We start from the raw sequence: 57,671 nt of genomic DNA on the forward strand, positions 1-57,671 counted from the left end.
GACCGTTTACGCGCCGAATTTACTGAAGCGGCAATTTAACCCACCGACGTATAATACTCATTGGGTAGGTGACATTACCTATATAAAATCACATCAAGGGTGGAGCTATTTAGCGTGTGTACTTGATTTAGGGACTAAAGAAATTGTTGGATATGCATTATCAAGCCAACCAAATTCAGAATTAGCGATTGCAGCCTTAAATAACGCAATACAACGTCAAAGACCGAATACAGGGGAGCTCATGTTTCATTCTGATCAAGGGTGCCAGTATTCAGCCAACTTATTCAGAGAAAAGCTAAAGAGTTTAGGCATTAAACAAAGTATGAGTCGCAGAGGAAATTGCTGGGATAATGCGGTGATGGAACGATTTTTTAGAAGTTTAAAAACTGAAAAATTAAACCCGTTAACCTTTACTGATCACAACTCGGTTGTTAATGTGGTTGAACAATATATCCGGTTCTACAATTACAAACGAAGGCATTCGGCATTAGATTATCAGACGCCTCATCAAAAATATAATGAGTTAAAAAAAGCGGCTTAAAATCTCTCCAGAAATACTTGACCACTACAATCACGATGGTTATACATGGTCTGGTATTGGGGCTTTTATTCTCATTGTTCCTGTACCTCTAGCATTACCCAGCGGAAATGATGAAACTAAAATTTACTTTAAAAAAAACCAAAGTATAAAGTTAACTTCAGAGTATGGTGAAATGACAGGAATGTTCGGCTATATGTGCGGTAGTAATGAGTGTGGCTTTACGGCAGGTGCTGTAAATACAGACAAAAAAAGAACTATTCCCATTACTTGGTGTAAGTAATTGAAATATCAAAAGCAATTTAAGCGGGCGTTTTATAACTACTCGCAAGTTTGCCAGTGTTATCGATCTCATGGAGAGATGAAATTAGTAAATTAATCACAAAAGAGCACAAGCTATTATTGGTTCTAGCTGTATCCATGCTTATTGCAATTTTTATTGTTAAATGGGCAAATGAAGATAGCCCTATTTATAGACCACTAATTCAAGACATGCGTTTGGTTGACTCAGTTACAATCGCGGACGTATTAGACCAAGAAAGTATTCATTACTACGCCGATGTTAAAAACCATATGCTTTACGTCAACCAAGAACAATCAGAGCTAGCTCGTGTTTCACTGGCTAAAATTGGTATTGTCATTGAATACCCTGAAATTACTAAGCACACAGATCTGAATAAAGCTTACGATGAATTCATTAAACAAAAAAAGATGGATGCGGAAACTGGAAAAATATGGCAAAGACCTTGGTTCTTTAAATTAGTTAAGTTGGTTATGGGCGCATTAGTTATTATTATTTTAATTCTTGCAGTAGTTCGTCCGGCACTAGCATCAATAATTTATGAAGAAGACGAAAAGTAGTTATCACTCATGCAGGACAGGCACTCATAAATCTATGATTTTATTTTAAGTCATCACATAGAGTGCACACAGGAAATTCGAGTGACAACCCCCGATAAAAATAGTATTTATCTACAACTCCCGTTCTTTACTCCCCCTATTCAAGAAAATGTGCAAGTTGTGCATTTTTACCTTTGATAAATTTTTCACCTGCAAATAAACAATATAAATAGCAATGTGTTAGCTTATTTGCTAAAAATACAGCAAGTATAAAAAATGCGCGCAGATTTAACAGGAAAATGCGTAAATCGCGCACTATTAAGCGTTATGTTTTAAGAAAATCTATATGACTAATTTGAAAAAAATTTATGTAATGACGTTCAATCTTTTTATTATATTTTCAGCTTATGGTTCATCTCAAATAACTCTCCAACCAAGTGAAGCTAAAAATATCAATGATTATTTAAAGCAGCCGGAACCTCTATTACTGTTCAAACAACTTTCCAAATCCGGCGAGCTAAAAGATTTCAAAAGTAAAATGTTGGAGACATGTAGCGACGAAAAAAAACGTATTAATGGCTTTTGCGAATGCTTTAAACAAGACTTTACCAAACTAACAGAAAAAGAGATATTTTTTAGCCAAATGTACCTAACTGAAATACAGGAAAACCTTACTAAAGCTATGGGAGCTGGCGACAATAAAGCTTTAGGTGAAGCTATGAAAAAAATGAATCAAACACCGATAGGGGTTATCGAACAAAAATGCAAAATAGCTCTGAGTAAAATTAAAACATAACAATCGTATTAACGCTCGGACTAATAAAGCTTGGCTTGGTTCGTGCATCACCAATTATAGCCAAGCTCTATTAGCCTGTTATGCGGGCGTTGAGGCTGTAGAATTACTCAAAATGATAATTTTTATGGCTTTTTGTATGCGCAGAGAGTCGCTTTAAATGTGTTTTTAGCTCAATATTGCCCTAGATTTCACATAGAAGCGCAATTTAGAGCTTAATTTTAATGATTTTTATGAGCTGTTTTTTCTAAAAGAGAAATTCTACAGGCTCGTTGAGGCTGTAGAATTACTCAATATAATAATTTTTAGGCTTTTTGTATGCGCAGAGGGTCGCTGTAAATGTGTTTTTCGCTCAATATCGCCCTAGATTACACATAGAAGCGCAATTTAGAGCTTAATTTTAATGATTTTTATGAGCTGTTTTTTCTAAAATAGAAATTCTACAGGCTCGTTAGTTTTTCACAAAGGATTGGTGTAAATGTTCAAGAAAATAATTATTCTCATATCTACAGCGTTATTTCTTTTAGGTTGTAATGCAACAGGACCCAAATTCACAGAACTAGAAAGTTTAGACACGAACCAAGCTAAGGTTTATGTTTATCGACCTTGGGCTATGTTAGATGGTGCTGCCGCACCAACAGTCCAAGTAGATGGGTCAGATCGTTTTGATCTAAGTAATGGTGGATATGAAATTATTACTTTAACTCCAGGTATTCATAAACTCACTGTTAAAAAAGGCGCGTTTATGTCTAACTGGCGTGCTGATGAAATGAATATCGAATACAAATTTGAAGCAAATAAAAACTACTTTGTTCGTTTATCTGCGGAATTACAAGATGTAGGTGTGTATGGCAGTGTAATATCTATCTCTGGTAGTTACGGCTTTGCGTTAATCAAAGAATCGTTTGCTATTAATGAACTGAAAGAAGTTAAGAAAAACTAACAACTATAAGCTGTTCAAGCGGGACTGCTAAAGTTTGGCTCGGTTTCGCTTCGCTACACATTTTAGCCAAACATTAACCAGCCCCTTAATATGGCGTTAAGACTTTAGAATTACTCAAAATGATAACGTTTATGGCTTTTTGTATGCGCAGAGAGTCGCTTTAAATGTATTTTTCGCTCAATATCGCCCTAGATTACACATTGGACACTCATGCAGGACAGGCACTAATAAACCTATGATTTTATTTAATTTTAAGTGTCAATCAAGCCTGTCTTAGTCGATTTTACAGTCTTTTAAAGGGCATTTATAACCGCTAAAGCCGTGATTAAAAAATTAATTAAAAGCGGTTTGCTTACTGAGGTTTAGTGCTAATAAATCAATAAAACTTCTTACTTTTGCAGAGGACAGCCTATCTTCTCGGTGAATAATATTAATAGGGAAAGCTGGTTGCTCAAAGGATTCAAGGACAAATTTAAGCTTATTATTTTGTAGTTCACTTGCCACTTGATATGAAATTACACGCGTAATACCAAAGCCTGCCAATGCTGCGTTAACTGCGGCTTGGTTGGTGCTTACTTTGAGTCTTGAGTTAATGTGGTAATTAATCAGCTTCCCATTGTCAGTAAATTTCCAATCCTGATTAAGGCTTCCAACTTGCGTTTCAATTAGTGAGTGGGAGTCTAGTTCTGAGAAGTGCTGAGGTATGCCGTTTTTTTCTAGGTACTCAGGTGATGCAACAAGTGCTAGTCGAGCAGAACCAACCTTTTTTGCTCGCATTGACGAATCAGGTAACTCACCAATTCGAACTCCTACATCATAGCCTTCTTCCAGCATATTGACGATGCGATCCAAAAAGACGGCATTTACGTTCGTTTTTGGGTGCGTATTTAAATATTCTAATACCGAAGGTAAAACATATTGTTGACCAAATAATACGGGTGCCGTAACGCTGATGCTGCCTTGAGGTGAAGCATTTATGCCTTGGACGGCTTCATTGGCCAGTGAGATGTCATCTAAAATACGTTTTACGTCATCCAAATAACGCAACCCTGCCTCGGTAGCTCTTACATACCTAGTGGTACGGTTAAATAATTTAACCGACAAACGCTCTTCTAGTGTTGCAATCGCGCGCGTTACCGTTGGTGGTGACATGTTTAAACGGCGGCTAGCAGCAGCAAACCCTTGTTCTTCTGCAACGGCAACAAATACAGACATTAATTGTATTTGATCTAACATTGATTATTCCAATTATTGAAATAATTAATTGTATATCGTGGATATTCTTAATGAAAGTGATTTGTAGCAAACTAGCTCTACTCCTGAATGAGGAGAATAAGGCAACTTAATATTTTAATAGAGGATTTAATCATGAGCAGAATTAACTTAGTAACAACAGAGCAGGCAAACGAACAGCAACAAGCATTATTTAGCGCAATTGAGCAGCAGCTCGGTGTAGTGCCAAACTTTTTAAAGGTATTTGCAAATTCACCCGCAGCTTTAACAGCGTTCTTAGGGTTACATAGCATTGCTAATGAAGGTGAGTTAGAAGGCAAAACAAAAGAGCGTATCGCTTTGGGCTTAGCTGAGCAAAATGCTTGTCAGTATTGTGTATCCGCACACACTGCTATTGGCAAAAGTGCAGGGTTATCAGGTGACGAAATGTTAGCTAACCGCGCAGGCGGGAGCCAAGATGCTAAAGCAGCAGTTGCGGTGAAATTTGCTCGTTCATTGGCAGAACATAACGGTGATGTAACAACGGCTGAATTATTAGAGATTCGAAATGCTGGTTATTCAGATGCTGAAATTGTAGAAATCATTACTCATGTTGGGATGAATGTTTTAACCAACATCTTAGGAAAGGCGAGCCGTGTAGCAATCGATTTTCCTACAATTGAATTACAAAAAGCGTCTTAAGCAACGTAATCGACACAATATAAAGAAATGCCATTAAAGAGGGGCAATCTCCTCTTTACTCATACTTCTAAATTTGGAGGATATTTTTATGGCCCATCAATATGCACAAATTGCGTTTACTCAATCAGTAAGACAAGTTCAAGAAGAGCAAAATAGCCGCTCAGGCTATGCAAGTATGGACACGGGAGAAGATTATAATTACTTGATCTCACAAGAAGAAAGTAACTTTATTCAAGCGCGTGACAGTTTCTATATGGCAAGTGTTAGCGAAACTGACTGGCCTTATGTACAACATCGGGGTGGACCAAAAGGGTTTCTCAAAGTTATTGATGAGCGAACGATAGGTTTCGCAGATTATAAAGGTAATCGTCAGTACGTTAGCACTGGAAATTTTAGAACAAATGACAAAGTGTCACTTATTTTAATGGATTATCCCAACCGACGGCGTTTAAAAATTGTTGGGCATATTACGTTAGTTGATGAAGCCGATTGGGAGACGTTAGCATCACTAGAAGATGATCACTATCGGGCAAGGGTTGAGAGAGGTTTTATTATTAAGATCGCTGCTTTTGATTGGAACTGCCCGCAGCATATTACTCCGAGATACAATGAATTAGAAGTATCAGCATTGATTGAACCACTCGAAAATCAAATAAAACAACTCAAAAATAATGCGTTAAAACATCTACAGCCAGTACAAACTGCATTAGGTAATGGCGAGCTCCCCCTCGTTATATCTGGCGTTAGACAATTAACACCAGATATTCGTGCTTATGAGTTACGAGGAGTAGAAGGTCAAGCATTGCCCAAAATTTCTGCTGGCTCACATATTCAAGTACCAGTTGAACTCAGTGATGGTGAACTTGCTTGGCGAAATTATTCAATTAGCAGCAATCCAAATAGAACAGACTGCTATGAAATAGCGGTAAAACGCGAAGATAATGGTCGTGGCGGCTCTGTTGCTCTTCATCAACAGTATTACTTAGGTTTAACATTGCATTGTAAAAGCCCACAGAACATGTTTTCTTTAGAGGATAATAACCAACATAGTGTATTGATTGCCGGAGGCATTGGCATAACGCCAATAAAGTCGATGGCACTCGCATTACTTGAAAAACATAAATCGTTTGAAGTGCATTATGCTGGCCGCTCAAAAAAAGACATGGCATACACCGATAGATTAGTAAAGCAGTTAGAAGATAAACTCCATTTATACCCATCTCAAGAGGGGATGAAACTCTCAATAAAAGCACTTATTGAAAATTTTTCTGAGCAAAAAAAGCAATCAACCCATTTTTATTTTTGCGGGCCAGAATCAATGTTGACTGACTTAGTAAAAGTAACACAGGAACTTGGTATTGAAAAAGAAAGCGTTCATTACGAACAATTTTCAATAAATGTAGAACAATCAGCTGAAAAATGTGAATTAACGTTGACTCAATCTGGGGTGAACATTGAAGTTGAAAGCAATCAAACACTTTTAGAGGCTGTTTTAGCGGCAGGTGTACAAGTGCCATTTAGCTGTAAAACAGGCCAATGTAAAAGTTGTGTTGTACAAGCTACACCATCTGAAAATATACAACATAGAGACAATTGTCTTACTAGCCAAGAAAGAGCCTCGGGCAAAATGTGTTTGTGTGTTTCTAGGCCCAATGCCGACAAATTAACCATTGACTTATAAACGGGCATCGAAGATGGACAGGCACTAATAAAGCGTTGCCATTTGCTAATCGTTAGCGTTTGATAACAATCAATTAAAAAAAGGGTGACATTCCTAAAAAGGGGTTTTCACCTTATTAGTTTATGCCCATACTGGGTGTATAAAAAAGTAGCCAGTCGACCTACATAATCTGATTTATTTTGTAAAAAGACGTAAAAACACAAGCGACCATACTCCGGCAATTACGACTGGTGTTGCAAGTACAAAAGGACATTGTGAATAAATGAAAGTTGTGTATTCGAATAAGTGTATGGCAGGTTTAGGTACTTTACCGCTGATGCTTTTTAGTATTTTGTTTCTTTCATTTTTGCCCTTAGTTTTAGGTTTTATTGTTGTTTTGGCAACGTTAATTTTCGGAACACTAGCTTATAATTATTTAGTGGCTAGAGAAGGCCTAGCGAATCAAGGTTATAGATTTGTCTTGTTTTTTACGTTTCCAATATTGTTGTGCTTTGCAGTCATGTACATATAATCGAGTAACTAAGTGGATCTAGCCCCTACCCCCGAATACCTCGCGATTTTGCAGTTGCCATTTGCTAGTCGTTAGCGTTTAATAACAATCAGTTAAATAAACGGTGACCTTCTTACAAAGACTTCACCTCATTAGTTTATGCCATGCTGGGCGCACACAAACGTATCAACATATCAACTAAAAACTTGGCTTGGTTCGAGCTTCGCTAATGATGGCCAGTTATGCGGGCGGTTACCTTTCAAGGGGATCTATGAGTACATTTGACATTTATTTTTGCATAATCTTATTCTTTGTACTCATAATCTCAGGCTATTATGCTTCAAAACGAGAGAAAAAATTTAATGTAACAAGGCTCGATTTTATTTCAAAGTTTAGTTTCAAAGAAGAAGGTGATATTTATAGAGAGCTTCATAAGCATGGATTTAGGTTACTTAATTTTACTGATGAAGATTACGAAGTATGTAACATCATAAGAAAAGAATGCGAAAAAGAAGATGTTTATATTTTCGATTTTGTTTATACCTCTAAGTATGCCGATCGAAGCAATTCTTCTAAACCGTCTACTCTCCGAGCAGTATTTTTTAAGTTTAAAAGTAAAAAGCTATATAGCTTTGAATTATTTCCAGAAAATGTTTTTGAAAAAATAAAACAGCTATTTGGCTTTGCTGACATTGATTTTAGCGATCACCCAAATTTTTCAAAACGCTACGTCCTGAAAGGAGAGGATGAATCCGAAGTTAGAGCTAGGTTTCCCAAGCAACTGATTACTAACGTCGAAAACTTAAAAGGTGTATGCATTGAAGCGCGTGAGTCTTGTTTATTAACCTATAATTTGCACGAAGGCGAGTTTGCAGATTACGAAAAACTTTACAAAAATGCAGTTTCTTTTGCTGACAGTCTCAAGTGATAATTGAGCCCCCTCATTCGGGATTGGTACTAATAAACCATATCCAACTTATCAACTAAGAGTGTATTTTTGTTATTGCAGACTCATGCGGCACAGTCATCGATAAACCTATCATTTTATTTAATTTTAAGAGTAATTAAGCCTATCTCACTCGATTATCTTCACTCTCAAGCTTACGGCTTTTTTTTTATCTCTACATTGAGCTGTATTTTTTATTTATGCTAGCAGGCAACTTAGTGTTCTTACCCCCTCCAGTTTTAAACGCAATAAAAGCAACGAAGAAAATAAAATTTAGTCGAACTTAAGTTTAAATGCAAACTAGAAAAATCATATAAGTAAAGATATGAATATAAAACCCATTATTGCGTGTTTGAAAATACAAAAAACAACACTTATTGGGCTTTTATTGCATTTTATTAAAAAACCAAACGACTCCAACCCGAAATAAAATAACTCAAATATAAAACCCAAAAGCATATATGAAAATATTTACATGATAGAACTGTACCTTTTGTGAAAAAAACAATAATATAATGTTAACAATTAAATGTGCTACAAATGAAATATTCTATTTATGTTGTAGCCAAAATAATAAAAAACGCATTCAAGAATGCGCACGATTCATAAGGCGATCAAATATGAAGTTAATTTTTTCCTCTAAAGTACTGCCCTCTAAAATATCAAAGCTAAGTATAATTACCTTAGCTATTTTTTCGTTAACAGCATGTGGTGGCGGCGGCGACACGACAGCATCAACGCCGACAAATAATCCCGCACCAGACCCCGATCAGTCTACACCAGATAACACAACGCCAGATGAAACAACCACACCAACACCAGATGAACCACCAGCGACCTCCCCAGATACCACACCCTCTATACCAACAGCCGGCTACGTTATTGATGTCAATTTAAATGTAAATCACATAAAAGGCGAAGTAGATAGTTTTGATCGAAGTCGATATATAACCATGCATATTGGGGCAACTGATAATGAATGGCCAGACAACGCAACAGCAAAAAAATTTATGGAAGATTATGATGTCTATTACGGTCGCGATAACGGCTCTACCCCTTGGCAAATGGGACGCCTTGAAGGCGGCTCTGTTGATGGCATATTTAACGATGATGAAATGACGAAAAATGCTGAGCAAAGTAAAACTTGGTATAAAAACAATACCACCGCTCATGCTTTAGAAGATCGAATGGGCAATATGATGTATGGCGGGCAAGAGTTTATGTATCCACACAAAGAATACAATACTTGTAGTGCTAATTGTGAAGGTAATGCTTGGATCGCCGGTTACGATGAATACGCTCGCTTTTTTAGTGAATATCTCACTAAATTTTTTGGCACAGGCGGCACAACAGGCCAGAAAAAACCCAAAATTATAGAAGTCATGAATGAACCGTTTGTTAAATCAGGCAAGTTACACACGACCAATGCTAACATCACTGAACTTCATAAAGTGGTCGCCGATAAACTACATGCTGATCATCCTGATGTTAAAGTGGGTGGGTTTACCGCGGCCTTCCCTGCACTCGAAAATAATAATAATAACTTTGCGCTGTTCGACAACACTTGGAAAACGTTTATTGATGGCGCCGGTCAAGAAATGGATTTTTATTCTATTCATTTATACGACAATCACGATGAAACAAACCACATGTATCGTTCAGGTTCTAATATTGAAGCAATATTAGATATGATTGAGCACTATAGTGTTATTACCATTGGCGAAGCAAAACCTTGGGTTATATCTGAGCATGGTTTTTTTGCACCCGGTGAAAAAGGCAAAGGGCCTTATTCGCGTGAGCGTGACTGGTGGAACATCCGTTCTTTTTCTTCAATTATGATGCAACTTATGGACAAGCCAGATCAAATTCTTACGTCTATGCCTTTTTCTATACTCAAAGCAAAGTGGGCTGGCGAGAACGGACTAAGTGACGAAGGGCATCGTTATTCAACACGCTTGTATGTATTACGAGATGAGTTAGACGGTAGTATTAATGTGCAAGACAATGGTGATTGGATTTATTCTGATATCAAAAAATTCTACGAGCTTTGGTCAGAAGTTAAGGGTAAACGTATTGACACAAAACCAGGTGATTTAGATTTACAAACCGACGGGTATGTTGACGGAAAAAACCTGTATTTTATTGTCAATAATTTAGAACACGAGAATGTTGAATTCGATTTTAATTTGATCGATAAAAATAATACCGCCATAGAATCAATCTCGACTAAACATGTATATTTTGATGCGCAAGCGGTCGCCCCTGTGCTCGAAGAAACCACATTAGAAAACACCGCTACTCGCTTTACCGTTAATGCAAATGCCACCGCTATTATTAAAGTAACGTATGCAGCCGATATTATGATTGATGAAAAATCGGTAGAAACAAAATACTACGCCGATAAGATGAAACAAACCATCACATCGGGGCAAGATATCACCTTTAATATAGACGCTGTAAAAGCGACCAGTGCTAATGGCGAGGCGGTATTAAGGTTAGGTTTAGGCCGTTTACATAATAAATCTTTATTACCTGAGATCACCTTTAACAATACCACAATTGAAGTCCCTGATGATTTTCGGGGTTATGATCAAAACACACGTCATAGCTTTTTTGGTGTAATTGAAATACCGGTGCCTTATAGCGTGGTTAAAGCCAATAACACCATCAAGGTTCGTTTTAGTGACACTGGTGGTTTTGTGACGAGTGCGACCATGCAGGTGTTTGAAACAACAACCGATTTAAACAGGTTCGCACAATGAATCGCTAAATAATCAATCAAATAATAACGTTATCCGATTTATAATTGGGTAACGTTTTTGATTAATATTGTGAATAACTAAGATAATGTTATAAACAAATTGAGTCAGTTAACGTCTATCGTGTCACTTAGGTTAACGCGCTTAACGTCTACCCATTATCGGTATTCAAACGTAACAATAAGGATAAAACAGAGAAAAAAAACACATTAAGCAAGTGGACAAAACATTAAATAAAATTAAGCTAAAATATTTAAAATAATGTTGTTCAATAATTATCCATTCTTACTTTTATTAAATGATACTGCGTATATTACCTTGCATAAATAAAAAAATTTGAACATTATAATTGTTCATTTCAGTGGTTAACGAGCCAATAATGCCTTTCAGTAGTCATATTCTAGAACGAAATAATGTCAAAGTAACCGGCGAAGGTGAAACAACTATCATGCTTGCACATGGTTTTGGTTGCGACCAAAATATGTGGCGTTTTATGCAGCCTTTATTTGAGTCTAATTATAGAGTGGTTCTATTTGATTATGTAGGATGTGGTCAATCAGATACCTCGGCTTTTGATAAAAATAGATACCAATCACTTGAGGGTTATGCTCAAGACATTTTAGATATTTGCACCGCGCTAGATCTAAAAAACATTGTGTTTATAGGGCATTCAGTGAGTAGCATTATTGGTATGCTTGCATCACTTAAATCACCCACCTTGTTTGCTAAAATCGTGATGGTTTGTCCTTCCCCTTGTTTTTTAAATTTTCCGCCCGATTATTTTGGTGGCTTTGAAAAGGAAGATTTAGAAGAACTCATCAACTTAATGGATAAAAATTATATTGGTTGGGCCAATTATTTAGCGCCTTTAGTGATGGGGCAAAATAATTCAAACGAACTCATCAAAGATCTTGAAGAAAGCTTTTGTTCTACTGATCCCAATTATGCAAAACCATTTGCAAAAGCCACATTTTTCTCAGACGATAGGGCTGCACTAACTCAATTAGACTTACCCACTTTAATACTACAAAGCAGTAACGACAATTTAGCGTCTGTAGAGGTTGGCCAGTATATGCATACAAAAATACCTAACTCTGTTCTCAAAGTTGTTGATTCGCATGGGCATTGCTTACATATGACAGACCCTAAGGCGGTTTTTAAAATTATCGAACAATTTTTAGGATGAACAAACCGGCTTTAGATTGCTTTCCGTGCATCTTGCTAATCACGGATATAAAAACAAATAAACTTGAGTATTGTAATGAATACGGTGCCGAATTATTAGGTCTAGAAATAGACAATAAATCTGATTACATTTTGTTTGATTTTATTTCTAAGGCGAGTTCGATATTATTTGAAAGCTATATTCGCCCCTCAATCGTGACATCAGGCACGCTTCAAGAAATACAATTATCATTAGTGTTAAGCTCAAAAGAAAAAGTCCCAGCGATTGCTCACATTCAACTGGTCGATTCTAAAATTTATTGGTCAATGTATATGGCTGCAGCTCGCGATAAGCTTTATCAAGAGTTATTAGCCGCAAGGGAGCATTTAGAAAAAAAAACGGAAGAATTAACGTTATTAACAAGGGTTGATCCGCTAACTAACTTGCTTAATCGGAGAGCATTCACTCATGATGTGACAAAAATAATAAGGCAATTAAATAGAAAGTTTGTACCGATATCATTTTTGTTAATTGATATAGATTGGTTTAAAACCATTAATGATACTTACGGACATGATAGAGGCGATAAGATATTAATTGATCTCTCCGTTATTTTAAAAATAATTACACGCGATACCGATATTGTTGCAAGATGGGGCGGTGAAGAATTTTTAATCACCTTATATAATACAGACTTAACAGCAACTCAAATATTCTGCGAACGATTACACGCAGAGGTCAATAAAATAAAGCTCGATAAAGATAATTCATTATCAATTAGTATCGGTGCGACAGCGTTAAAGCCTAAAAAAATAGCGAGTGTTAATGTCGTTGAGGAGCATATCAAAGAAGCTGATTTAGCCCTTTATCAAGCGAAAAATAACGGTCGCAACAGAACAGAATTTTTTTAATCAGCATAATAATAAAAAGGCAATAATATGGATAAGGATGGTTCTAAACCAACAGAGTTAGATACAACAATAGTAAAGCAAATAACCTTAATATTGGCAATTGTGATTTGTTTAGCCATTGCGATTTTTATCATCCTTTGGGCGCAAGAGCCTGAGCAGCGCCCGTTGATTTCTAATATTGAATTGGTCGATGCGGTTAAAGTGGTTGATGTTCTAGAATACAAAAACATTCATTACCAAACCAACTTGCAGGCCAAGATGATCTTCATTAATAGCCAAGATATGGATAAAGCCAGACTGGCTCTCGCCAGAGTTGGCATAGTGATCAACTATCCTGAAATACAACAAAATATAACACCCGAATCAGCTTGCGCGCTGCTGGCTGATAAAATGGAAGAAGCAAAAATAAATGCCCGTCAACTACCGGTTTATCGGCAACCATGGTTTGAAAAAATCACCCGATTATTAGTCGGTATGGTTATTATTATCGTTTTAATTATTGCGGTAGTACGGCCGATGCTGCGTGAGTTAATCTATCCAAATGGTATGGATAAAGAGGATGATGTTTAAATTTATTTAATCTGTGTAGGCTCAGTATGATAACGGCTATAAAAACCGCAAAGGCATTCTTATTTTAAACAATTGGCAAACACAAGTTGCTTATTATAAGTTGCTAACCAGTTAAGCAACTTGTGTTTCCCTTCCGCCAGATTGTTTGGTATGTCAGGCTATTTGATTACCGAATTTTCAATAATGAGATTATTGAAAGTTCGGTTAATTCAGCCACAACTATTTTTACACACTAACGGCTTTTCATAAAAATAAAAAGCACTGAAAAATCAGTGCTTTGGTTATTGATAATTAATAATTAGTATTGGGTTAAAAACTATTCAATCTTAGTATTTGTTATTCTCTAATTATTTGACCACTTAATGTCGGTTTTTTCATACGAAAACAACGGCAATGTACTGTCAATAATCACTTGAGATCCTGTTTTGCCATCAGTGCGAGCTACCGTAATGCTGGCTTGCCATTGTGTCCAACGGGTTGGATTATTAAATTGGTATTTATCCCATTCAATTATACCGGCATCGTTTAATACAATATGCGGTGAGCCATATTTATCAAAACCTTTACCACTTTTTAACCAGCCAGCCGAGTTAGTTTGCTGCATAAAGTTATGATATGCATGATGCTCTGGCGCCGTTAATTTTTTACGGTAATAAAAAGGAGTCCCGACCGGCTGATCAACATTAAAGCTCAGCTTCACATCGCGATCATTTTTTGTTTCGAGGTTTTTGGGGTCATAATGATAAGTCACCGCTTGTATGCTTTTATCGCTTAAATCAGTTACCACAATAGAACCGACCGATTCTGCGTTAACCTCTGCATTAATACGTGGCTGGCCAAGCATGGTTGCAAATATATCTACTGGCCAGGGTTTGTCTCCATTGCGTAACCCCCATTGAAATACCTGATGAACATCATGCTGATAAAACTCATCGGTTAAAGCAATATTAAAGGTGTCAGCTTGTGGAGAATCGGATGTGATATAAGCATAATGCGGGGGTACAAATCCCATTTTGGTAATAACGGAATATTCTTCAATATCAATAATGGTCCCTTGTTGCCATTTAGGGTGGTCCACCAAGGGTTTAAAAAACTGCTCATATTTAGTTTTAGGATCGCGAGTGCTCGCGTTATTAATAAATGGATAGTCACTGACTCCCCAAAAATCATATTTGATATTATTGTCGGCACAATATTCGATTAAAGCATTAGCAAAAGATTTAATTGGCTCTCCTTTATAATTGGTCACGGTACCATTTTTATAAACAAAACCAGGGGTGCGCGTGTGCAACCCTATTATCGCGTTAGGTAATACCGTACGAATGGCGTTTACTGAGTTAGCAAAATGTTCTACAAAGTCTTGCTCTGAGCCATACCAATGATCGGGGGTTTCGATTTCAGTGCCAATTCTAAAGCGCCATGATAATACTTTTTCTTCACCATATTCTGCAATTAAGCGATTCATCGTGGCTTGTAAAAACGCGTTATAGGCAACTTTGTCTTTTGGGGGTAATGAGTTACCGTAATGCGATATTCGCTGGCTTTCTTTAAAACTAACACCATCATAGGGCTGATCATCAGGAATAAATTGATGCCCAGTTTGAAATGCCCAAGAAGGTTGGTCGAGCACGATTTGATGTAAATTTTTGCCTTTATCTACTATCGCATTAATACGTTCTATCAATGGTTGAAAATTATATTCGTATTGTTTGGTTTGTTCATTATATTTAGCGGTATCATATTCATAGTCAGGTACTTTGTTACCATCTGCATCTTTTTTCATGATGCCGCCTAACATACGGATCGTATTGACTTTCATACCATCGATAACGACAACACCATTAGTTGGCGCAATTCGGTTAAGCGTGCTCCAGATATCATGCAAATCCGCGTTACGACTGTTTAAATCAGTCATATCCGCTTTAACAATTACATCTGCTTTATCGTCAATGACCGGTTTAACTCGGCTATCAGTAAAGTTTTCTTGAACGGTGCCATTAGCGGTAACCGTTATTGTTACTTTATTTGGAATAATGCCTGCCGGATTTGGGATTATGTGACCTTGATATTGAATTGGGTCATCAACCAGTTGTGATTCATCTTGCACGTCTTGACCCACAATACAGCTTAATACAAGTTGATAACTGCCAGTTGCCACATTGTCAAAACTATAACGACCTGTTACTGAAATCGCGCTCGTACCAATCGGCGCTTCGCCTGTAATACCTGAAGCCGGCATTTGAAAGCTAGCGTGATTTTGATCAAACGCATCGGCAAACTGGGTGACATCTTGATCGTATAAATAAAGCTGACATGCATTTATATCGGTAACGTCTGATGCAACCGTACCTTCGATAAAACCAACTGGCGCGGTTTCACCGCCTGTATTATCACTGCCCGTGTTATCGCTGCCTGTGTTATCACTGCCAGCATTACCGCCGCTTGTGTTATCACTGCCCGTGTTATCACTACCAGTATTACCGCCGCTTGTATTATCACTGCCCGTGTTATCACTACCAGTATTACCGCCGCTTGTGTTATCGCTGCCCGCAGTGTCAACGCTATTATTCGCTGTTGCGGTAGAGCCCCCTCCACCACCGCAGGCGGTAAGTCCAACCATCGACCAAAGGCATACACCTGCTACTAATATTGTTTTAATTTTCATTTTTTCCTACGTATTATAATTATGAGTTCATTAGCCAGCTATTGCTCTAATTCATTCAATAGAGCAACCTCATTAAGAAAAGGCTCAAACCTCGCTAAATTGCTACCCACTCATTAATATTTAATTAACTATTTCTACAATCACGGAATATTTTAACGGTGGGGTATCAATTTTAAGATTTCATGGCTTTTCATTGCATAGCTATCTGATATGCAGATCTCACGCATATCAAATATGTAATAGGAAACAAACATGAGAAATAAATTTAATATTAAGCAGCGGTTAATCACTTTAATTGCGGTGGTCATGATCACCCCACACTTTTTAATGGGGTGCTCTGAATCAACCCAGCCAAAATCGGTCTCAACGGGTAAAGCACAAGATCTAACTCAAGCCCCGGTGCATTTAAAAGTAGGTGAAGGTTTCATAAATCCACTCGGTTATTACGAGCAACGTCCACGATTTACTTGGCAATTAAGTGAAAAATCGAGCGCATTAAGCCAAACCGCTTATCAAATACAAGTAACAAATTCTCATCCGTTGTCGTCGTCATTCTTGCAATGGGAAGAGCCTCTCTGGGACAGCAAAAAAGTTATCTCTAACCAAAATGCTTGGGTTCAATATCAAGGCCCTAAATTACAATCTAGGCAAAAAATTTATTGGCGTGTCAAAATTTGGGATGAGCAGCAACGTGAATCAAATTGGAGCGAAATTAATCACTTAGAACTTGGTTTAGTTGATAATGACGACTGGCAAGCCCAATGGATAGGTCACCCTGATAGCCATGAGACTGATGAAAATAGTGTTTATAACCGAACCGTTAAAGGCGGTAATTTTCCGGTGCCAAACAATTTGTATTATCGGCCTCAGTATTTGCGTAATCAATTTACGTTAGCAAATGATATTCAACAGGCACGTTTATATATTAGTGCCAAAGGGGTCTTTAAACCTTATATAAATGGTGTTCCGGTTTCGGCAGATGCCATGACACCCGGTTGGACGCCTTATCACAAACGTATTGAAACCCTAACTTATGATGTCACTTCGCAATTACAACCGGGAGAAAATGCCATAGGGGCAATTCTTGCTGAAGGTTGGCATAGCGGCAGAATATTTCACCCAACCAAACAGCAGCATATTTTACCAATGCGGTTACTCGCTCAGTTAGAAGTGACTTATCAAGATGGTTCGCGCCAAACCATTAGCACAAACAACTCATGGCAAAGCACAGATCAAGGCCCTATTCGCGAGGCCAGCAATTACGACGGTGAACGGTACGATGCTAATTATGAACAAAAGAACTGGCACACCGCTAATTTTACGCCTGAAAATTGGCAAACCGTATTAGCAGAACCCATTGATAATCAAGTTGCTTTAAAACCTAAAAGACATAAAACCGTTCGTACCGCCCTAACTTTACCCGCGGTGAGCATTGTAAGTGAAAAAGACGGTGTTGTGATTTACGATATGGGCCAAAACATGGTTGGCGTGCCGGCGATTAATATTCCCGTTATTGCTAACCAAACCGTTACACTTCGATTTGCCGAAGCGTTGAACAACACTGATTTTGCCGTACAAAATTTACGCAGTGCCAAAAACATCGATTATTATATACCTAACCAAACAGGTACGATCCAATACCAACCCTCGTTTACCTTTCATGGTTATCGGTATGTTGAACTCAGTGGCTACGATACTCGCCAAAAACCCCGTTTAGATTGGCTAACCGGTCAGGTTTTGCATTCTGATTTTACCGTGTACGACAATTTTAATTCAGATAACGCATTGCTAAATCAATTATCAAGTAATGTGTCGTGGGGGTTGCGCGGTAATTTTTTAGATATACCCACCGATTGCCCGCAACGTGACGAGCGGTTAGGTTGGACTGGCGATGCGCAAGTTTTTGCGCAAACGTCGATGTACAAAGCAGATGTATATGGGTTTTGGGCCGCCTGGTTGCAAAGCGTACGAGAAGATCAAGGTATCGATGGGTTGATTCCAAACTATGTGCCTTTTCGCTCTTTTTTAGCTAGCCATACCGGAGCGGCTTGGGGTGATGCCGGTACAATTGTGCCATGGGAGCTTTATCAATTTACGGGCGATAAAAATGTGCTCGCCGAAAATTACACCATGATGAAACAGTGGTTAGCTTACCACACACATCATAGTTACCAATTTGTATCAACAATGAGCAGCCATGGCGACTGGCTACAACCTTTTACCCAAAGTGGCGCAAATGGCGGTGATACTCATCGCGATTTAATTGCGACCGCTTACTTTGCCCATTCAGCCAATATTATGGCGAAATCAGCACGTATATTAGGTTATACCAGTGATGCAGCTCAATTTGAAACGCTGTTTAAAAACATAAAGCAAAAATTTAGACATTACTTTTTTGATGCCAATTTAGATTTGCACAGCGAAATAACCAAACCCCCGCTATATAAAAATGGCAGTGAGAAAAAAGGTAAAACCGTCAAGTTTTCGCCAAAAACAACTCAAACAACCTATTTGTTACCTTTAGCTTTTGAATTGTTTGACGAGAAAGATAAAACGCCAGCCGTTGAAAAACTCGTTACATTGATTGAACAAAGCAACCGCCACCTTAAAACGGGCTTTTTAGGTACACCATTGTTAGCCCCCGTGTTACAACAATACGGTCATAGTGAACTAATGTATGATATTTTATTTAAAGAAACTTACCCATCTTGGTTTTATTCAATCAATAATGGAGCCACAACCACATGGGAACGATGGGATTCATATAGCCTAGAAAAAGGCTTCAACGGCGAAAAAATGAATTCGTTAAATCATTATGCTTATGGCGCCGTAGCCAGTTGGTTTTATCGTGGCATGTTGGGCATACAGCCTTTAACTCCCGGTTTTAAACAATTTGAAGTGGCCCCACAATTTTCGCATAAATTGAGCAGAGTAAAAGGGAGCCACCCGACTCCACAAGGTGATATAGCCGTGAGCTGGCAACTCACCAAAGCAGAGTCGCAAGCCGCATTAAATATACAATTAACGATGCACTTAACTGTACCTAAAAATAGCCAAGCCGTTTTAACTCTGCCACATATTAGCCAATTAACTATTTTATATAACGACCAACCTTTAGTACACAATAATAAAGCGTTAGCCCCTGGAGAATATAAAATAACCGGCTTTATGAACAAATGATAGCCATCTCGCAGGCGAGTATTAATAGACATTTTGATACTCAAGTCGCCCGCATAAATTAACACGACTATGCTCAAGTCACTTCAATATGCTCGCTCTGCATTTTGAAGTGACTAGGGTTTAAACCCATTCCCTATCAAAAAGAAAAAAAATTTTAACCATGGGTATCAATTCACTATTTTTGCGCCTCTTCTTTATATAGGTAAAACGCGTTTGATTCTTGTTGGATTAGACCTGTACGTGTTTTACAACCCCAACAATTTTTAATATAAATAAACAAAATATAATGAATAAAAATAATACCTTTACGACCGCCATTATTGTTGCATTCAGTTTAACGTTATTAGGTTGCCAACCAGAACAAAGCAGTCAATTAAACAAGCAAAAAGCAGCAACCGATGCATCACCCACAAAGCGCCAACATGAAACCCATGGGCAACTTGTTGCTGACTTTATAACGCCACCACATAGCTCAAAACCGCTAACCTGGTTTCATGCGATGAGTGGCAATATGTCGGCAGCGGGGATCACTAAAGATCTCGAAGCCATTGCTGAAGCGGGCTTGGGGGGGACCTTGTTATTTAATGTTACCCAAGGTATCCCACTCGGAAAAGTAAAGTTTAACTCAACTGAACACATTGATTTAATTGGCCATATGGCAAAAGAATCACAACGTTTAGACCTTTCATTTGGCATGCACAATTGTGATGGTTGGACGTCAAGTGGTGGGCCTTGGGTAACGCCTGAACATTCAATGAAACGCTTAACCTTTAATGAAATGCTGATGAGTGGCGGCGATCTCAATATCAAAATGCCACAGCCTTCCTCAATATTAAATTATTATCAAGATATTGCCGTTATCGCTTACCCCGCTTTAGCAACTGAAATAGATGACGCTAACCGCAAACCGGTCATTAGCGCGTCGGATCCTAATTTTGATCCAACACTTATCACAAATCATGATTTAACCGATTACAGCACACTGACACCACAACCTAATACCGCAGCCAATACGGCGGCAAAAACTAATGAACAAAACAGCCAATCAGCTTGGCTACAGTTTTCTTATCAACGACCCTACACTTTGCGACTCGTTGATATGCTATTGCACAATGGCCGAGGTTTAAACGTTGAGCTTCAGGTTTCTAACGACGGTAAAAACTTTACCATGGTAGACAAGCTCACACTGCGTCGGCCGGGTAAGTTTACCTATGGGTTTGATGAGGCGTTCGAGGGGCATACCGCTAAACATTTTCGTTTAGTGACAAATAAAGCCATGAATATTAAAGAGCTTAAGTTATCTTCAACCCCAGCCATTAATAACTATTTAGGCCGCACGTCTGCTAGCCGTAGTGATTATCAAGAGTTTACCCATATTGGTGCCCCTTCAGCTGATTTAACCATTGATTCAAATAAAGTTATCAACTTAAGCCAATATATGAATGCTCAGGGTCAACTGGTTACAACCTTACCGCAAGGCCAATGGACCATTATGCGTTTTGGCTACACCTCAACGGGTGCCGTTAATATTCCGGCCTCACGCGAAGGCACCGGTTTAGAAGTCGATAAATTTAGTAAAGCCGCGTTCAAAGCTCATTACGATGCCTACATTACAAATGTGATTAATAAGGTTAAAGAAGTCGCCCCCAATGCGTTACATACTTTAGAAATAGACAGTTATGAAGTTGGCGCGCAAAATTGGACACATCAGTACGAGCAACAATTTACGCAACAATACGGTTATGACTTAGTGCCCTACTTACCCCTTTTTGCCGGTAAGTTTGTTGACTCACCAACAACCTCCGAATCGGTTTTATGGGATACACGTGATTTTAATAACCAATTAATTACCGAAAATTATTATGGCTATTTTACCGAATTAGCCAATCAAGATGGCATTAAAACGTATCTTGAACCTTACGGTTCTGGCCCGTTTAATGAATTAGATGTTGCACGTAAAGCCGATTTACCCATGGGTGAATTTTGGTTAGAAAATAATAACTTTAGAATTTCGGCTTCGAGTTCGACTGCGCATATTTATAACAAGCCCTTAGTTTCAGCCGAAGCGTTTACGCAATTTCCGGGTAACAACTGGTTATTTAGCCCTGCAATGGGTAAACCCGACAATGATAAAAGTTGGGCGCTAGGGGTTAATCAGCACGTTTTTCATCGCTTTGCCCATCAAGCCAATACCCATGTTATGCCCGGCATGACAATGAACCGCTGGGGGGCGCATATGGATCGCACACAACCCTGGTGGAATGGAGCCGGCAAAGCATGGTTTGAATATATTGCCCGGGGTCAGCATTTATTACGGGTTGGTCATGCTGTGTCCGATGTGCTCTGGTATTTAGGCGATGCAACCCCAACAACCTGTCCAGAAAAAGATTTACTCAGTGCATTACTGCCCATTAATATTAATTACGATTGCTTAAATAGCGAAGTGTTACAGCAACTCACTGTTGATAATGGCAAGCTCAAGCTGCCACATGGCAGCGAATACAAGGTTATTGTATTAAATAATCATAAAACATTAACCTTCAAATCATTGCTCAAACTTCATCAATTGGCTAAGCAAGGTGCCGTTATTATTGGGCAACCCGTAGAACGATTAGCCGGTCGTTTTAATACGCCAGAACAACAACAGCAATTTATGACGATGGTGAATGACATTTGGTCATTGCCCACAACCTATAACGTGGCCACTGCGGCAAAAACCAATCATGGTCATGCCGGTCTTGCACCTGAACACACACTAGCTGAAAAAACGTTAATTAATTGGCAACAAATCTATCAAGAAAACAACTGGCAACTTGATTTAGCCATTGCCAACCAACCACATTATTATTTCACCCATCGTCGTTCAGATACCCACGATATCTACTTCATTTATAACGATAAACCTGAAGCAACAACACTAGATGCCCGTTTTAATGTGAGTGGTAAAGTACCCGAAATTTGGGATGCACAAACCGGTAAAATAAAACGGTTAGCCGCATTTAGCGACAACGGTACAACAACCCAAGTCCCTATTACCTTAGCGGCAAATCAGTCATTATTTGTGGTGTTTCAACAATCTGCAAAAAATATCGAGCCGATTCCACCCGCGCACGCCTTACAGCAAAAACGTAATCTTATTTTATCAACCAAAAATCAAGCCTTGACGCTGCATGAGCAGGCAGATGCTCACGAGGTTAAAGGCGAATGGCAAGTGCAATTTTCCGGATTTTACGGTTTAAATAAGCAATATAACTTTAGTAAACTTGTCGATTGGCGAGCACACCCAGAACAAGCGATTCAAGATTATTCCGGCACCGCCATTTATCGCAAAAGCATAAACCTGCCCCCCCATTATATAGCTGATGATTTAGAGTTAACACTTGATTTAGGTGAAGTGAGTGTGGCTGCTACCGTAAAAATTAATGGCCAGTTAGTGGGCACCACTTGGATGTCGCCCTATCAACTGGATATTACGAAATTTATTAAAGCAGGTAAAAACGACCTTGAAATTGAAGTCGCCAATTTATGGGTTAACCGCCTATTAGCAGACTATAAACACCCTGATACATCCGGTTTTAAAATAGCGCGTTGGCAAGACCCAATCACTCCAATGCCAAGTTGGTATACCAATAATCAACCACCCCCGGCCAGTAAGCGGATCACCTTTAGCACACAACGGTTTATGCAAGACAATGAGCCACGCCAACAATCAGGGCTGATAGGGCCTGTGAACATAATAGCTCATCAGATAAAGGGCTTTACCTTAAATTAGTCTTGCCCAAACAGGCAAGTTTAAAGCTTAACGACATACGCAATCAGCCCGCACAAACGTGTGCAAGCTGATTGCAATAAACATACAAACGCAAACGAGAAAACATCATGAAAACAAACACAAAACGAGCGGTGTTAATCACCCAAACAATAGTGGGGATAATAACCAGTTTATTGTTGCTGCTGTCGTTTCAGGCAAGCGCGAAAAATAATAACGTCAATTGGCAAGCAGAGTGGATTTGGACACCACAAAAAATAGGTAAGCCCAATACATGGGTCGCACTGCGTAAAGAAGTCGATATTCAAAATATCAGCGACACGGCAACTGCTTATATTAGTGCGGATACTAAATATTGGCTGTGGATCAATGGTGAAATGGTCGTATTTGAAGGCAGTTATACTGGCGGCCCATCGCCGGTCAAACCGTCACCGCGCGTTGATAACTTTCCGATTGCATCGAATAAATATTACGACCAAGTTGATATTAAAAAATATTTAAAAAAAGGGAAAAATACCATTGCCGCGTTAGGTTGGTATTACGGCGCTAATGGCGACAAAGGCACGCACATTTCGGCAAGAGTCGCAGGGTTTATATTTCAAGCGCAAGTGGGTGATCAAACCATTGTTTCAGACGCGACTTGGAAGGCCAAAGAACATCATGCTTATCAACCCGTAGAAAAAGAAAAACATCGACGAGTGGCCGCTTGGAGTGTTAATTATGACGCACGCAAAGATATGCATGACTGGACTGAGCAAGCTTGGTATTTACCAAACTATGATGACACAAAGTGGCAATCGGCCAAAAGCATGCACCGCCCACCTCGCCACCCTTTTTATCAATTATTTCCCAGTGAAATTCCAATTTTAAATGATTTTGGTTTAGCGAATTGTACCAACTACCCGGCCGCTAAATTTCCCTTTATTAGCAACGGCAAAAAAATCAGATGTAAGTTAGATTTTAATAAAAATGTGACCCCTTATTTTGATATTGAAGCTGAAGCCGGTTTACAAATTCACGTTAAATCAAACATGCGGTTAAATACGATCCAAACGTTTTATACCACAAAACAAGGTCGTCAACAGTTCGAATCATTATCTTGGTTTAATGCCCGAATTATTGAATACACGATCCCTAAAGGGGTAAAAGTGCATGGTTTAAAATACCGTTGGACCGGGGTGGGTAATACACCTGGGCATTTTGAAGCAGACGATAATTGGTATTCTCGTATTTGGCAAATGGCTGAAAATACACTGTATATTTGCGCCCGCGATAACTTTATGGACACGCCAGACAGAGAACGCGGTTTATGGATCGGTGATGTGGCCGACCAAGCCAGTTATTTATTCTATTCGATGGATCAAGCCGGTCGCGATTTAATGAAGAAAGCGATTAAAGTAACCATGGCTTTTAGTGATTCTGCAGACGGTGTTTTTGCCGGTTTAGGACCGGGGCGATTTCGTGAATTGCCTGCGCAAAGTTTACAATTTATTGAGCAAGGTGTATGGCACTATTATTTTAATACTGGCGATTTAGACACGCTTAAATATGCTTACCCATTTGTTCATCGTTACTTAATGTTATGGCAAAAACAAGATAATGGCTTGATCGTGTTTAGAGGCGGCCATTGGCGTTGGACCGATTGGGGACCGCAAGAAACGGTTGATTATGATGCTATCCACAATGCGTTATATTACAGTGCATTGGTTTCGGCGCGTAAAATGGCAAAAGCTATTGGCGACGATTCGCATATCCCCTTTTATAACCAACGCATTGAAGAATTAAAAAATGCTTACCAAAAAGCATTTTGGCATGACGGTTTTTACAGTAGCGACCCTGAAAAATTCAAAGATGATCGAGCCAATGCGGTCGCGATACTTTTTGACTTAGCCAAGCCTTCGCAATATCAGCAAATTGTTGATAACGTTTTAATACCTAATCAATTTGCAAGCCCACACTTTGAATGGATGGTATATAACGCAATGGCAAAAGCAGATCGTTATGCAGACGCGTTAAGTCGTATGAAGCAACGTTACGCAAAACAAGTCGATAACCCGGCATTATCAACCTTAGCTGAATATCTTCCGAGTGGCGGCACTGAAAACCACGCATGGAATGCACCTAGCACCGTATTAAGTCAATACATTGCCGGTATAGCGCCTACCTCAGTGGCTTGGAAAACCTATCAAATTATGCCCAACATGGCACACATGAAACGGATTAAGCAATTAGTACCGAGTGTACAAGGCGATATTCATTTTGAAATCAACCGATCGGATAATGAAATAACCCTACAGCTAGATTCACCAAAAAATACAACCGCGCTTGTGGGTGTGCCTAAGCAATATTTTGAAATAGCCCAAATCAATTTTAATGGTGAAACGGTATGGCCGCAAAAGTCTTCATTTTGGTCTAGCTCAGATCCAGTCGAGGGCGTTAAGTTTGTCGGTAGTGACGACAAATATCATAAATTTGAAGTTAGCAGCGGTAACTGGTCAATTAACGCGACAAACTAACAACGTATATACCCAAGTGATTACAAGATGCAGGATCGCATATTGAAGTTGCTTGGGTATAAAATAAAAATAATGAGTTACCATCCAGCTTACGGCGCTTCGCACCTAAACCGGTCTACACCCGCATCAATGATAAGTGCAAGTTATGATTTAAGTTTGCCAATTTTTACTTTGTATATAGTGTTAAAAGACTAAAAATTTTACTTAACAAAAATAAAAATCCGATGATGTTTAGTCATCGGATTTTCTCTTCTTTATTTAAAGCTGGCTTACAATCAAATTAACAGAGTTTGTATACTTAAATTGCATAAACGCGCTTTATTTATGAACACGTTTATTTAGCCGCTTTAGCGTTAAATAAGCTGCGTCGGCAAACTAATAATAACGTTAACACCCAGAATAAAATACCGGTGCTACCGCCACCACTGTCACTGTTACTATCGTTGCCATTATCTTCACTTGGACTAGACGTCGGTTCTGGTGTAGGTGTAGGTTCGGGATCGGGTGTAGGTTCTGGAGTCGGCTCAGGCATAGCCGCTTCTGCTACCGAAATAGTCGCTTGCGCTTCTATGGTTAACCCACTGGTATCGGTCGCAATGGCTTTTAGGGTATGGCTGCCTGCCGTTAACCCCAGTAATGCTGAACTTGTTGCCGTCCATTGATAAGGTTCTTCTGTATCTTGTGACACTAAAACATCATTAACATATAAAGCGACATGTTCAATCGATGCAGCTGGCGTGGTAGCGGCCGCAGAAGTTGAAACCGCAATACTGCTATACCCTTCGGTTAAATCTGTTGGCATTGCGCTAAAACTAACGGTTGGCGGAGTAGGCACAGGCGCTACTGCCGACACGATCACTTGCATCGTTGCTTCTGCGGTTACATCGCTACTATCAGTTACAATCGCCTTAAACGTGTGCTCACCTATCGGTAAGTTAAGTAACTCAGCCGAATTTGGAGAATTAGTATGACCCCACTCATAAGGCGCGACAGACTCTTTGCGGATTAAATTGTTATTGATATATAAGTCGACTTGTTTTATCGATAAGCTATCTACCGGTGTTGATGCTGCAATATCAAGCGATAAACTAGCGTAACCTTCGGTTAAATTTAACGTATTTTGAGCAAAAGCAACAACAGGCGTATTATCAACGACATTAATTTGTATTGTCGTTTCAGCCGTCTCGTTTTGACTATCCGTGACAATGGCTTTGGCGGTATATGAACCTAGCGCCAATTTTGATAATTTAGCTTCGGCTTGAGTCCATTGGTAGGGGCCATTTGCTAATTCAGAAACTAATTCATTATCAAGATACAAAGATACCGATGTAATCGTTCTAGCTGGATCGGGTGTATTGGCGTTAACCGATAATGAAAGTGCACTGTAATTCGGACTTAGCGATACTTTTTGCTGATTAAATGAAATAGTCGGTGTGGGTGGCACAACATTAATGTTTATTGTTTCTTCCGATGTTTCGTTTTGGCTATCGGTTACAACCGCTTTAATAATATGTTCGCCCGCTGCTAATCCAGCTAATACCGTGTTTGATTCGTCCCAACTATAAGGTCCGCTCGTCATTTCGCTAACCAAAGTATCACCTACATAAAGACTAACGCTGCTAATGGTTCGATCATCTTCTGGCGAAGCGGCGTTTAAGGCCACCTTGATTTGCTTGTAACCTACCAACAAGGTTTCAGGGTGTTGCGTAAACGAAATGCTAGGCGCTGATTGCGCACCTAATGCTAAATTAATAACTTGCAAGTGAAGCGGACGTGCATCACCTGAGCTGCTTTCTAGTAAATAGTAATAAAGCTTGCCATCATCGATATACGGTACACCTTTTGAAAAGGTTTTACCGGTTGTAGGTGCGTAAACCCGAACAAAATCATTCGTACCACCCGGCGCTTTATCGATATAAGGACGACCATTAGATAAACCGATAATATAAATATCATTACCTGAAGTGTATAACTCATCAGCACCGGCAAAATCAGTTGTCGTCGTAAACTCAGTTGTACCGCCTTTGCGGTAGGTGTGCACGACCTTAGTATTCGCACGATCAATCGTGTCGGTCACCTTTCCGATAAAATGAACATCATCATTATCAGTTACTGTCCAATCAAAACCACCTACCATTGATAGACGAGACGTTTCGGTAACATCCGGATATAAATCGCCGGGCTCTGAAACTTTAATGGGATCGGTATTTAATACTGGAAATTCGCTCAATGTTTCGTGGTTATAATTTTTCCAATCAGATTGACCCGTCGGATCATCAGAATAAGCACCAAAGAACCCATTTTGATATTTATATTTATCGGTTACATTAGCGCGCTGCTGAAACCCAATACGGATTTTACCGTTGAGGTATTTCATTTCGCCATAAACACCATAGTTGTATGCGTTACCACGAGATAAAGCTTCTTTACGGTTAAATTCTTTAAAGCCTGTTTGCCATTTAGCGCCATCGTATCTTATATATGAAAAGTTACCATTTTGAGAACGGCCTTTACGCATATATAAAAATAAATCACCCTCATTCGTTGTAAAAAATTTAGGATACGATAATGCTTGAAATTTATTGGCGTTAACTTCACCGTTTAGGGTGATGTGTTTATATTCGTCAAGTTCATCCGCAGGGCTAAATTTAGCATTGACCGGATCGTTGCCGTCATAATAGTCATCTTTGACAAACAGATCTAAAGTAAATTCTTCATCCGGTACGGTTAATGAGTTAGGCTTAGAATAGTAATATTTGAAGTAATCATTTGCTGCACTGCCATCTGATGGATTAGTTGGTGATAATGAGTGTTGATCAAACACCATGTGAATACTTTCATTTTTTGGACTTAACCCAATCGCGATCGTATTATGCGTTTCGCCAATCCACCAACGATTTGAATACCCCGTATGGCGGTGCGGAAATTCAATAGTGACCTTTTTACCGGTTGTTGTATTGTAACGCGTTAGCATAACGTGGCGATCATCTTTGCCACCTCGATACCATGTCATAAACACAAAATTTTTGTAAACCTTAATACAATCACCATGTGGGTTGATCGCAGGGCCATACATATAATCGTATTGTTCTGGACCTACATCGGGATCGTTTTCGGCCGCTTTAGTTGATGATTTTTTATCGCCGTTAAAATATAAGCCTTTATCGGTTAAAAAAATTTCTTCTTCGAGTTCAATATTAGCGTAAAGCGGAGCAGACGAGAGCGATGCAATTAAGCATAAAAGATGAGACTTAAATTTCAGCCTCTTTTGTATATATTTATTCATCAATGAAACAACCTAATTACTTTTATATTAACAATACAAATCAAAATAAGCCACATTCTGTCATATAAAACTTAACATATAAAGTACAATTACAACAAAAGACACATTTGGATCAATTAAGACCTAATGTGACTTAAAAGGTCGAATTAAATGTGATGGCTTTATCTAATTGATATTGATAGAAAAAGGACGTTAGCTTGTTTATTGCAGGAGGTGAGATAAATAGAGTCGTTTATAGAGAGAAGGAATTAAATGAAAGATCATTAATGTGAAATACATTACGTGTAATAAAGCTAATTACACGTAACGTTTTAAAAGGAAAAAGTCACCTTAGTACACACTATATTGGTTTCATAAAATACCCCCGTCACTTGGGGATATAATCATGCAAAACACGATAAAGTTCATTCATATCAATTGGCTTGCCTACATGCGATACAAAACCTTGTTTTATATAAGCTTTTACATCTTCAACCATAATGTTAGCGGTAAGCGCAATAACGGGAATATGGCTTTTTAGCGCATTAATTTTTTGTTGAGCTTCAATGCCATCCATTTCAGGCATATGAATATCCATTAATACCAAATCAAAATCTTCTTTTTGAATCGCGTCGCAAGCGAGCTTGCCATTTTCGACAATCGAAACGTGCGCTTGTGTCTCTTTTAGCATAGATTCAATAATCACTTGGTTTATCATATTATCTTCAGCAACCAGTATGCGTTTCCCGACCAGTATTGGCGCGGCAGCAGATTGACCCGTCTTGCATCCTGCTTTTACGTCAACGGCTTTTAAGGGCAACATCACCTCGATGCATGTGCCTTGATCAACCACACTGGTTAAATTGATCGTGCCACCCATCAAGTTAATCAGAGAAATACAAATCGACATACCTAACCCTGTACCCCCATATTTTCGGGTAGTAGAAGAATCCGCTTGGGTAAATCGTTCAAAAACCTGAGCTTGTGCTTCTTCACTCATCCCGATACCAGTATCGGTAATGTTAAGGCTTATCGCGTTATTTTGACCATGGTTAACGTGGCTTATTTCTATTTTAACCTGACCTTTGTGCGTAAACTTAACGGCATTTGAAGCTAGATTTAATACAATTTGTTTTACCCTAACAACATCCCCTTCCCAGCCATCAATAAAATTTTCATCAATAATGGTTAAAAATTCAATTCGCTTTGTACTGATAAGCGAATTGAGATCATGCTGCACTGAATTAAGTACTTCAGCTAACAAAAACGGTTGCTGTTCTAAATCGAGTTTGTTGGATTCTATTTTAGAGTAATCCAAAATATCATTAATAACCGTGAGTAAACTTTTTGCTGAATATGAGGCATGATTAAGAATACTCGTGAGACTGGGATCAACTCCGCTTTTGCTCAATAGTTGTAGACTGCCTAAAATCGCATTCATTGGGGTCCGAATTTCATGGCTCATATTAGCTAAAAAATGGCTTTTAGCTTTTGATGCATTTTCGGCTGCAATTTTAGCTTTTTCAAGCGCCCTAATCGTCTCAACTTTTTCGGTGATATCATAATTAACCCCGATAACGCGTATTGGCTTGCCAGTGTCATCTTTAATCACTTCAGCACTGGCTTTCATGGTTCTAATTTGGCCATCAGGCCTAATAACTCTAAATTCGGGGTCATATTTATCTGTACCATTAATTGCATCTGATAATTTTGCGATAGCATTGTCTAAATCATCAGGGTGCACACTACTTGTCCAAGTATCATAAGCGCCGCTAAATTGCTTTTTACTCCTACCATAAAGTGTGTGCATCCACTCATCCCAAATTAACTCATTCGTGTTTAGATCCCATTCCCAAATACCAATACCGGCAGAATCATTGGCGATGTTCATTCGTAGTGCGCTTAAATCGGCTTTTTCTTTAGCGGCTTCGAGTTCTTGTTCATTTTGTTTTTGCTGAGATATATCTTGAACAACAGACCAAATATAATCTTGACCCGTTAACTCGACTATTTTAATACCTGAAAGTAAAACAGGGTAAGTATGTCCGTCTTTATGGATATATTCTTTTTGGTAAGGTCCGTATCGACCTTTTTCTGCCATGTTTTTGAGTTGTAAAAGCTCTTGTTGTTCATACTTTTTCGGGGTTAATTGCCAATAATCCATTGTATTGAGTTCGTCTACGGTGTAACCCGTAAAACGGCCAAACTCGTTATTTACATATTCAAACTTACCATCAGATGCATGATTAATCGCAATACCAACAGGTGCTAAATTAACAAACTCTTCAAATTTTCTTTTTTCTTGCTCTAATAATGCCGACTTACTTTGTAAAAGCGCTTTGGCTTCTTGCATTTGTTGTTTGAGCTTTAATTCTTGGTTTTTGATATCAGAGATATCCGAAACAAAAGCACAAACGAGTTCGTCTTGACCATTTTGTATAAAATGCGCTTTAACACGAACCGGAATTATATGGCCATCTTTGCATTGATGTTTAGTTTCAAAATCGATATGCTTTTTAGTTTTTAATTCTGACCAAAAGCTAGGCCATATTTCTTTAGAAAAAACTAAATCCCATTCCCACACTCGCATACCAATTAAGTCGCTTTTTTCATAGCCAAGCTTTGTACAAACAGCATTATTTACATATATAATTTCTGAGTCTGCTTTTATCCAAAATATTTCATCCGTGGCCAGCTCTGCGGTTGTTTGTAATAACATTAACAACTCTGCATTGTTTATCGACTGTGGAAAATCCAAAGGCTTTTCATCAACTTGCATCGACTTTAATTCGACATTTAATTCCATGCGGCTCTTCATTTAATTTAAGTTTAAATTAATCGTGATGGTTTAATTATAGACTAAAATCACCTTATTACGGGTCAATGTATTTCATTATTCTAGGGCGTGTTGATCTTTTGTGTATGCTTTTGCAACCGTATTTGCACGATTTATACAAGGCAGAGCGATTGCAGTGTCGTTATTCTACATAAAAGAGCGATAGCGTAGTAGAAATAGTGCAAATGAGTTGCCCTTTGGGTTCAATCCAAAACGTTTTGCTCTTTGTTATTGGCTTTTGACGTAGAACCACTATGCCATCAAGCCAATGCCGCGATCAAAACGCTTTGAAATTGAACAAAATCTATACGACAAAGGTAAACACGCCCTAGAAAGGCACTCTTCAATTTTGGTTTGAAGAATTTACATTAAAACGAGCTTCTGCCGCTTTTCTTGGTATTGGGCCGTTAGCTCCCACCAAATAAATCTTGTGTAATTGACTGTTTGCTTGTTTTTCGGCTACCAAAATTTGAGCATCTGGATGCGCATTTTCGATTGTGGCCGTTAAAGCCCAGTTAGCCTTTGCACGGCGTAATAGCTCTTTTTCTTTGATAAAAGTAGGGTCTGCATTATTTGTCGGCTGGCGGGTAAACGAGGCAATCACACCGTCATCGTTGTCTTTGTAGCCTAACAAAAAGGTAAGTTGCTGCTGATTAATATAGAAATCGCCGCGAGTATCGGTATTTGTGTGCTTTGCTGTTGGGTTAATAACCTGCCCTTGGCTCCACTCTTTTCCTGTCCAATAATAATAATGAGTTTGTTTAGGTCCCCCCGTGTTTTTACCTAAATTTTCGCCAATGTTAATCGCAAGATGTGGGTTACCTTGCTTATCTAGCGTTGCTGAGCCATTAAATGTCCAGTGATCACCAGTACGGGCAACTAAGGTTTTTTGCTCTGCGATTTCTCGCGTAACCGGTATGGGCAGTTGTTCATTACTAATGTTACGCAATTGCTGTGTTTTCGTATCTAGCACCATGTAGTATAAGTCGTGACGTTGAGTTACGTGCCCTAACCCTTTGGGGCCTTCATTGCGTAACCAACACACATGGTAATCATAAGATAAAATAATATCACTACCTTGCCCTTTAGATGCCCAAATATACCAACTATCGGTCGCCTTAATATCAGCACGCTGTTTATGCTTCAAAATAGAAACGGCAGGGTCAAACGTGCGGCCGTGATCAGTCGATTTTTGATAAACCCAATCACTTCGATGCGCACCATGACGATAGATAAGATAGATATCGCCATTATCCATTTTAATGGCTTGGTTATAAGTACCAAAAACCGAAACATTATCTAAATTTTCCCATTCTGATATATCATAAGGGCGCTTAGAAATCGCATGTTTATTGCGCCCTAACCCACCTCCACCATATTTATTTTTACCATATTTAGCGCCAGCACCATGGCCACCATAAAAAATATGAATATAACCGAGATCATCAATTAGCAGGGTGGGTTTACCATGACTATCAATTTTTCCACGTGTTTGAAAAACGGTTGCTAAATCACTAAACCCGGCCTGAACAGGGCCAAACCAAGATTGTTTTTTATGGTGATAAGCCGCCACTAGTGGATGTGTATTGGGTCCTTGATAACTAACATAAGTTACACCATTAACATGAACACCCGCAGGGTGTTGAATAATTGCAAGCGGATTACCAAATGCATTATCAGCGAAGTAATCAACGTATGCATCAGTGGTATTTTGGGATGATTGAGAGGTTGTTGGGTTAAGTAAATGAGTTAAATTACAACCCACTAAAAAGCAACTCAAAATTAAGATATATAAAAGAGGCATCATTATTTTTTTTAATAAATTACAGGAAACCATTAAATCAGTCATCCGTAATAAATGTCAATCAAATTAAACCATAAAAACCCATTAGTGGTTATTAAATTTTTAACGATAGCAATTTCAATATGAGTGTTCGATTAAACACTCATATATTTATGTTCACTTTGCATTTTGAGTTCCGTTTATGTCAACAATAATTTTTTGCGCATGGTCATAATATTTTGAATAACTTGGTACTTTTTCGGCTTCAAAAATAGCTTGCTGATATTTCATTTCGGCTAATAATATTCGAGCCAGGATAGTATATGAATGGTATTTTGCTTCATCTTCAAGCGGGTTTTGTAATGCGAGGTTAATGGCTTTAGTCGCCGCTTCAACTTGTTTATGATTAATTAATGTCTGTGCCAGCAAGCTTTTATAAATATAATTGTTTGATAAATTAAACGCTCTATCGTAATACGCTTCAGCTTGTTTTAAGTTTTCATTATCGCTATACCAAGAAGCAAGTAATGAAAAGTTATTTTCATTTTCAGTGCATTTTTTTTCTTTTAAACAATCGGCTAACAACGCTGTAGCGAGTTCATGTTTGCCATTTAAACGATACATTTTTCCTAATCTAATCATATTTTTCTCTGTTCTATTTATGCTTTTGATAAATAGTAACTCCATGTATTTAATCGCATTGTTATAGTCATCAGCCATGAAATATATATTTGATATTGTTTTCATCATTTTGTGATTGTTTGGATCGCTTTCTAAAATTAAATGAGCGGCAGACACTGCGTTATTATAATATTTGATGTCATACCAAGCTGATAAGTTGAGGGATAAAGATTTTATATTTCTATTATCAATAACATAAGCCTTATTCGATGCCGCCGCTGCCATGGCATACTCCTTAAGTTTATAGAAGGAGAGAGCTAATTTAAGGTGATTATCACTTGTCAGGTGCCCACGAGCCGCTAGTAAATCATAGGTATAATCGATAGCTTTGTGATGGTTTTCTTGTTGCATGTTCAATAATATTAGCGTTTTCAACGACGAAATATGTTCATTTTTATTTAAATGGAACCCTGATATTGATTTTTCTAAATATAAAATACCGTTTTCATAATCATCAATTTTAGCGTACAGATTGCCAATAACTCGATTGATAAAAGCGGCATCAAACTTAGATTTAGATTTAGATTTAAGTTTTAACGTGAAAAAAGCCTTTATAACCTCATCTGTACTGTTTTTGTCTATAAGAGAAAATAAATGAGAAACTTGCTTAGCGATCCCGGGGGTCATCACTGAACTACGCCAGTTAATTTTGTTGCTTTTATTGGCAAATGAAGACATTAAATCGTCATATTTCTTTTCTATATCTTTCGCAAAATTAAATTCAATAATGGCCGCTTGGTTAAGTGGCTTGTGCCGAATAATGGCGTTCGCTTTAGTCTGTGTATTTGAGTCAATCGTTTGCTTAGTTGTTTCATTTGTCGATGAACAACTAGCTAAGTTTACTAACAAAAAAATAAATAGCGATTTAGAAAATAGGGTCATGAAATACCTTTGTTTTAATTTTAACGAGCACTTAATAATGATTTTTATCATTATTAAGATGTTGAATACATAAATTAGCGTAACCATAAAAATGGGGTTATTCGCTAAAAATGATGGACAAGTATGAATAAAATCAGGGGACTGTAAAAAATAAGTTACAACGGTTTATGTATATACCAAATCACGTCAAGATTCGAGTTTATCGTTCGGGTGGGCTTTAAAATAACAAATAAGACTTATCTCCAAGTCACATCACATGCCTATTTAGCATGTGACGTGACTTGGCTATATATTACAAATTTGCTCTAAATTCACCGTCATGCCATAAATATAAGCGCTGGGCTTTGCCTTTTCTTACATTGATGATGAGTGCAACAACATCACCACGCTCATTTTTAACAGGGCTCATCTGTATTTTTGCTTTTGCGATACTAAAGTGAGTTTTTTGAATTTGCCATTTTTTGCTATCACCCGAAGCAGAGATTTGCTTAGCAATACCAAATACATTTTCGCCTTTAGCATTACGGTAAGCCACCGCAGCGGTTGCTGAACGCCCTTTTTGTTTGATAACTTGAAGTGAATAAACGCGTTTAATTCGATTACCATTTTCTTCATGTACAACTTGGTTTACCGTCCCAGGCATAGGATGACCATGAGTCCATTTACCCTCTTCAAACAACGCCATACGCCATTCTCGGTAGCCTTCGCCCCTTGCTTCATAAGCGGCGCCTGTTCGGCCATCATCAAGAATTAAAGGTTTGGTGCCAAAGCTTATTTCTTGCGCTTTTTCTGAATCATAAGCCAACGTGTGTTTGTTCGTGTCGGCCAATGTTAATGGCAAGTTTAACTTTTCATTATGGGCGTTATAGAAAGTATCCGTAGTGGTATCAAGCTTCATATAATATAAATTTAAGCGACCATAGTTAGTTTTGTCATGTGTTTCATTAAAATTACACGCATGCCAAAGCGAAGTGATCACAATTTCAGTATCCGATACTTTTAAAGGGTTTATATAATGCGTATCAACCGTTATCGGGTCATTTTTTTGTGGTGTCGGCCACGTAATTTTAACGGGAGGCTCAAATGTTTGAGAGCCATTTTTCATTTTGTAATAAACCCAAGGTGATTTATGCGTACCCGCGCGCGTAAAAAAATAGATATCTCCGTTAGCCATTTTGTAACTTGCCGTGTAAGAGGCAAACGGTGTGATATCATCTTTTACGATAAATTTGCTTAAATCATTGGGTTTAGCCGACACCACATGTGTCATTCTGCCACCCGCATGTGGCGTATCAATAGAAAATGGGTTTAAACCGTCTTCTCGTTCACCGCCATGACCACCAAACACGATATGCACATACCCTTGATTATCAACCTCAATAATAGGTCGACCATGGCTATCGATTTTTCGCTCACCTTTAGATAAAGTGCTGTGCCCTGCTTTATAAGGACCATCCCATTCTTTCGTTTCTAAATCATAACTAGCGACATAAGGGTCAGTTAAATGACCTTGATAAACCGTATAGATTTTATTACCCACTAATTGGTGCCAACCGGTATAGGCGTTACCCGGCAAGTTATCAGTAAAAGCCGCTTTAGGAATAGCAGGAAGCTTTGTGGGTTTTACCCATTTTTTACCTAAACTTTCTTTAGGTAAATCATATATTTCATTAAACTGTTTACCCTCAGTAAATGCATCATAGATAGGTTGATACTCAGGGTATTGGCCATACAAATATTGATCGATACGCCAGCGCCAATATTCACTTGGATAGGTTGTAGCTAAACGTTGTTCTGTTTGTAAGGCCGCAAAGGTATTGTCTTCGCTTGAATATTTAGTTATCAGTTCAGCTCTTTTTTCAAAAAAAGATTGATCAATAGCGCTGTTAAGCGAGCTACTTTTAGGCTGTTCACTCATGGGCGATAGTGTACAAGCATTTAACATTGAAGCCGCTAAGGCAGATAATAAAGCATATTTTAATTTTTTAATCATGGCTCACGCTCTAATCATTTATAGTTTGCAATAACATCTGTTAACAATAACACAACAATTAAACATAACCACTAATTATTTATCATTTATAATCAATATTAATCATAGATTTAACTATATTAAAGCGATCGGGTTTTAGGGCTAGGTTTTAGGGGTAGGTTTCTAGTTCCAGACGCCATGAGCATATGCGCTACTATGTGATTGAGGCCGCCTAAATGGATTTAGGTGTTAGAACGACGCAGGAGCCAAAGTCGAGAGTAAGCGCTGACAATGAACCATAAAACCTGAGCGAGAAGACTATAATTAGCGGTTAAACAGGCTTTTAGTTATTTAAACACGCCCTAATAAATAAATTTAAATTCAAACGGTATCAATTTCACCTACAGCTGTCTGTTCTTTGTATATCAAAATGCGTTACCGCATTATTTAATTCAGATAACGGAACAAACCTCATGCTGCTTTTATCCAAATTAAAACGAACAGCCAATGTACTGGCAATCGCTACATTAACAACCCTGATTAGTTGCGCAGATCAAACATCAAATCAAGCACCTTTAGAGCTGACAACTCGCTCAGCATCTGCAATGTTGCAGCCGTTTAAACAGCCCTCCGCCCATAACAAACCACTCACTTGGTATCATGTAATGAATGACAACATGTCGAAAGAAATTGAAGCAAACTATTTAGAGGCCATGGCTGATGCCGGTATTGGTGGCACCATTTTATTTAAAATTGGCCTTAATATACCTAAAGGTAAGGTAACGTTAAAAACCATTAAAGCGATTAATTTAACAAAAATTGATTGGTAACACGCTAGTTTAAAAAACATAAGCGCATTAATGAATGTATAGGGTGACAAACTAACATTGTAACCCTATAGCCAAGTTAACATGGGTATCCATATGGCTGTGCGCTAAAATAATCAATAACAAGAGAGATTAAGCACATGAACAACAGCACAGTGCAAACAAATTTACTCCGGCAATTTATTTATAACCGGTTAGTTCAATTAACATTAATGTTAACGGTTACGTTATTAACCGCGTGCTCTGAACCAAAACCACAAAATAAGCTGAGCCCACCCACTACAGCAAGCATAAATGCAACAAAACAACCGAATATTCTATGGCTTGTACTTGAAGATATGAGCCCTATTTTAGAAGTTTATGGTGACCATACGGTAAAAACACCCAACATCACACAGTTAGCAAACGAAGGCGTTAAATATACGAATGTTTATTCACCTTCGGGTGTATGCGCGCCAAGTCGAGCGGCTCTCGCGCTAGGCATGTACCCGACTGCCATTGGTGCAAATAATATGCGAGTTAGTTCTTATACTCAGGTAACAGGTTTACCTAAATACGCCGCATTACCACCACCTGAAGCTAAAATGTTAAGTCATTACATGAGATTGGCCGGTTATTACACGACTAATAATTATAAAACCGACTATCAATTTAAAGCCCCCCCAACGGCTTGGCATGAAAGTGGTATTACCGCACATTGGCGTAATAGACCTCATAATGACCAACCCTTTTTCTCTATTATGAATTTTACGACCACTCATGAATCAGGTTTATTCGAACCTTATGGGATCCGTCGTATTGAAGAGCGCCATTACCACGGGGCGAATGCTGAAAAAGCGGTCGAATTACATAAAGCGAGACCTAAAAAAACGACCGAAGAAAATAGCCCAGTGCATTTACCAAAAGATACCGAATTTACAACTATTCCACCCTACTTACCCAATACACCGGTTGTGCAACGCGATTTTTGGAAAATGTATAATAATTTGGCCGAAGCTGATCGCCAAATTGGTGCGGTATTGGGCGATTTAAAAGCCGATGGCTTATTAGATAATACGATTATTGTATTTTATAGTGATCACGGTGGTCCGCTTCCTCGCCAAAAGCGTTTAACCTATGATTCAGGGTTAAAAGTTCCTTTAATTATTCGCTATCCAGATGGTCGAATGGCCGGTACAACCGATGATCAGCTGATTAGTTTTATTGATTTTGCCCCAACAACATTAAGTATGGTTGGCGCCAAAATTCCTAAACATATGCACGGGCAAAGTTTTATTAATAATGCCGACAACAAACGTCAGTATATACATGCAGCGGCAGATCGTTTTGATGACGATAGTGATGTGATCAGAGCCGTAAAAGACAAGCGTTATAAGTATATTCGCAATTATAAACCTGAAAAAGGTTATTACCTGTCTTTGCAATATCGTGAAAAGATCCCAACCATGCAAGAACTTTTAAGATTACGAGACGCGGGTAAATTAACAAAAGCACAAGCTCTTTGGTTTAGACCAAACAAAAATAGAGACGAATTATTTGATACATGGGAAGATCCGCATGAGTTGAATGACTTATCGGCTAACCCAAAATATAAAGCCCAAATGCAAACATTAAGCAATGAAATGGATCGGTGGTTAGCACAAATTGGTGATAATCCAGGTTACCCAGAAAAACAAATGATTAACGACATGTGGCAAGGCAGCAACATAATGCCTGTAACCGCCGACCCCGTTATAAACCTTAAGCAGGGACTTGTCGTTATTAGCAGTCAAACACAAGGCGCATCGATAGGGTATAAAATAATAACAAAATCAGGCAAAACAACTCATGCTTGGCAAATATATGAACACCCTTTTAAGCTACCCGATGGCGCAACATTACAAACCATTGCACACCGTATCGGCTATGCCGAAAGTGCAGTCATTAGCCAATAACATATTAATGAGCAAAGGGGGCTTAACGTTGCAACGACGTGTACAACCTTTTGTATTTAACATCTCAATTAAATAAAGGGTTTAAACCTCTCAAGTTTAAACCCTTTATTTTATAACCTAAGCTGTTATTTATCGTTCAAGCTATCAACGTGGGTAACGTTTTACTGTCTCACTCGTCCATTATTTAAAATTAAAAACAGATATATTATCCATTAACTGATCACCATTTTTAGATAACACTTCGATTGACGATAATGTTTCTTTGCTTTGATTATGCATTGCATCAGAGTCGTCTTTAACACTATGGATCCGTTCATTAATTTCAGCAGCCACATTGGTTTGCTCTTCGGCGGCAACCGCAATTTGATTCGACATATCAGATATTTGATCAAGTTCAGTTTTAATAACACTAAAGGCACCCGTGCTCTTTTCAACAATATCAACAGCCGCTTGACCATTACTTTGCAATGTTTCCATTTTAGATGTGGCCTGCATTGCGCCATTAATTAAGCTTTCAATTTGAACTTGGATTTGCTCGGTTGAGTCTTGCGTGCGTTTAGATAAATTGCGAACTTCATCTGCTACCACAGCAAAACCACGGCCCATTTCACCCGCTCTTGCGGCTTCAATAGCGGCATTAAGTGCCAATAAATTAGTTTGCTCTGATATGCCTTTAATCACTTGTAAAACATGACTAATGTTATTAGCTTCGGTATTTAAATTAGTCACCAATTTACTCGTGTCGCCTAATTCTAAAATCAAGTTATCGATCGTTTGCTTAGTTTGATCGGCATCAACTTCACTATTCACTGAAATATCATAAACCCGCTGCACACTCTCTGATGTACCTGTGGCCATTTTAGACACTTCATAAATAGTGGTTGTCATTTCATTAACCGCCACCGAGATGTTGTCGGTGGCATCTTTTTGGTTATCAATTAAACGCATCGATTCATTCATCGATTTTGAAACGTCTTTAGCAATAGAATCTAACGACACAATTTTTTCGCGCACGCTTGATAAAGTGTGCTCAAACGTTGTAATCAAAGAATTAAATGCTTGCCCAACTAAACTTAATTCGTTTTTTCCTTCAATGTGGCTGCGAAGCGTCATGTCTTTAGTTGAAGCTAAATTATCTAAGTCTCGTATTAAAGCTTTTAAGGGGGTATTAATACTAATAATAATCTTGATCGAAATGAGAGCGAGTACAATGACTAAAATAATAATCAAAATTAAGGTTTGATAAACCTGACTTTCCGCTTCATCTATAACTTGGTTTTTAGCTTCATCAATTTTGTTTAGGGTGTGATCTAATACGTTTTCATAACTTGAGTTAATTTCGCCGCCGATATCAAGCCACTCGTCAACATTAAGATCAATTTGTTTGTTAACATAATTATCTGATTTACGGCCTATCAATGTATATTGCTTATTGGCAAATATATAAGCATCGGTATCGGTTAAGTTTTTACGAAAGTAAGAGACGCTTTCAACATCTGAAAAACGAACAAAATTGTCAACAAAATTGGCTTCTAGTGCCGTTCTTTTAACAATATCACCAAAAAATTTTACGGTTAAATCACCTGTAATACCACGATAGATATCACCTACTAATTGAATTGAACTATCTTGCGCATAAATTAAATTTTTAAGTGCGTTGGTCAGTAATGAAAGCCGCTCGTTTTTAGCGGCTAATAAAACGACCTGATTAGTCGATATTTTTAAACTTTTTACTATTTTTTGGTAAGAAAGAATCGTCCAAGTATATTTGCCAGTTCGATTCATTTCAGGGGTATTCAATAATTTTTTTAAACGTTTGTCAGCTAGATCCCTTGCAATTGTTAACCCTTGCAATGATTGTTTAACTTGATTTATGTCTTTAACAAATTGGCTAAATTGTGCGTATTTCGATTTGTCATTAATAAAGTTATGGTATTTTTTAATGGCTCTATCAACAGGCTCTCGGGTGTTTAACATATCCTGTTCATATTCCATTCCCGTTTCATCACTTGAGCTGCCAGGCCCAAGATACATTTTGGTATACATTAATTCTTGTTGTATGGCTGAAAGTAAGGGCGAAGCGGTATATACGTATTTTTGCAGCATTTCTAATTGTTGAGTATTGGTCAATTCACTTTGGGCATTGCCTAATTTCTCTAATGCTAAAACAAGGGTCGCAATTAATGGGATAGCTACTAAAAGCAATATTCGCGTTTTTATTTTTATCTGACTAATTATTTTCATCTTTAATTTACAACCCCTAGAACCAATCCGTTAGAATCGACAATGACACAACACAAATGACTACACAAAGCACTATATAAACATATATGACCTAATATAAAAAGTAAAACACCACATGTGATTTAGTAAGATTGTTATACCGATAAGAACACACACACCCTTATAAAAACAGGCAGTCAGTTGAATAACCCCGAGTAAATTGGGTATAACGTAATTCACAACAAGTAGATTGATACGGATAATAAGTCAATTATAAGAATTAGTAATAAATTCACGTTGCCAAAGCAACTAGATAACCTTACATTTAACCTATTATGACTGATTGTAATTATTAGTTGATTATTAGCTATTTTATCTAAGTGAAATTTAACAATACATATGCCTACTTTATTGATTCGAAGCCGCAAAAGTCTTTACCTTTTCATTGTTTTTATATTGGTGGGTTGTCAGCAAATAAGCACAATACAGCCATCCTATTTTTTTCAACCCAATGATTTACGAATCGAATTATTAAAAGGCACTCAGGTTTTCAATATCAATGATAAAGCACCTGAATTTAGTTGGGCGGTCAACGCTGAACAGAATTATGCAGCGCAAACGGCTTATCAAATACAGTTATGGGATTTAACCACCCAGCAAGCATATCAATCACAACCCTGGTGGGATTCTGGCCAACAACAATCTGGTCAATCTGCTGCGGTTTCATACCAAGGCAAACCATTAACGCCCAATACAACTTACCAATGGCGAGTCAAGGTTTGGTTACAATCATCACAATTGCAAACGATTGAAAGTGCTTGGTCTGCACCACAACTATTTAAAACAGCTAAAAAAATGAATGCGTTTGCAAGCCAACATCCTTTAACCACCAGCAATGTGCCGGCTAAATACATCAAAAAACTAAAATCAGGCAATTACTTAATTGATTTTGGTAAAGTGGGATTTGGTTATTTAGCGCTTACTTTAACCAGTACAGCAGCAGGAAACATAAACGTTATTTTATCTGAACGCGGCGATGATCAGGGCGCACTGCAAGTCACAAACAACAAATCAAGTGTGCGATATTACCAAGTGCCATTAGCGGTTAATGCCAAACAAGATGTGTATGCCGTGCATCCTCCGCGAGATAAGCGTAATACCAAAGCCAATAAAGCGATTGCGATCCCCGCGCAATTTGGCCGTATTAGCCCTTTTAGATATGTTGAAATCGATCCCGGTGAACTCAGCATTTCAAATATTCAGGCTACGCAAGTGATGTTGCATTATCCTTTTAATGAACATGCGTCTTACTTTAATTCAAGTGATCAAACTTTAAACGCGATTTGGGATTTATCGAAATACAGCATGAAAGCAACAAGCTTTGCCGGTATATATGTCGATGGTGATCGTGAACGCATACCTTATGAAGCTGATGCGTATATAAATCAATTATCGCACTATCTAGTTGACGACGAATATTCGCTAGCTCGTTATTCACATGAGTATCTCATGGATCATCAAACATGGCCTACAGAATGGAAACAACATTCCATTATGATGGCTTGGACAGATTGGCAGTATACGGGGGACCTTGAATCACTGAAACAATTTTATAAACAATTGAAAACCGATAAAGCTTTTTTAAATTTAGCCAACGATGACGGTTTATTAGAGAGTTTCCCTATTCAAAAACGGGCAAAAAATCGTGATATTGTGGATTGGCCACCGAACGAACGGGATGGTTTTGAATTTAAAAAAATCAATACCGTTGTTAATGCTTTTCACTATTTAAATTTAAACCAAATGGTACAAATAGCTAAAGCACTGGGTTATCAACACGATGCGGCTATTTATCAAAAACGGGCAAAAAGACTCTACCAAGCTTTTAATCAACAGTTATTTGATCAGCAAACCGGGTTATACCGCGATGGTGTCGGATCTAATCACAGTTCAGCTCATGCCAACATATTGCCTTTAGCGGTTGGTTTAGTGCCTGATAAAAGAAAAGCTAATGTGATTACTTTTATTAAAGCAAAAAAAATGGCCGTGAGCGTTTATTTTGCGCAATATTTACTCGAAGCTTTGTATTTGACTAATGAATCAGCACACGCTTTATCATTGTTAACATCCAAAGGCATTCGCAGTTGGTTTAACATGATAAGAGTGGGGTCAACGATCACGCTTGAAGCTTGGGACGATAAATTTAAACCCAACCAAGATTGGAATCATGCTTGGGGTGCAGTACCGGGGAATATTGTTGGTCGATTTATTTTAGGTGTTCGTCCTTTAGCGCCCGGTTTTTCAACCTTCAGTATTGCACCTCAACTTGCAGATCTAACCTTAGCAGAAGGTAAAGTACCCAGTATAAAAGGCCCCATTAATATTAAAGCGGAGCAAGTATTAGGACAGTCTGTCACATTACACTTTACCGTACCCAATAATTCAAATGCCATTGTCAGTTTGCCTTTTGCTGAAGGAAAACACATTAAATCGGTTGTCATCAACAACAGCCCCGTTGATTTTGATGCACTAACCGGACGTTTAATTAATGATGATTTTCCACCAGGCGAATACAAACTTAAACTTGTTTATAACGCGAGTAGCACCCAGTAAAACCTAAACTTTGTTATGATTTTAATTACCACTGACAATTAGGGGATATAAATCTATACCTTTTTGTTATAGTGCTCTCAATATTTCATAATAAGGATTTAATGTGTTTCAAACTATTCAATTCGCATCTCAGGGTGCAAAACTCGCAGGCAACTTATACTTACCCGAACAAATCGATAAAACAGAAAAATCATTACCCGTTGTTGTTTTATGCCATGGTTTTTGCGGCGTAAAAGAATTATTGCTACCCGCGTACGCACAAGCATTTGCTAACGCAGGTTATGCCGCGCTCACATTTGATTACCGTGGTTTTGGTGAAAGTGAAGGCGAAACAGGCCGTTTGGTGCCCGCCTTACAAATAGAAGATATTAAAGCAGCGGTTAGTTGGTTAAGCGAACACAAAGCCATTGATAGCGATAGAATTGCGTTATGGGGGAGTTCGTTTGGTGGCGCGAATGCTATTATTACCGCCGCTGCTTTACCTAAAATCAAAACAGTAATATGCCAACTCGCCTTTGCTAATGGTGAAAGAGTGATAACAGACTCGATGTCAGCAGAAGACAAAGCTAAATTTATTGGCACATTAGAAAAAATGCGTGATAAAAAAGCCAAAACCGGTAAAGAAATGATGGTGCCAATTTCTAAAGTGCTAAGTGATGAGCAATCACAACAATTTTACCGCGATTATAAAGACGAATTTCCGGCCTTAGGCATCAAAATCCCCTTTTTAACTATTTGGGAAACAATACAACATAAGCCCGAAACCGTCGTGGCGAATGTAAAAGTGCCATTATTGATTGTTGCCGCTGAAAACGACAGTGTTAACCCATTAGCCGAGTCACAGGCATTATACGATTTAGCCAACGAACCCAAAGCCCTTTATATTGAAAAATCAGCAAGCCATTACCAGCTCTACGCAGGTGAATGTTTCGATCGAGTAATCAACGAACAATTAAACTGGTTAAAAAAATATTTGTAATATTTTAGTTCAGCGAAACGCTTAACAACACCACAAAACTAATACTAGAGCGAGTATTAGAGTAGAGAAAAAAGGCTGCTGAGTATAACACCACTCTGCAGCCCTTAATATTACTGAACATATTATAAACGAGACTGTATTAGATCAAACTTAAATACCATCGCTATCCGCAACAGCCGGGTGGGTTCCCGCTAAGAATTCTTCCAGAGTTGTTAAACCATCTCCGTCCATATCCGCTGTCGCGTCGTTTCCATCATAGTCATTATAACCATGCAACGATTCCCATGCATTCGGTATACCGTCATTATCAAAATCATGTTTATAGACTGGGTTATTCGGTGCAATATCATAACCATCATCTACGCCGTCATGGTCACTATCTGATAATTCGGGATCGGTACCCGCTAAAAATTCAGCGACATTGCTTAAACCATCGCCGTCTTCATCAAGCGCGCCGTCGAGATGATTATCATCGGCTAAAAATGCGTATCGGTATTCCCATTCCATCGGAATACCATCTCGGTCACTATCAAAACTGTACTGCGAACTCAATGGAGCAAAGTCATCATTATCATTTGCGCCATCGTTATCCGTGTCAGCTTCTACTGGGTTGGTGCCTATTGCAAACTCTGCAACGTTATTCAGCCCGTCGCTATCCGTATCGGTAAAAGAATCATTCGCGCTTATATCTGAAAAGCCATACTGCTCTTCCCATGCATACGGTAATCCATCATTATCAACATCGTATTGATAAGCTGAATTGAGAGGCGCAAAATCACTGCCATCAACAACACCGTCGCCATCCGTATCCGCTTTTGTGGGGTCTGTGCCCGCTAAAAACTCAGCGATATTATTGAAACCGTCCGCATCACTATCGCCTGTCGCATCTTGACTGTCTGTGTCACTTAAACCAAACAACGCTTCCCAAACGGCCGGGATCCCATCTTTGTCAGTATCAAGGCTATAAACCGGGTCAGTCGGGGCAAAATCATCATGATCATTAACGCCATCGCCATCGCTATCCGCAACGGCGGGGTGGGTTCCCGCTAAGAATTCTTCTAGAGTTGTTAAACCATCTCCGTCCATATCCGCTGTCGCGTCGTTTCCATCATAGTCATTGGAACCATGCAACACTTCCCATGCATTCGGTATACCGTCATTATCAAAATCATGTTTATAGACTGGGTTATTCGGTGCAATATCATAACCATCATCTACGCCGTCATGGTCACTATCTGATAATTCGGGATCGGTACCCGCTAAAAATTCAGCGACATTGCTTAAACCATCGCCGTCTTCATCAAGCGCGCCGTCAAGGTGATTATCATCGGCTAAAAATGCGTATCGGTATTCCCATTCCATCGGGATACCATCTCGGTCACTATCAAAACTGTACTGCGCACTCAGTGGAGCAAAGTCATCATTATCATTTGCGCCATCGTTATCCGTATCGGGGTTTAAAGGGTCAGTTCCATTAATCAACTCCACAGCATCAGAAACACCGTCGTTATCTGAATCGATAAGAACAGGAATACATCCATCTACATCAACTACTTCGCCAGCGGGCGTATTTGCACATAGATCTTCAGCATCATTAACGCCATCGTTATCAGTATCGGGGTCGAATGGGTCGGTTCCATTAATCAACTCTAATGCATCTGATATACCGTCGTTGTCTGTATCAAGCTGAGAAGGAGAACAACCCTCAATGTTTGCGACTTCATTAGTAGGCGTATTAGAACATAAATCTTGAGTATCATTAATTCCATCATGATCTTGGTCAAGGTCTGCTGGGCGCTGCATTAATATACTAATATTATCTAAAGCCACATCACCCCGATAATTACCATCTGCAATTGCACGAAACCTTAACTGAGAAACGGTATAACTGCTTAAGTCAACTTCAGTATCGATGTAACTTTCGGAATGTCCATTTTGCTGTTGCCCAGATAAATACCATACATCATTGATCCATTCACCAAAGCTCAATACATCAACAGCAAGCGAACCAATATCACTTCCATACATATGATATTGAAATTTCAATTTTATATTTTCATTGGAAAGTAGAGGGCTAACTAAAAAAGCAGTATCACCTTTTGAATAAGCATGCCCAGAAGATGTTTCTAAGTAAATATAGTTGTTGCTAGTATTACCACCTCCTGACGGACCGGTATAATTTGAAGGTGTACTGTTATGGTGCAAAGTCCAATTATTATTATCACCAAGTGATGTGTTAGCCCAATGACCTAAGTCAGTTTCAAAATCATCTCTGAACAGTGGAACCGGAACAGATTTATTATTAACATAAACGACAATGTTGGCTGTCGAACTTAGCTCACCATCTGAAACATTAACTACAAATTGGTTGTTCCCAAGATCCTGCTGGGTCGGGATCCCACTTATAGAGCCATCACTTTGAATAAGTAACCATTCAGGCCCCGAAACTTTAGTGAAAGAATATGTATCGCCATTTTTATCACTAGCATCATTAATTAGACTATCACTGTATAAAAAATCTTGAAAAGCGGCTGGTTTTGTTATCAAGTTCTCATTAAACACAGGTGCTACAGGTTCAATGGGATTATTAAGAATAGTAATATTATCGATAGCTATATCGCCACGATATCCACCTTTAGCAGTCGCTCTAAATCGTAACTGAGAAACAGTAAACTGGTTTAAGTTCACCTTTACTTCTTCATAATCGGAGTTATGACTTAATTGCTGTTGATCTGCAAGTGACCAAATATTATTTATCCAGGATCCACCTTCTAGAACATCGATCGCTAAAGTACCAATTTCTCTACCATACATATGGTAATTAAAAATTAACTCAGTAGCTCCATCTTCAATTAGAGGGCTTTGTAATATAGCAGTATCACCTTTTGTATAAGCATGACCCGATGAAGTTTCTAAATATACATAATAATTACTAGACTCAGCACCACTTGCTGGGCCTGTATTACTTGATGGTGTCCCGTTATTATCTCTTAGCCAATTTTTATTATCGCCTGAAGAGACATTAGTCCAATTACCTAAATCAGACTCAAAATCATCTATACTGATTTGAGTTGAATGTACTGAAAAGCTCCCCGTAGTTATAAAGGCGGTTAAAATTAAAGAAGCAGTTGAGCGTAACAACTGGTATTTTTTTTTATACCTGTAATCTGGGGTCGTGTGTTTTTTCATAATTAAAATACCCTTTAAAATTTGAAATTGTTATGGACTGTAACAAGGCAGACAAAACAATAAGTTATTTGCGGCGTTAGGATAAATGAAACAAACGAATGTCCCAAGTGGTTTTTGATTATTCCCCTTAAATACATAAAAAACCACTTATATCTTACATAAATAACCTTATTATATTTGTTATAAAACTAACTTTTAATCAATATCTATATTCAATTACATTTTTTAACAATGAATAATCTTAGGAATGAAATGAGTAAAGTAGGGTACAAATAGACAGCACGTGATCTTATAATTTAATTGAAGAATTAATAATACATATTATTAACAAGTGACTAGTGTATATACTGTATGCAAAAAAATAGCGCTAACTGAGTAGCGCTATTTTTAATACTTAAACCGCTTGTCTATTAATAAGGTCGTGCCCTATTAATTTAGCCTTGATTAAGGTTTAGCTAGTGGGCTAACCATAGTTGCTTTTGTTGCAGAGTTATTAACATCTAATTCAAGTGCAGCACCTTCGGCTAAATCATCAAAGTTTTGAGTGTAAATAGCATTAGTTCCAGCAACGTCAGAATAAATGACGTAATCATCAACATAAACACCACCTCCTGAACCGCCTTTTGTTGAAACTTGCATTAGCTTAGAACCGATGCCAACGATAAAGCTCGCAATACTGAAAGATGGGAAGACTTCACCAGAAATCTCGCCGCCCGCAGAAGTCACAGGGGTACCATTAATCGATAATGAAATCACAGGAAAACCACCTACTTTAGCATCAGTAGCTGCATTCCAAGTAAAGGCTAAATCATGCCAATCACCAGGCGTGTGAGCTTGATCCAAAGTGAATGTTGCTTTAGTACCGCTACCATTCATCAGTTTAATTTGACCGTTTGAACGCAGTGTAATAGCCGCCATGGTGCGCTTATCATCTGTATTTACGCTTCGACCATAAAATATTATTTTTGCGTCTTTAGTACCAGATGCTTCATAATTAAATTTTAAAGTCATTTTACCTGATTCGTGAGCATCCGCTGGCAAGTCAATTCTAAATATACCATCGGCCGCTCCACCATCAACTTTTGCCGTTAAATTACCACCCACTAAACCATTCACCGTAATAGGAATATCAACAGCCGTGCCATCAACTGACATTACTTTGATTGACTCCATTAATGGGGTTGGCGCTTCACCGTCGCCTTTAAGTGCTACCACTTCAGCGTTAGTTGCATCGAGTTTATAAGTCCAAGCACCGGCTTCATCAATCGAGAAAGTACCATAGCTTGTTGCAACCGCATCTTGTGTTTGAAACTTAGCTTGGTCAAAGTTAACATCCGTTATTGTCAATTCGCCATCGGCATCAACACTATTAACATTAACCATTGCCGTTGCTTCACCAGCTTCATCAATAGGTAAACCTTCAATAACGGCAGGCACAAGTTGAGAGCCTTTAACCGTTATAGTTACTGTACCTTCAGTGCCGTCAGCTGATTTAATAATAAAGGTATCTTCTAATGAAGGCGGCGTATCGGTTTCTTCAGTGTAATTTAAAGCCATTACATCTGTATTTGTTTCGTCTAAATCATACGTCCATTCGCCTTTACCACTATCAAAGCTCACCGAACCATACATTGCAGTTGGCGTTTGGTCAGCCGCAAATAAAGCCTCAGCTGGGTTTGCATCCGTTACTTTGATTGCAGAAGTCGCTGTGCCATCATCATAAAAAACAGAATAGGTTAATGCACCGCTAAATTTAGCAGGAACATCAATACCTGCAATTTTAAGCGCGACAGACGTTGTTGTGCCGTCAAATGCCTTAACCGTAAACGGGTTTTCAATTAACGAAGGCATATCAGAGCTAACCAAAGCAACAACATTTTCATTCGCGTTATCAATTACATATTCCCATTCGCCAGCGGCATTAACCGAAAAAGTACCAAATTGCCCTATCGTGGTAGCCGGATATACTAATGACTCACCAGGGTTTACATCATTGACTTTTACCGTGCCCATTGAAGACGCGGCTTTAGTTGCCGTGCCTGAAAAATCACCACTAAATTCGGCTGGTGATTCAGCCACTATTGTTTGTTCATCATCGCTACCACAGGCGGTTAAGGCAGCAATAATTGATAAAGTTAGGAATTGTTTTTTCATCATTTTTTCCTGTTATATATTCTTTTTGCTCAATTCATGAGAAAGCTTAGAGCGTTTGTCTAAGCGCTAACAAAATCTGACTACAGTTCAATAACGGCTATTACGTTATCTGTTGTTTTTGATTTATAGAACGGGCTACCTCGGTCTGTGACTTTGTCACCCGAAGCTGTATCCTGAAAATCGTCTTCAAAAATTGGCGTTGATAACGCGTCAGCATTTGGGTCGTCATAAATTTTAATATCATCAATAAATACAGCCCCTACTCCACCATTATTAGCATTTTTAGGCATCGTAAATTGAATTTCTGATACATTGTCAGTTAAGCTGTAACTCGCTAATGTTTGAGCAAGGAAAGGTTGAGTTGGGTCAGCCGGAATAGCATCATGTGACGAGCTTACTGTCTCGCCATTGATTTTCATGGTTAATAATGCAGGCAAGCCTGAATTTTTCTGCCAAGTGATTTCAATATCGAACCATTTACCTGCTTCATGCGGCTGATCAAAAATAACATAATCATCAAGAATGTTATTGCTTACCGGATCTCTTTCGTAGTTTTTACCTAAGTATGAACCACCCACTTCAATTTTAGGCGAATACATTTCAATGATGCCATCGAATGAAGCACGAACATGCGCGACACGTCTTTTTTCTGAGTTGTAACGAGAACCAATAACACCAAAACCGGCTTTCGAAGGCGCATCAGGCGTTACTTTAGCTCTGAATGTTAATTTACCTTGTTCACGCATACCCGTTGTGATGCCACCATTATCTTTAGTAATAATAGATAACAATGGTGTTTCATCTTTCAAGCTAGGTAATTTGGCAGCAAAGTTTAAAGGGGCCCCCGTTACTCTTAATGAAAATTCTTTAGTTGTTCCATCTTTAGACATAATGGTGAACGTTTCTTCAACAAAATCTTCTGGTTCAACAAGTACTTGTAACTCTGGCAATGTATTGTCTAGTTTATAGTTCCAAACACCATCGGCTGAGATAGTGAATGAGCCATATTTAGATTTCGGCGTGTCATCTTCGGTAACAACCATAAACGAAGATTGGTCAAAGTTTTGATCATATACACGTGCTAAACCAATCGCATCGGTTTGGTTCATCGCAACATTAGCAACAAACGACCCTTGAAATTCAGCTTCAAGATCAGGTGCTAAACCTTTAATAATAAAGTTAATTTCGCTTGTTGTACCATCTAAAGACGTTAACGTAATTGAATCAGTCAAAGTACCATTTGGGTTGTCCATAATAGCGGCAACTTCAGCGTTCGTTTCATCTAAGTCATATGTCCACGCGCCATCACCCGCTTCGGTCATGGTAAAGGTGCCATACATAGCTTCGGGTATAAGTGTGTAATCTGGATCAGCTTCGCCGTAGTTAACATCGGTTACACCAATAACACCAGAGGCACTACCATGACCCGTTGTTAGTTCAACATCTAACCCTTTGCCTGTGGTGCCAAAAAAGCCGACTTCAGTTTTAAACTCATTATTAAAATTTGCTGCTACTTTTTTAGCAGCGCTGTTATCTATTTCACATGCAGATAAGGCAGCAATCATAGATAAAGCAAGGATTTGTTTTTTCATTTGCTTGTTCCCGTAAATTCTATTCTAGTATTGATTGCGTAATGCGACGGGTTATACGATAAAGCCGCATTTACGCAATTAAAAAACGTATAAAGTTAATTGTCGCGCGAATTAAAAGTTGTAACTTAAGCTAACAACATAAGTTCGACCGGCAAAACGGATACGGTTGATCGCGTCTTCATTACCACCAATATATTCATATTCTTGACGGTTATTGAGGTTAATCGCCTTGAAGTTAACTTTAATACCCTTACCAAATCGATAAGAAGTCGACATATCTAAACGGCCACCTGCAGTTTGCGTACGCGCATCACTTCCAAGGAAAGAGGTTGTTCCGCCTGCACTTAATAACTTTTCGTCTTGCCAGTTGTAGGCTAATCGAATACTGGCACCGTCATTTTCGTAATAACCAATTAAGTTATATGAATAAGGCGCAATTCGAGTCATTGGTTGTCCGCCACCCTCATCTAAATCAACTTTAGTGAAGTTAAATACCCCACCAAAACCGTTCCAAGGGTAAGGTAAGAAGTCTAATTTTTGTTGTACAGCCAACTCATAACCAGTAACCTTAATTGGAATATTACTGTTGAATGTTTCTTTAATCGTAACAGTACGATTACTAACGATGTCTTCACCATTACCTGGATCAAAATCACCGACTTCTTGACATTTTCCGTTAGAAGAACCATCTTGAATAAGCTCTAACTCTCCAACATTGTATTTTTCATGATCACCAACCGGACAAATCGTTTGTGTAAGAATTTGACCTTGGATCTCTTTAGTAAATATACCCACTGATAAGGCTGAACCTTCGCGGTTATACCAAGCTAAAGAAAGGTCAAAATTTTCAGATGTGTAAGGTAATACTTCTGCTTTCGAGTTTTCTAATCTTACTCGCGTTCGCGTATTCGTATTGACTGGGCTTGGCGTTTGCGCTAACAAGTTAGGACGAACAAGCCCTTTTGAATAAGCGGTACGAAATACAACGTCGTCGGTTAAATCAACTGCGATGTTAAACGAAGGTAATGTATGGTCATAATCAGTTTCGGTTAATACAGCGATGGGTTTTTCTTCATCATCAAAACCTTGTCCAATTACATCATTGGTTGTTTCGATATAACGCACACCAAAGTTACCGGTGTAGCTCATTCCCGCAATTTCACCTTCATACATATTCATTAAATAAACCGCGTTAATAACTTGGTCAGCTGAGAAGTTGAAACGATAATTTTCGTTCAGACCGGCTTCGCCATCAGTCTCAGGGTCACCCGTTTTTAACTTAACCGCAAAACCGGTTGGGTCAGCTATCGCTACATCTTCGATGATGTTGCCATCTTCATCATAGGCAACCATATCTTGCTGCACTAAAGTGGCTAAGTTTCTCGAATCCAGTACTTTCCAACCGTCACTCGACCCATAATGACCAGGGTAGTCACCATTAAAATAAACAGTCTGCCCATCTGATGATAATTGGTCTTTATATAATACATCGCCATTAATTTGCGATAAGTTCATCGCACCGCCGCCGACACGGACATCATAAGTATCGAGAATTTCACGAGAATGGCGACCACCAAACTTAATGCTCGAAATTCTAAATAAATCATTACCGATATCAGTATAACGTTCGAAGTTAAGTTCGCCCGATTCATACTCACGCTCTGGACGTTGCACACGACCATTTACATAATAATCGAGTGACTTACCACCAAATTTAGCTAAAGCATCTTCACGCTCTTTAAGTTGAGCTGCACGCGCCTCTGCTTCTTCTGGAGTTAAAGCCGCTTCTTGCTCAGCCGTTAACTCAGCCGGAGCCGCAGGAAAATACCCAGCAGGAAAATGACTTTCTACTAATGGGTTAATCTTAGGGTCTAACGTGCTACCAAAGCTGGTTAATGGCACACTTTTCCAACCATTAGCACCTCGTTTCCAGGCATTTTCGCCTAAATCATAAAGCGGCTCACCTGTTTCAGGGTCAACCTGCGCTAATACACCATTCACATCTGAGTAGTTCCAATTATCAAACCCAGTTAATGTTGCAAATGCATTACTTAAATCACCATTACCTGTATTAATTTCGGCATTCAGTCCCGTTGCAGCGTAATACAATCTGTCACTCGAATCTAAATCGGTATATTGTTTATTGGTTTTATTTTGGTGACGTAAATCTAAACCAGACATATGAAATTCATTAAGTGATTCAGATTTACTCACCGTACCATCAATAACCCAATCATCTGTTATGTAATCAGCGTATAAAAATATGCCTTTTGCTTCTTCTTTTTGCGAAGATAGACGGTTAGATGGTGTCCACGATACATTCGTCATTTGTGCATGTGTTACCGCATAAACCGGAATTGTCGCTAGGTCAGGGTGATGAATGGCTGGATTATAGGCCGGATTAGCATTATCGCTTAAGCGTATAGGTGCACCAATCGGCGTCACTTTTTGCGTATCGAGTCGTCCTTTGTCATCATCGCGGCCAATAGAATATTGAACATCTTCCATATTACTATCGCCTAAATCACGACGCGTAAATAAGAAATTAGCCCCTATTTTTAATGACTCTGTCGCTTGAAATTCAATGTTACCCGTTGCCGACAATCGATCACCACGTGAATTTTCAGTAACTTGCCCTGCTTTACCAATTACTTTTACAATGGCAAGCGGATCATTAATACCGTGCTGAGCTTTATAGGCATTTAGGTCTTCGGCGCTAATAAAGCCCGTATCATGTATCGCGTTATTCTCAACGGTATTTAATGAAGTATATTGTGTGAAGTTTGCCGTATCACGACGGAAATTTTGCTCAGAGGCTGCCACTTTAAAGGCAACCGCTAATTTATCTTTAATTAAATGTTTAGTCGCCGATATTTTAATCTCGTTATCCCATGATTCAGATAACTCTTCGTAACGACTACCAAAATTAAGTGAATATTTGCCGTCTTTTTTACCTAAAGCGCGTTGTAATTTTTTATCAACTGAACCCGCGATGCCACCTTCTTGCATATCAGCGGTTGTTGCTTTAACCACGTTTACACCATCAAATACACTGGCTTCAAATGAACCAAATGGGTTTGACCCACCTACGTTACCGGCACTTCGACTTGGCGTGGCAAATGACTGACCTTCAGCCGTTGTTTTAACAAAGCCGCCAGATAAACCACGCAAGTTAATTTCTGAATTACGTGAACCATCATCTGTATTTAACTGAATACCGGGGATAGCTTGTAATGCTTCACCTAAATCAAGAGCCGGTAATGAATCCATGTCTTTGGCTGAAATCGCATCAATAATAGAAGGCGCATCGCGTTTTGATAAAAGCGCCGACTCTAGTGAACCACGAACACCAGTGATTTCGATTGTTTCCATTTCCTCTGAAGCACTATTTTGCTCTATCGCAGCACGTACTTCTTGAGCGATAACAGAAGGTGCGCTGATACTCATTAATAAGCCAGCAGCAGACCCTACAAGGACGCTTCTATTTAAACTCTTATTTTTATTATGTCTTTTAGACATCAGATATCTCCCGTTTAGATATATGTCAGTATTTCAATTCAAGAACGTTTTTAACATTCTGTTAATATATCACCCCAATTCATCATTGCAAGCACATACAAGCACTAACGATAAAAAACAAACAAAAAACCAAAAACAAACAATCAAATCAAATCACCAATAAAGAGAAAGCCAACCATAAAATATAAATAAAATACTTAAATAACAATTAGTTGTCATTTAAAATAAAAATAATTATCTAAAGTTTGTTTTTTGAAATAATATAGCCACAAACAAAATAGGTCATACGGAGTCATTGAGGGGCGTGATAAAATAATACAATTCATGACAAAATGAACAATATTGTTAAATTAAAAATAGCAACAAAAACAAAAAAAGCACGTTAATCTATTGCCTAGTTCTGATCTAATATTTAAGTTTTAGGCCTTGATTTTAACGCGTTTTATTTATAGGTAATGTGAGGCTTCAGCATTCCTGCTGAGTTTTAGTTTACAAGTGGGGTTGTTACCCCCATCACCGTTGCTTTAGTGATCATGATTAATATTGAAAAATTTTGAGTACAAGACACAATTGACTAAATCATAATTTTGCAAGTTATTGCTAAATGCGTTATCGAGTTTTTAGCCTGCAAAGCTGAGCAGCGGGTAACGACGATGGGGATCGTCTATTGCAGATGAATGTGATTGTTTTATTTGAACGAACGTATTTTGACTATACCCAAGTGACTAAACCCAAGTGAAATGGGTATACAAAATGTAAGGGGTCTCTATTTTACTCCTCTGTTAAACTTGTTATACCCAGTGCTTTCAGCACTGGGTATAAATTAATCTTCAACCTTTAAGCTTAAAAAGCTCTCACTTTTATATACTGACAGCCATTATTCGGCGCTAAAGCGAGAACCGTACCGGTATAATCAGATGACTGTTTATAATTACTCGTCACCGTAATTTCGCCGTTACCGTCAACTGAACTCACTACACCTCTAAAGTCACATGACGAATTTTCTTCGCTGTCCCAAAATTGTACGGTTTTGCCCGATAAATTTTGGTTAAAGCGAATGCAGCTATTATTCCCCGACAGTGCAACTTCTGTTCTGGTGTCCCAGGCAACATCGGTAATTGAAGTACAACTGCTTAATAATGTGTCATTAACAACAACAATAATAGATGCTTCGCCTTCAAGTCCGTTGTCATTGGTCGCAACTGCTCTTAACGTATGTTGACCAACCGATAAACCCAATAATTCATCCGGTATACCTGCATGACCCCATTCATAAGGCGCTACATTTTCTTGACGCAGCAGTTCACCATCAACATAAAGTTTTACATTGTTAATCGCTACATCAGCGATTGGACTCACCGCCGCAATATCAAACGACAATGCTTCATAACCTTCATCTAATTGCACATGAGTTTGTGGGAATGTCACAATAGGCGTAGGATCCACATATTCAGTAACCACAACTGTAATTGATGCTTCGCCTTCAAGGCCGTTTTCGTCTGTCGCGATAGCGGTTAAGGTGTGCTCACCAATAGATAAACC

Annotated in this window: 31 protein-coding genes (1 of these 31 running past the window's edge); 18 read left to right on the forward strand and 13 right to left on the reverse strand. The window is 38.5% G+C overall.

Going from position 1 to position 57,671, the window contains the following annotated elements; translation table 11 throughout:
- From DPX34_RS16410 to DPX34_RS16425, 4 genes are all read left to right on the forward strand, one after another.
- Window positions 1-541 (forward strand): IS3 family transposase (locus tag DPX34_RS16410; RefSeq protein WP_111979537.1); only part of this gene is annotated, 541 nt, incomplete at its 5' end.
- Window positions 542-958: 417 nt separating this feature from the next.
- A complete protein-coding gene (locus DPX34_RS16415) occupies window positions 959-1,399 on the forward strand; it encodes a hypothetical protein (protein WP_111979538.1) in 441 nt (146 codons plus the stop codon).
- Window positions 1,400-1,724: 325 nt separating this feature from the next.
- Complete coding sequence (locus DPX34_RS16420) at window positions 1,725-2,174, forward strand: hypothetical protein (protein WP_111979539.1); 450 nt, start codon at window positions 1,725-1,727, stop codon at window positions 2,172-2,174.
- 475 nt (window positions 2,175-2,649) lie between these two features.
- Window positions 2,650-3,114 (forward strand): DUF2846 domain-containing protein, encoded by a 465-nt coding sequence (locus DPX34_RS16425; RefSeq protein WP_111979540.1) that lies wholly within the window; start codon window positions 2,650-2,652, stop codon window positions 3,112-3,114.
- A 333-nt stretch (window positions 3,115-3,447) separates the two neighbouring features.
- On the opposite strand, the gene DPX34_RS16430 is transcribed toward DPX34_RS16425, so the two are convergent.
- Window positions 3,448-4,350 (reverse strand): LysR family transcriptional regulator, encoded by a 903-nt coding sequence (locus DPX34_RS16430; RefSeq protein WP_198673731.1) that lies wholly within the window; start codon window positions 4,348-4,350, stop codon window positions 3,448-3,450.
- A 132-nt stretch (window positions 4,351-4,482) separates the two neighbouring features.
- Between DPX34_RS16430 and DPX34_RS16435 the strand changes: the two genes are divergently transcribed.
- From DPX34_RS16435 to DPX34_RS16470, 7 genes are all read left to right on the forward strand, one after another.
- Window positions 4,483-5,028: a carboxymuconolactone decarboxylase family protein gene (locus tag DPX34_RS16435; protein ID WP_111979541.1), complete on the forward strand. Its 546-nt coding sequence runs from the start codon at window positions 4,483-4,485 to the stop codon at window positions 5,026-5,028.
- 88 nt (window positions 5,029-5,116) lie between these two features.
- Entirely contained in the window at window positions 5,117-6,709 is a 1,593-nt protein-coding gene (locus tag DPX34_RS16440) for a 2Fe-2S iron-sulfur cluster-binding protein (protein ID WP_111979542.1), read from the forward strand.
- Between the two features lie 719 nt (window positions 6,710-7,428).
- Entirely contained in the window at window positions 7,429-8,127 is a 699-nt protein-coding gene (locus DPX34_RS16450; RefSeq protein ID WP_157964765.1) for a hypothetical protein, read from the forward strand.
- Window positions 8,128-8,765: 638 nt separating this feature from the next.
- Window positions 8,766-10,907, forward strand: coding sequence for a hypothetical protein (locus DPX34_RS16455; protein WP_111979545.1), 2,142 nt, complete (start codon window positions 8,766-8,768; stop codon window positions 10,905-10,907).
- Window positions 10,908-11,283: 376 nt separating this feature from the next.
- Window positions 11,284-12,090, forward strand: a complete 807-nt coding sequence (locus DPX34_RS16460) for an alpha/beta fold hydrolase (protein WP_111979546.1) — start codon at window positions 11,284-11,286, stop codon at window positions 12,088-12,090.
- Window positions 12,087-12,980: a GGDEF domain-containing protein gene (locus DPX34_RS16465; RefSeq protein ID WP_111979547.1), complete on the forward strand. Its 894-nt coding sequence runs from the start codon at window positions 12,087-12,089 to the stop codon at window positions 12,978-12,980. The genes DPX34_RS16460 and DPX34_RS16465 overlap by 4 nt, the downstream gene beginning before the upstream one ends.
- A gap of 27 nt (window positions 12,981-13,007) precedes the next feature.
- Window positions 13,008-13,550: a hypothetical protein gene (locus tag DPX34_RS16470; protein WP_111979548.1), complete on the forward strand. Its 543-nt coding sequence runs from the start codon at window positions 13,008-13,010 to the stop codon at window positions 13,548-13,550.
- 343 nt (window positions 13,551-13,893) lie between these two features.
- On the opposite strand, the gene DPX34_RS16475 is transcribed toward DPX34_RS16470, so the two are convergent.
- Window positions 13,894-16,215, reverse strand: a complete 2,322-nt coding sequence (locus tag DPX34_RS16475; protein ID WP_157964767.1) for a GH39 family glycosyl hydrolase — start codon at window positions 16,213-16,215, stop codon at window positions 13,894-13,896.
- A gap of 252 nt (window positions 16,216-16,467) precedes the next feature.
- On the opposite strand from DPX34_RS16475, the gene DPX34_RS16485 reads away from it, so the two are divergent.
- From DPX34_RS16485 to DPX34_RS16495, 3 genes are all read left to right on the forward strand, one after another.
- Entirely contained in the window at window positions 16,468-19,395 is a 2,928-nt protein-coding gene (locus DPX34_RS16485; protein WP_111979550.1) for an alpha-L-rhamnosidase, read from the forward strand.
- Window positions 19,396-19,681: 286 nt separating this feature from the next.
- Complete coding sequence (locus tag DPX34_RS16490; RefSeq protein WP_111979551.1) at window positions 19,682-23,167, forward strand: glycosyl hydrolase; 3,486 nt, start codon at window positions 19,682-19,684, stop codon at window positions 23,165-23,167.
- A gap of 107 nt (window positions 23,168-23,274) precedes the next feature.
- Entirely contained in the window at window positions 23,275-25,680 is a 2,406-nt protein-coding gene (locus tag DPX34_RS16495) for an alpha-L-rhamnosidase-related protein (RefSeq protein WP_111979552.1), read from the forward strand.
- A 334-nt stretch (window positions 25,681-26,014) separates the two neighbouring features.
- On the opposite strand, the gene DPX34_RS16500 is transcribed toward DPX34_RS16495, so the two are convergent.
- The 5 genes from DPX34_RS16500 to DPX34_RS16520 form a co-directional block, all read right to left on the reverse strand.
- Window positions 26,015-28,966, reverse strand: coding sequence for an Ig-like domain-containing protein (locus tag DPX34_RS16500; RefSeq protein WP_111979553.1), 2,952 nt, complete (start codon window positions 28,964-28,966; stop codon window positions 26,015-26,017).
- 367 nt (window positions 28,967-29,333) lie between these two features.
- Window positions 29,334-31,751 carry a PAS domain S-box protein gene (locus DPX34_RS16505; RefSeq protein ID WP_198673732.1) on the reverse strand — a complete coding sequence of 806 codons (2,418 nt, stop codon included), beginning with the start codon at window positions 31,749-31,751 and terminating at the stop codon, window positions 29,334-29,336.
- A 373-nt stretch (window positions 31,752-32,124) separates the two neighbouring features.
- Complete coding sequence (locus DPX34_RS16510) at window positions 32,125-33,588, reverse strand: BNR-4 repeat-containing protein (RefSeq protein ID WP_111979577.1); 1,464 nt, start codon at window positions 33,586-33,588, stop codon at window positions 32,125-32,127.
- Between the two features lie 153 nt (window positions 33,589-33,741).
- Complete coding sequence (locus tag DPX34_RS16515) at window positions 33,742-35,127, reverse strand: tetratricopeptide repeat protein (protein WP_111979555.1); 1,386 nt, start codon at window positions 35,125-35,127, stop codon at window positions 33,742-33,744.
- A 292-nt stretch (window positions 35,128-35,419) separates the two neighbouring features.
- Window positions 35,420-37,120 carry a BNR-4 repeat-containing protein gene (locus DPX34_RS16520; RefSeq protein WP_111979556.1) on the reverse strand — a complete coding sequence of 567 codons (1,701 nt, stop codon included), beginning with the start codon at window positions 37,118-37,120 and terminating at the stop codon, window positions 35,420-35,422.
- 452 nt (window positions 37,121-37,572) lie between these two features.
- Here DPX34_RS16520 and DPX34_RS16525 point away from each other — a divergent pair, with 452 nt between their 5' ends.
- Together DPX34_RS16525 and DPX34_RS16530 are read left to right on the forward strand one after the other, a co-directional pair.
- A complete protein-coding gene (locus tag DPX34_RS16525) occupies window positions 37,573-37,929 on the forward strand; it encodes a hypothetical protein (RefSeq protein WP_111979557.1) in 357 nt (118 codons plus the stop codon).
- A gap of 137 nt (window positions 37,930-38,066) precedes the next feature.
- Window positions 38,067-39,860 (forward strand): sulfatase family protein, encoded by a 1,794-nt coding sequence (locus tag DPX34_RS16530; RefSeq protein ID WP_232824776.1) that lies wholly within the window; start codon window positions 38,067-38,069, stop codon window positions 39,858-39,860.
- 180 nt (window positions 39,861-40,040) lie between these two features.
- Here DPX34_RS16530 and DPX34_RS16535 read toward each other — a convergent pair whose 3' ends face one another.
- A complete protein-coding gene (locus DPX34_RS16535) occupies window positions 40,041-42,104 on the reverse strand; it encodes a methyl-accepting chemotaxis protein (RefSeq protein ID WP_111979558.1) in 2,064 nt (687 codons plus the stop codon).
- A gap of 378 nt (window positions 42,105-42,482) precedes the next feature.
- Here DPX34_RS16535 and DPX34_RS16540 point away from each other — a divergent pair, with 378 nt between their 5' ends.
- Window positions 42,483-44,696 (forward strand): alpha-L-rhamnosidase-related protein, encoded by a 2,214-nt coding sequence (locus DPX34_RS16540; protein ID WP_111979559.1) that lies wholly within the window; start codon window positions 42,483-42,485, stop codon window positions 44,694-44,696.
- 103 nt (window positions 44,697-44,799) lie between these two features.
- Window positions 44,800-45,675, forward strand: coding sequence for a UilS family quorum-quenching N-acyl-homoserine lactonase (uilS, locus tag DPX34_RS16545; protein ID WP_111979560.1), 876 nt, complete (start codon window positions 44,800-44,802; stop codon window positions 45,673-45,675).
- A 150-nt stretch (window positions 45,676-45,825) separates the two neighbouring features.
- Here uilS and DPX34_RS16550 read toward each other — a convergent pair whose 3' ends face one another.
- The 5 genes from DPX34_RS16550 to DPX34_RS16570 all read right to left on the reverse strand — a co-directional run.
- Entirely contained in the window at window positions 45,826-48,864 is a 3,039-nt protein-coding gene (locus tag DPX34_RS16550) for a putative Ig domain-containing protein (protein WP_111979561.1), read from the reverse strand.
- Window positions 48,865-49,308: 444 nt separating this feature from the next.
- Entirely contained in the window at window positions 49,309-51,018 is a 1,710-nt protein-coding gene (locus tag DPX34_RS16555) for a VCBS domain-containing protein (protein ID WP_198673733.1), read from the reverse strand.
- 80 nt (window positions 51,019-51,098) lie between these two features.
- Entirely contained in the window at window positions 51,099-52,610 is a 1,512-nt protein-coding gene (locus DPX34_RS16560; RefSeq protein WP_111979563.1) for a VCBS domain-containing protein, read from the reverse strand.
- Window positions 52,611-52,721: 111 nt separating this feature from the next.
- Window positions 52,722-56,057 carry a TonB-dependent receptor domain-containing protein gene (locus DPX34_RS16565; RefSeq protein WP_232824777.1) on the reverse strand — a complete coding sequence of 1,112 codons (3,336 nt, stop codon included), beginning with the start codon at window positions 56,055-56,057 and terminating at the stop codon, window positions 52,722-52,724.
- 915 nt (window positions 56,058-56,972) lie between these two features.
- A protein-coding gene (locus DPX34_RS16570) for a BNR-4 repeat-containing protein (RefSeq protein ID WP_111979565.1) crosses the window boundary here: on the reverse strand, window positions 56,973-57,671 show its 3' end. The gene runs 1,722 nt beyond the window's last position; the window shows 699 of its 2,421 coding nt (coding positions 1,723-2,421); its start codon lies beyond the right edge, outside the window; its stop codon occupies window positions 56,973-56,975.

The sequence above is a fragment of the Algibacillus agarilyticus genome (assembly GCF_003286125.1).
GTDB lineage: Bacteria > Pseudomonadota > Gammaproteobacteria > Enterobacterales > Alteromonadaceae > Algibacillus > Algibacillus agarilyticus.

What these genes read in the sequence shown, in the direction of transcription:
- DPX34_RS16415 (WP_111979538.1), top strand. Translation starts at nt 959, where the DNA reads ATGCTTATTGCAATTTTTATTGTTAAATGGGCAAATGAAGATAGCCCT.
- DPX34_RS16420 (WP_111979539.1), top strand. Translation starts at nt 1,725, where the DNA reads ATGACTAATTTGAAAAAAATTTATGTAATGACGTTCAATCTTTTTATT.
- DPX34_RS16425 (WP_111979540.1), top strand. Translation starts at nt 2,650, where the DNA reads ATGTTCAAGAAAATAATTATTCTCATATCTACAGCGTTATTTCTTTTA.
- DPX34_RS16430 (WP_198673731.1), bottom strand. Translation starts at nt 4,350, where the DNA reads ATGTTAGATCAAATACAATTAATGTCTGTATTTGTTGCCGTTGCAGAA.
- DPX34_RS16435 (WP_111979541.1), top strand. Translation starts at nt 4,483, where the DNA reads ATGAGCAGAATTAACTTAGTAACAACAGAGCAGGCAAACGAACAGCAA.
- DPX34_RS16440 (WP_111979542.1), top strand. Translation starts at nt 5,117, where the DNA reads ATGGCCCATCAATATGCACAAATTGCGTTTACTCAATCAGTAAGACAA.
- DPX34_RS16450 (WP_157964765.1), top strand. Translation starts at nt 7,429, where the DNA reads ATGATGGCCAGTTATGCGGGCGGTTACCTTTCAAGGGGATCTATGAGT.
- DPX34_RS16455 (WP_111979545.1), top strand. Translation starts at nt 8,766, where the DNA reads ATGAAGTTAATTTTTTCCTCTAAAGTACTGCCCTCTAAAATATCAAAG.
- DPX34_RS16460 (WP_111979546.1), top strand. Translation starts at nt 11,284, where the DNA reads ATGCCTTTCAGTAGTCATATTCTAGAACGAAATAATGTCAAAGTAACC.
- DPX34_RS16465 (WP_111979547.1), top strand. Translation starts at nt 12,087, where the DNA reads ATGAACAAACCGGCTTTAGATTGCTTTCCGTGCATCTTGCTAATCACG.
- DPX34_RS16470 (WP_111979548.1), top strand. Translation starts at nt 13,008, where the DNA reads ATGGATAAGGATGGTTCTAAACCAACAGAGTTAGATACAACAATAGTA.
- DPX34_RS16475 (WP_157964767.1), bottom strand. Translation starts at nt 16,215, where the DNA reads ATGAAAATTAAAACAATATTAGTAGCAGGTGTATGCCTTTGGTCGATG.
- DPX34_RS16485 (WP_111979550.1), top strand. Translation starts at nt 16,468, where the DNA reads ATGAGAAATAAATTTAATATTAAGCAGCGGTTAATCACTTTAATTGCG.
- DPX34_RS16490 (WP_111979551.1), top strand. Translation starts at nt 19,682, where the DNA reads ATGAATAAAAATAATACCTTTACGACCGCCATTATTGTTGCATTCAGT.
- DPX34_RS16495 (WP_111979552.1), top strand. Translation starts at nt 23,275, where the DNA reads ATGAAAACAAACACAAAACGAGCGGTGTTAATCACCCAAACAATAGTG.
- DPX34_RS16500 (WP_111979553.1), bottom strand. Translation starts at nt 28,966, where the DNA reads ATGAATAAATATATACAAAAGAGGCTGAAATTTAAGTCTCATCTTTTA.
- DPX34_RS16505 (WP_198673732.1), bottom strand. Translation starts at nt 31,751, where the DNA reads ATGGAATTAAATGTCGAATTAAAGTCGATGCAAGTTGATGAAAAGCCT.
- DPX34_RS16510 (WP_111979577.1), bottom strand. Translation starts at nt 33,588, where the DNA reads ATGATGCCTCTTTTATATATCTTAATTTTGAGTTGCTTTTTAGTGGGT.
- DPX34_RS16515 (WP_111979555.1), bottom strand. Translation starts at nt 35,127, where the DNA reads ATGACCCTATTTTCTAAATCGCTATTTATTTTTTTGTTAGTAAACTTA.
- DPX34_RS16520 (WP_111979556.1), bottom strand. Translation starts at nt 37,120, where the DNA reads ATGATTAAAAAATTAAAATATGCTTTATTATCTGCCTTAGCGGCTTCA.
- DPX34_RS16525 (WP_111979557.1), top strand. Translation starts at nt 37,573, where the DNA reads ATGCTGCTTTTATCCAAATTAAAACGAACAGCCAATGTACTGGCAATC.
- DPX34_RS16530 (WP_232824776.1), top strand. Translation starts at nt 38,067, where the DNA reads ATGAACAACAGCACAGTGCAAACAAATTTACTCCGGCAATTTATTTAT.
- DPX34_RS16535 (WP_111979558.1), bottom strand. Translation starts at nt 42,104, where the DNA reads ATGAAAATAATTAGTCAGATAAAAATAAAAACGCGAATATTGCTTTTA.
- DPX34_RS16540 (WP_111979559.1), top strand. Translation starts at nt 42,483, where the DNA reads ATGCCTACTTTATTGATTCGAAGCCGCAAAAGTCTTTACCTTTTCATT.
- DPX34_RS16550 (WP_111979561.1), bottom strand. Translation starts at nt 48,864, where the DNA reads ATGAAAAAACACACGACCCCAGATTACAGGTATAAAAAAAAATACCAG.
- DPX34_RS16555 (WP_198673733.1), bottom strand. Translation starts at nt 51,018, where the DNA reads ATGAAAAAACAATTCCTAACTTTATCAATTATTGCTGCCTTAACCGCC.
- DPX34_RS16560 (WP_111979563.1), bottom strand. Translation starts at nt 52,610, where the DNA reads ATGAAAAAACAAATCCTTGCTTTATCTATGATTGCTGCCTTATCTGCA.
- DPX34_RS16565 (WP_232824777.1), bottom strand. Translation starts at nt 56,057, where the DNA reads ATGAGTATCAGCGCACCTTCTGTTATCGCTCAAGAAGTACGTGCTGCG.